The sequence below is a fragment of the Pseudobutyrivibrio sp. UC1225 genome (assembly GCF_900115215.1).
GTDB lineage: Bacteria > Bacillota > Clostridia > Lachnospirales > Lachnospiraceae > Pseudobutyrivibrio.
In genome coordinates this window covers 114,928-172,598 of the sequence record NZ_FOVQ01000003.1, presented here as the reverse complement: position 1 = coordinate 172,598, position 57,671 = coordinate 114,928, and the positions used below count along the sequence as shown (strand labels likewise).

60 protein-coding genes (1 of these 60 running past the window's edge) are annotated in these 57,671 nt (G+C 39.7%); 3 read left to right on the top strand and 57 right to left on the bottom strand.

All coding sequences use genetic code 11. The features are described 5' to 3' along the window. Positions 1-47 precede the first annotated feature (47 nt). A complete protein-coding gene (locus BMZ41_RS05870) occupies positions 48-1,274 on the bottom strand; it encodes a cell wall hydrolase (RefSeq protein WP_090527612.1) in 1,227 nt (408 codons plus the stop codon). Positions 1,275-1,467: 193 nt separating this feature from the next. On the opposite strand from BMZ41_RS05870, the gene BMZ41_RS05865 reads away from it, so the two are divergent. After that, entirely contained in the window at positions 1,468-2,532 is a 1,065-nt protein-coding gene (locus BMZ41_RS05865; protein WP_090527609.1) for an undecaprenyldiphospho-muramoylpentapeptide beta-N-acetylglucosaminyltransferase, read from the top strand. On the opposite strand, the gene BMZ41_RS05860 is transcribed toward BMZ41_RS05865, so the two are convergent. The 6 genes from BMZ41_RS05860 to dapF are packed head-to-tail and all read right to left on the bottom strand — an operon-like array spanning position 2,513 to position 7,823. Next, the gene (locus BMZ41_RS05860; protein ID WP_090527605.1) at positions 2,513-2,923 is read right to left on the bottom strand and encodes an HIT family protein; all 411 of its coding nucleotides are present in this window, start codon (positions 2,921-2,923) and stop codon (positions 2,513-2,515) included. The two genes, BMZ41_RS05865 and BMZ41_RS05860, sit on opposite strands and share 20 nt — an antisense overlap. Positions 2,924-2,942: 19 nt before the next feature. Continuing rightward, positions 2,943-3,935: an SCP-2 sterol transfer family protein gene (locus BMZ41_RS05855; protein WP_090167417.1), complete on the bottom strand. Its 993-nt coding sequence runs from the start codon at positions 3,933-3,935 to the stop codon at positions 2,943-2,945. A 33-nt stretch (positions 3,936-3,968) separates the two neighbouring features. Next, entirely contained in the window at positions 3,969-4,634 is a 666-nt protein-coding gene (locus BMZ41_RS05850; RefSeq protein WP_242942016.1) for a rhomboid family intramembrane serine protease, read from the bottom strand. Between the two features lies 1 nt (position 4,635). After that, the gene (gene dapA, locus BMZ41_RS05845) at positions 4,636-5,529 is read right to left on the bottom strand and encodes a 4-hydroxy-tetrahydrodipicolinate synthase (protein ID WP_090167415.1); all 894 of its coding nucleotides are present in this window, start codon (positions 5,527-5,529) and stop codon (positions 4,636-4,638) included. Beyond that, on the bottom strand, positions 5,516-6,988 hold the full coding sequence (locus tag BMZ41_RS05840; protein ID WP_090527602.1) for a UDP-N-acetylmuramoyl-L-alanyl-D-glutamate--2,6-diaminopimelate ligase: 1,473 nt from the start codon (positions 6,986-6,988) through the stop codon (positions 5,516-5,518). The genes dapA and BMZ41_RS05840 overlap by 14 nt, the downstream gene beginning before the upstream one ends. Before the next feature lies 1 nt (position 6,989). Further along, on the bottom strand, positions 6,990-7,823 hold the full coding sequence (dapF, locus tag BMZ41_RS05835; protein WP_090527599.1) for a diaminopimelate epimerase: 834 nt from the start codon (positions 7,821-7,823) through the stop codon (positions 6,990-6,992). A 169-nt stretch (positions 7,824-7,992) separates the two neighbouring features. On the opposite strand from dapF, the gene BMZ41_RS05830 reads away from it, so the two are divergent. Continuing rightward, entirely contained in the window at positions 7,993-8,850 is an 858-nt protein-coding gene (locus tag BMZ41_RS05830) for an AraC family transcriptional regulator (RefSeq protein WP_090167408.1), read from the top strand. On the opposite strand, the gene BMZ41_RS05825 is transcribed toward BMZ41_RS05830, so the two are convergent. The 33 genes from BMZ41_RS05825 to BMZ41_RS05665 all read right to left on the bottom strand — a co-directional run bounded on the left by BMZ41_RS05825 (position 8,847) and on the right by BMZ41_RS05665 (position 44,045). Next, positions 8,847-9,986: a hypothetical protein gene (locus tag BMZ41_RS05825; protein WP_090167406.1), complete on the bottom strand. Its 1,140-nt coding sequence runs from the start codon at positions 9,984-9,986 to the stop codon at positions 8,847-8,849. The genes BMZ41_RS05830 and BMZ41_RS05825 overlap by 4 nt on opposite strands. 12 nt (positions 9,987-9,998) lie before the next feature. Next, the gene (locus BMZ41_RS05820; RefSeq protein WP_090167405.1) at positions 9,999-10,316 is read right to left on the bottom strand and encodes a zf-HC2 domain-containing protein; all 318 of its coding nucleotides are present in this window, start codon (positions 10,314-10,316) and stop codon (positions 9,999-10,001) included. Then, positions 10,316-10,612, bottom strand: coding sequence for a zf-HC2 domain-containing protein (locus BMZ41_RS05815; RefSeq protein WP_090167402.1), 297 nt, complete (start codon positions 10,610-10,612; stop codon positions 10,316-10,318). Before BMZ41_RS05815 ends, BMZ41_RS05820 begins: the two co-directional genes overlap by 1 nt. Then, complete coding sequence (locus BMZ41_RS05810; protein ID WP_090167400.1) at positions 10,605-11,096, bottom strand: RNA polymerase sigma factor; 492 nt, start codon at positions 11,094-11,096, stop codon at positions 10,605-10,607. The genes BMZ41_RS05815 and BMZ41_RS05810 overlap by 8 nt, the downstream gene beginning before the upstream one ends. A gap of 133 nt (positions 11,097-11,229) precedes the next feature. After that, entirely contained in the window at positions 11,230-11,742 is a 513-nt protein-coding gene (locus tag BMZ41_RS05805) for a QueT transporter family protein (RefSeq protein WP_255405305.1), read from the bottom strand. A 4-nt stretch (positions 11,743-11,746) separates the two neighbouring features. Then, entirely contained in the window at positions 11,747-13,546 is a 1,800-nt protein-coding gene (pepF, locus tag BMZ41_RS05800) for an oligoendopeptidase F (protein WP_090167398.1), read from the bottom strand. A gap of 27 nt (positions 13,547-13,573) precedes the next feature. Further along, the gene (locus tag BMZ41_RS05795; protein ID WP_090527596.1) at positions 13,574-14,848 is read right to left on the bottom strand and encodes an MFS transporter; all 1,275 of its coding nucleotides are present in this window, start codon (positions 14,846-14,848) and stop codon (positions 13,574-13,576) included. A gap of 564 nt (positions 14,849-15,412) precedes the next feature. After that, positions 15,413-16,222, bottom strand: a complete 810-nt coding sequence (locus tag BMZ41_RS05790; protein WP_090167394.1) for a hypothetical protein — start codon at positions 16,220-16,222, stop codon at positions 15,413-15,415. A 499-nt stretch (positions 16,223-16,721) separates the two neighbouring features. Beyond that, the gene (locus BMZ41_RS05785; RefSeq protein ID WP_090167392.1) at positions 16,722-17,516 is read right to left on the bottom strand and encodes a class I SAM-dependent methyltransferase; all 795 of its coding nucleotides are present in this window, start codon (positions 17,514-17,516) and stop codon (positions 16,722-16,724) included. 158 nt (positions 17,517-17,674) lie between these two features. Further along, positions 17,675-20,242 (bottom strand): preprotein translocase subunit SecA, encoded by a 2,568-nt coding sequence (gene secA, locus BMZ41_RS05780; protein WP_090527594.1) that lies wholly within the window; start codon positions 20,240-20,242, stop codon positions 17,675-17,677. A 106-nt stretch (positions 20,243-20,348) separates the two neighbouring features. Further along, positions 20,349-21,458: a DUF6382 domain-containing protein gene (locus BMZ41_RS05775; RefSeq protein WP_177184159.1), complete on the bottom strand. Its 1,110-nt coding sequence runs from the start codon at positions 21,456-21,458 to the stop codon at positions 20,349-20,351. A gap of 21 nt (positions 21,459-21,479) precedes the next feature. Then, on the bottom strand, positions 21,480-21,692 hold the full coding sequence (locus BMZ41_RS05770) for a hypothetical protein (RefSeq protein ID WP_090167387.1): 213 nt from the start codon (positions 21,690-21,692) through the stop codon (positions 21,480-21,482). Further along, a complete protein-coding gene (locus tag BMZ41_RS05765) occupies positions 21,683-22,129 on the bottom strand; it encodes a prepilin peptidase (RefSeq protein ID WP_090527588.1) in 447 nt (148 codons plus the stop codon). The genes BMZ41_RS05770 and BMZ41_RS05765 overlap by 10 nt, the downstream gene beginning before the upstream one ends. 7 nt (positions 22,130-22,136) lie before the next feature. Then, a complete protein-coding gene (locus BMZ41_RS05760; RefSeq protein WP_090167383.1) occupies positions 22,137-22,991 on the bottom strand; it encodes a TadE/TadG family type IV pilus assembly protein in 855 nt (284 codons plus the stop codon). Positions 22,992-23,101: 110 nt separating this feature from the next. Next, the gene (locus tag BMZ41_RS05755; RefSeq protein WP_143071324.1) at positions 23,102-24,532 is read right to left on the bottom strand and encodes a DUF5702 domain-containing protein; all 1,431 of its coding nucleotides are present in this window, start codon (positions 24,530-24,532) and stop codon (positions 23,102-23,104) included. A 68-nt stretch (positions 24,533-24,600) separates the two neighbouring features. Beyond that, positions 24,601-24,792 carry a Flp1 family type IVb pilin gene (locus BMZ41_RS05750; RefSeq protein WP_090167379.1) on the bottom strand — a complete coding sequence of 64 codons (192 nt, stop codon included), beginning with the start codon at positions 24,790-24,792 and terminating at the stop codon, positions 24,601-24,603. A gap of 21 nt (positions 24,793-24,813) precedes the next feature. Next, positions 24,814-26,040 (bottom strand): type II secretion system F family protein, encoded by a 1,227-nt coding sequence (locus BMZ41_RS05745; protein WP_090527582.1) that lies wholly within the window; start codon positions 26,038-26,040, stop codon positions 24,814-24,816. A gap of 28 nt (positions 26,041-26,068) precedes the next feature. Further along, a complete protein-coding gene (locus BMZ41_RS05740) occupies positions 26,069-26,824 on the bottom strand; it encodes a type II secretion system F family protein (protein ID WP_143071323.1) in 756 nt (251 codons plus the stop codon). Further along, positions 26,764-27,972 (bottom strand): TadA family conjugal transfer-associated ATPase, encoded by a 1,209-nt coding sequence (locus tag BMZ41_RS05735; protein WP_242942015.1) that lies wholly within the window; start codon positions 27,970-27,972, stop codon positions 26,764-26,766. Before BMZ41_RS05735 ends, BMZ41_RS05740 begins: the two co-directional genes overlap by 61 nt. Beyond that, positions 27,965-28,966, bottom strand: a complete 1,002-nt coding sequence (locus BMZ41_RS05730) for a hypothetical protein (protein WP_090527576.1) — start codon at positions 28,964-28,966, stop codon at positions 27,965-27,967. The genes BMZ41_RS05735 and BMZ41_RS05730 overlap by 8 nt, the downstream gene beginning before the upstream one ends. Before the next feature lie 20 nt (positions 28,967-28,986). Then, positions 28,987-29,418: a prepilin peptidase gene (locus BMZ41_RS05725; protein WP_090167371.1), complete on the bottom strand. Its 432-nt coding sequence runs from the start codon at positions 29,416-29,418 to the stop codon at positions 28,987-28,989. Between the two features lie 230 nt (positions 29,419-29,648). Further along, on the bottom strand, positions 29,649-30,125 hold the full coding sequence (locus BMZ41_RS05720) for a flagellar protein FliS (protein ID WP_090167369.1): 477 nt from the start codon (positions 30,123-30,125) through the stop codon (positions 29,649-29,651). A 72-nt stretch (positions 30,126-30,197) separates the two neighbouring features. Then, positions 30,198-31,880, bottom strand: a complete 1,683-nt coding sequence (locus BMZ41_RS05715) for a flagellin N-terminal helical domain-containing protein (RefSeq protein ID WP_090527573.1) — start codon at positions 31,878-31,880, stop codon at positions 30,198-30,200. 125 nt (positions 31,881-32,005) lie between these two features. Next, complete coding sequence (locus BMZ41_RS05710; RefSeq protein WP_090527570.1) at positions 32,006-34,930, bottom strand: DUF6240 domain-containing protein; 2,925 nt, start codon at positions 34,928-34,930, stop codon at positions 32,006-32,008. Positions 34,931-35,015: 85 nt separating this feature from the next. Continuing rightward, positions 35,016-35,615 (bottom strand): recombination mediator RecR, encoded by a 600-nt coding sequence (recR, locus tag BMZ41_RS05705; RefSeq protein ID WP_090167363.1) that lies wholly within the window; start codon positions 35,613-35,615, stop codon positions 35,016-35,018. Between the two features lie 3 nt (positions 35,616-35,618). After that, positions 35,619-35,957: a YbaB/EbfC family nucleoid-associated protein gene (locus BMZ41_RS05700; protein WP_072916907.1), complete on the bottom strand. Its 339-nt coding sequence runs from the start codon at positions 35,955-35,957 to the stop codon at positions 35,619-35,621. Between the two features lie 14 nt (positions 35,958-35,971). Further along, positions 35,972-37,573: a DNA polymerase III subunit gamma/tau gene (dnaX, locus tag BMZ41_RS05695; RefSeq protein WP_090527567.1), complete on the bottom strand. Its 1,602-nt coding sequence runs from the start codon at positions 37,571-37,573 to the stop codon at positions 35,972-35,974. Positions 37,574-37,598: 25 nt separating this feature from the next. Continuing rightward, positions 37,599-38,672 carry a 6-phosphofructokinase gene (locus BMZ41_RS05690; protein WP_072916915.1) on the bottom strand — a complete coding sequence of 358 codons (1,074 nt, stop codon included), beginning with the start codon at positions 38,670-38,672 and terminating at the stop codon, positions 37,599-37,601. Between the two features lie 48 nt (positions 38,673-38,720). After that, complete coding sequence (locus BMZ41_RS05685; protein WP_090527564.1) at positions 38,721-40,157, bottom strand: aminoacyl-histidine dipeptidase; 1,437 nt, start codon at positions 40,155-40,157, stop codon at positions 38,721-38,723. 22 nt (positions 40,158-40,179) lie between these two features. Further along, the gene (locus BMZ41_RS05680; protein WP_177184157.1) at positions 40,180-41,442 is read right to left on the bottom strand and encodes a hypothetical protein; all 1,263 of its coding nucleotides are present in this window, start codon (positions 41,440-41,442) and stop codon (positions 40,180-40,182) included. Between the two features lie 63 nt (positions 41,443-41,505). Beyond that, the gene (locus tag BMZ41_RS05675; protein ID WP_090527562.1) at positions 41,506-42,318 is read right to left on the bottom strand and encodes a phosphatidylserine decarboxylase; all 813 of its coding nucleotides are present in this window, start codon (positions 42,316-42,318) and stop codon (positions 41,506-41,508) included. A 3-nt stretch (positions 42,319-42,321) separates the two neighbouring features. Next, positions 42,322-43,014 carry a CDP-alcohol phosphatidyltransferase family protein gene (locus tag BMZ41_RS05670; RefSeq protein WP_090167355.1) on the bottom strand — a complete coding sequence of 231 codons (693 nt, stop codon included), beginning with the start codon at positions 43,012-43,014 and terminating at the stop codon, positions 42,322-42,324. After that, on the bottom strand, positions 43,011-44,045 hold the full coding sequence (locus BMZ41_RS05665) for a lysylphosphatidylglycerol synthase transmembrane domain-containing protein (RefSeq protein WP_090527559.1): 1,035 nt from the start codon (positions 44,043-44,045) through the stop codon (positions 43,011-43,013). Before BMZ41_RS05665 ends, BMZ41_RS05670 begins: the two co-directional genes overlap by 4 nt. A 147-nt stretch (positions 44,046-44,192) precedes the next feature. Between BMZ41_RS05665 and BMZ41_RS05660 the strand changes: the two genes are divergently transcribed. After that, a complete protein-coding gene (locus tag BMZ41_RS05660) occupies positions 44,193-44,696 on the top strand; it encodes a GreA/GreB family elongation factor (RefSeq protein ID WP_090167350.1) in 504 nt (167 codons plus the stop codon). A gap of 56 nt (positions 44,697-44,752) precedes the next feature. Here the strand turns inward: BMZ41_RS05660 and BMZ41_RS05655 are convergent, their stop codons facing one another. The 17 genes from BMZ41_RS05655 to BMZ41_RS05575 all read right to left on the bottom strand — a co-directional run. Next, on the bottom strand, positions 44,753-45,646 hold the full coding sequence (locus BMZ41_RS05655; protein ID WP_177184156.1) for a CPBP family intramembrane glutamic endopeptidase: 894 nt from the start codon (positions 45,644-45,646) through the stop codon (positions 44,753-44,755). A 111-nt stretch (positions 45,647-45,757) separates the two neighbouring features. Continuing rightward, positions 45,758-45,988, bottom strand: a complete 231-nt coding sequence (locus tag BMZ41_RS05650) for a hypothetical protein (RefSeq protein ID WP_090167345.1) — start codon at positions 45,986-45,988, stop codon at positions 45,758-45,760. A 37-nt stretch (positions 45,989-46,025) separates the two neighbouring features. Next, positions 46,026-46,427, bottom strand: coding sequence for an ATP synthase F1 subunit epsilon (gene atpC, locus BMZ41_RS05645; protein WP_090167343.1), 402 nt, complete (start codon positions 46,425-46,427; stop codon positions 46,026-46,028). Between the two features lie 10 nt (positions 46,428-46,437). Next, positions 46,438-47,832: a F0F1 ATP synthase subunit beta gene (gene atpD / locus BMZ41_RS05640; protein WP_090167341.1), complete on the bottom strand. Its 1,395-nt coding sequence runs from the start codon at positions 47,830-47,832 to the stop codon at positions 46,438-46,440. A 19-nt stretch (positions 47,833-47,851) separates the two neighbouring features. Next, entirely contained in the window at positions 47,852-48,718 is an 867-nt protein-coding gene (gene atpG / locus BMZ41_RS05635; protein ID WP_090167339.1) for an ATP synthase F1 subunit gamma, read from the bottom strand. Positions 48,719-48,733: 15 nt separating this feature from the next. Continuing rightward, positions 48,734-50,239: a F0F1 ATP synthase subunit alpha gene (gene atpA / locus BMZ41_RS05630; protein WP_072916959.1), complete on the bottom strand. Its 1,506-nt coding sequence runs from the start codon at positions 50,237-50,239 to the stop codon at positions 48,734-48,736. Then, complete coding sequence (atpH, locus tag BMZ41_RS05625) at positions 50,236-50,802, bottom strand: ATP synthase F1 subunit delta (RefSeq protein ID WP_072916964.1); 567 nt, start codon at positions 50,800-50,802, stop codon at positions 50,236-50,238. The genes atpA and atpH overlap by 4 nt, the downstream gene beginning before the upstream one ends. Then, the gene (gene atpF / locus BMZ41_RS05620; RefSeq protein ID WP_028247236.1) at positions 50,790-51,305 is read right to left on the bottom strand and encodes a F0F1 ATP synthase subunit B; all 516 of its coding nucleotides are present in this window, start codon (positions 51,303-51,305) and stop codon (positions 50,790-50,792) included. The genes atpH and atpF overlap by 13 nt, the downstream gene beginning before the upstream one ends. 43 nt (positions 51,306-51,348) lie before the next feature. Continuing rightward, a complete protein-coding gene (gene atpE, locus BMZ41_RS05615; protein WP_090167334.1) occupies positions 51,349-51,606 on the bottom strand; it encodes an ATP synthase F0 subunit C in 258 nt (85 codons plus the stop codon). Positions 51,607-51,640: 34 nt separating this feature from the next. Beyond that, positions 51,641-52,369 (bottom strand): F0F1 ATP synthase subunit A, encoded by a 729-nt coding sequence (gene atpB, locus BMZ41_RS05610; RefSeq protein WP_176754470.1) that lies wholly within the window; start codon positions 52,367-52,369, stop codon positions 51,641-51,643. A gap of 38 nt (positions 52,370-52,407) precedes the next feature. Continuing rightward, positions 52,408-52,806, bottom strand: coding sequence for a hypothetical protein (locus BMZ41_RS05605; protein ID WP_090167332.1), 399 nt, complete (start codon positions 52,804-52,806; stop codon positions 52,408-52,410). A 17-nt stretch (positions 52,807-52,823) separates the two neighbouring features. Then, positions 52,824-53,126, bottom strand: a complete 303-nt coding sequence (locus BMZ41_RS05600) for an AtpZ/AtpI family protein (RefSeq protein ID WP_090527554.1) — start codon at positions 53,124-53,126, stop codon at positions 52,824-52,826. Positions 53,127-53,146: 20 nt separating this feature from the next. Beyond that, entirely contained in the window at positions 53,147-53,632 is a 486-nt protein-coding gene (locus BMZ41_RS05595; protein WP_072916977.1) for a deoxycytidylate deaminase, read from the bottom strand. Positions 53,633-53,658: 26 nt separating this feature from the next. Next, positions 53,659-54,111, bottom strand: a complete 453-nt coding sequence (locus BMZ41_RS05590; RefSeq protein ID WP_028247231.1) for an arsenate reductase/protein-tyrosine-phosphatase family protein — start codon at positions 54,109-54,111, stop codon at positions 53,659-53,661. A 27-nt stretch (positions 54,112-54,138) separates the two neighbouring features. Beyond that, positions 54,139-55,200, bottom strand: coding sequence for an L-threonylcarbamoyladenylate synthase (locus tag BMZ41_RS05585; RefSeq protein WP_090527551.1), 1,062 nt, complete (start codon positions 55,198-55,200; stop codon positions 54,139-54,141). Between the two features lie 105 nt (positions 55,201-55,305). Then, positions 55,306-57,036 (bottom strand): glycosyl hydrolase family 18 protein, encoded by a 1,731-nt coding sequence (locus BMZ41_RS05580; RefSeq protein WP_090527548.1) that lies wholly within the window; start codon positions 57,034-57,036, stop codon positions 55,306-55,308. A 289-nt stretch (positions 57,037-57,325) separates the two neighbouring features. Further along, positions 57,326-57,671, bottom strand: partial view of a hypothetical protein gene (locus BMZ41_RS05575; RefSeq protein ID WP_143001993.1) — the 3' portion only. Its footprint extends 287 nt past the window's final position; the window shows 346 of its 633 coding nt (coding positions 288-633); its start codon lies off the right edge, out of view; it ends in the stop codon at positions 57,326-57,328.

Below are 57,671 nucleotides of genomic sequence, written 5' to 3'. Positions count from 1 at the left end.
TCTTGGGTAAAGCCCAAGAGCAAAATTTTTATACATTATTTAAATTTTTAGTAGAATACGTGGTTTCCAATGATAAGTCCATCCTTTGAACCAGCACGTCTAAAGTGTGTAAGACCACCTGTAGGATCTGAACCTGCCATAGCTTCCTGTGCAGCCTGAATGCAAGATGCCTTTGGTCCCTTTGAAATAACTGAAGACATACGTGATGTAGCAAACTGGCCCTTCTGGAAGATAACGCCCTCTACATTGTTAGCATATGAACCACTAAGAACACGGTTCATAACAACAGCTCCTACTGCTACCTGACCTTCGTAGCACTCACTACCTGATTCAATCTGAATGATTGCTGCAAGAAGAGTAACATCATCAGCTGATGTAATAATAGCCTGCTTTGCTGCAGCTGCTTCTGCTGCTGCAAGCTTTGCCTGCTCTGCCATAGCAGCCTGCTCAGCGGCTTTCTTAGCTGCTGCTTCCTCTGCTGCCTTCTTAGCTGCTGCCTCCTCCTCAAGAGTAATGGCCTTGCTTGTTTCCATGTCTACGTCTACATAATCTGCCTTAACGTAGCCCGACTTATTACCAGAAGTAACTGCTACCCAGCCGTCAACTTCTTCTGCATCATCATTTACTTCAAGCTTTGTTCCCTTAGAAACAACTGTGACAATCTTTGAGTCCTCTGAAGCCTCGCTTCTCATACGAAGACCATTAACATCTGTTGTAGCATATGTGTCACATACATCTAAAGCATACTCATATGCATCAATGCCTGTAATACAATAATCTGCTGAAACAAAACCGTGAGCATTTCCAGACTCGATTTCGTACCAACCATCAAATACATCTATTAATGTAGCAATGTCTGTTGGACGAAGCTTGCCTATAACCTCCGACTCCTGATCAGCATCCTTGCGGATAGAAAGGTAATCACTAATATCCTTTGCCATTACCTTATCTGACCACTCATCATAAATATCATCATCAAATTTAACCTGATCTGAAGTAGCTGCAACCACAGAAACATCTGCAGACGCATAGTTCAAATCAGAACCACCAGCCGAAAGTTCCATTGCTGAAACCGCAGAAAATACACCTGCTGTGCTAGCTGGCTGAATATCAACATCTGTTGTAACCTTTCTTTCTGAAGGGGCACAAACTACAGCTCCTGAGATTAAAAGTACCATGGCCATCGATAGAGCTGCTGACTGCATGGTTTGCTTGTTTAAATATTTCTTGTTCTTTGTATAGAATGAAGAAATGGTATTGCTTTTTCTAATCATAATCCTCCGCTGATTTAATATAGCTTTTACAAAAAATACAAAATATTACAAACTTGTTACGTTTGATAATATAACATTCTTACATAAAAAAGTCAAATTTCGTCAATTTGACATTTGAAGAAGTCTTGATATTATAGTGTTTGTAGCCATTTTTCACTGGCTTATACACAAACAAAATTACGAGGATTTACATATGAAAACAATAGTAATGACAGGCGGCGGTACAGCTGGTCATGTCACTCCAAATTTAGCTCTTGTTCCTTATTTAAAGCAAGAAGGCTATGAGATATTCTACATTGGTTCCTATAATGGAATCGAAAAAAAGATGGTTGAAAACGCCGGTATTACCTATTATGGTATTTCTTCCGGAAAACTTCGTCGCTATCATGATTGGAAGAATTTTACCGATCCATTTCGTGTTATTAAGGGATTTTCAGAGGCCAATCAGCTTCTAAAGCATCTTAAGCCTGATGTGGTATTTTCAAAGGGTGGTTTCGTTTCTGTCCCTGTTGTTATGGCTGCCGGTCGTCAGCACATCCCAGCCATCATCCATGAATCAGATATGACTCCAGGTCTTGCAAACAAGCTTGCTATCCCTTTTGCTACCAAGGTTTGCTGCAATTTCCCTGAAACCATGAATTATCTTCCTGAGGGCAAAGCTGTTCACACTGGTTCTCCTATTCGTCAGGAGCTTTTCAGTGGTAATAAGGAAGCTGGTCTTTTGTTCTGTGGCTTCACTTCCGACAAGCCTGTTATGCTTATTATGGGTGGAAGCATCGGCTCTCGCTTCATTAATAATGCTGTTTGGGATTCTCTTGATACTCTTCTTGAGAAGTTCCAGATTGTGCACCTTGTTGGTAAAGGAAATATCAACAATGAGCTCATTGGTAAAGCTGGTTATCAACAGTATGAATTTATTAGTGAACAGCTTAACGACATTTTTGCTATGACAGATATTATGATTAGCCGCGCAGGTGCTAATTCAATCAGCGAGATTCTTGCACTTAAGATTCCTAACATCCTGATTCCACTTTCAGCCAAGGCAAGCCGTGGCGATCAGATTCTTAACGCAGAAAGCTATGAGAAGCAGGGATTTTCAACTGTACTTCAAGAGGAAACTCTTACATCGAATTTACTTATTTCAAGCGTACAGGATGTATATGCTCGTCGCGACGAAATAAAAGAAAAAATGGCATCCAGCAAATTACTGGACGCCAATAAAGTTATTATGGATTTAATTAAAAGCTCAGCTTCTTAACTATTTCTGCTGTTTCAGCATCGCTAACTGTCAGGTGATCCCATTCTTTGATGGCTCCATCACCAGCAGTTCTAGGAATAACATGTACATGATAATGGTGAACTGTCTGTCCGGCAGCTTCACCATTATTTTGTAAGATGTTAATGCCATCACAGCCCAATTCCTTAATCATCTTATTTGCAATCTTCTTTGCAAGAGGAAGTACCTTTGCAGCCACCTCATCATCAATCTCAAAGATATTAGCAAAATGATTCTTAGGTAAAATAAGTGCATGTCCCTTTGTAGCAGGGGATGCATCAAGAATCACCTTGAAATCATCATCCTCGTAAATAGAGTTTGTTGGAATATCTCCATTCGCAAGCTTACAGAAAATACAATTGTTGTCCTTCATTACATTATCCTCCATTTATTTAATTGAATGTAAATATCTCATCAAGGGTTCTAAGGGTTCTAAAATTACCCTTAGCCGTCATATCTCCAACTGAGAAAGCTCTTTGGAAGGTCTCTCTTCCGGCCACTATGTTATCCATTATATTGCCATTGAGCTTCATATAGACATCGATGTTGTCTTCTTTACCATAGTGACAATCCATCTGGTCTCCTGAAACTCCAAGGAAAAGTGGTTTATCTTTGCCGTCAATCATAAAGAGATACTTTGCAGCAAATTCTGGATTTCCCTTAAAGTGAATCTCAAAATCGTTTATATATTCGTTTGTGCCATCTTCCTGCTTTTTGCCCATCATATCCCTGAACATGCTGGTAAGATCTGCAATATCTGCCTTCTGAGTCTGAACATATTCATCATCAGAAACAAATTTTGAAAGCTGCTCCGTCTCCTGTGGAGAAAGCTCCAGCTGCTGCGTGCGTAATATACTTCTGGTAACTGCCTGATTACTGGTAGGCAATCCCTTTGTATGCTGGGAAATAGTCCTGTAAAGGGTCTCCACTTTCTTTTCTATAATGTGGGCATACTCGGAATTCTCTCTAAACTCCTTTACATCCTCCACATACCCGCAAAAACCTGAGCATGGTAATCCGCCAAGAATCTCCCATGCATTCTCAAGTGTAACCATGGCTTCACGTTCACCATATGTGGTGGACATAACCACTGGCTGCATGTATGTGGTGGCAAGAGCGGTTTTATCAGCATAGAGCCAGCACGCATCCAAAAACTGATTCATGTATCCGCCAATTCCCAACCATTCTACTGTGGTGGCAAGAATAATTCCATCTGCATCCTTCATAGTCTGTGGAAGCATGGAGATTGTATTTTTCTGCTCGTAGATTTTGTAAAGATGAACCTCTACCTGAAGCTCGGTAAGCACCTGCTCCATCTTGTTGATTACATAAAGTGTAGGGTCCTCAAGTAGACCTCTACCGCCATAGTAAATGTTTACCTTCATAATCGCCCCCCGCGAACCTTCTCTCCCTTAATTTTAAGTATAGGGATTTTCCTCTTCAAAATCAACGGAACCCTTATTTCTTAAATTTCTAATGAGAGTAGGGATTCCGTAACTGATGAATGTAAAAACAATACCTGCTAGCAACCCTCCAAGATGCCCCACATTATCCGTGCCAGCTGTAGCAAATCCAAAATATAACGTAAGCAGCGCCATAAAAATCATTCTTTTTGTGCTGATTCCACTGTATTTTCCCTTATTTACAATTACAACGATTATCATTCCACCAACTATGCCAAATATCGCTCCGGAAGCTCCTGCGACGATATCATTCTTTCCCACCAGGCACATATAGAAGAACGACAAAAAGGAACCTGCCAGACCGGAGCCTAAGTAGATTCCCACATATCTTGTGGTACCTACTGCACGTTCAAAAATCTGCCCCAAAAGGAATAGAAGAAGCATGTTGTTAGCCAAATGATCTATTCCAAAGTGCATAAATGTAGCCGTAAACAGGCGATACCACTCATGATTATATAAAACGAGATACGGATTCATGGCACCATTTAGAAGCATAAAGGTGCCGTCCTCTGTATCTCCCATGAATTCCAGCACAAGAAAGACAATTATATTAATTGCCACTAATAAAAATGTAACTGGACCGTTTTTTGGATTTATAAAATCTTCTTTATTACTTTTCACACTACGCAAGCATTTCCTGTGGCATTCTGCTGAGCAACTGGCTCATAGCCACCTTATGCTTATCCTCCATCTCTGTAAGTGGAAGTCTAAGACTACCTACATTAAATCCTAACATATTCATAGTGGATTTAACAGGGATAGGATTTACCTCGCAGAAAAGCGCATCTACAAGCTCGAGGTAATCAAGCTGAAGTCTGCGAGCCTTATCTTCATTGCCCTCTAAGTAAGACATAACCATGTCATGTGTGCCCTTTGGTGCAACGTTTGATAATACTGAAATAACACCAACACCGCCAAGTGAAAGGATTGGTACAATCTGGTCGTCATTTCCTGCGTAAATATCAAGACATCCACGACAAAGGCTGGCAAGCTTTGTAATCTGTGAAATGTTTCCACTTGCCTCCTTAATACCTACGATGTTTCTAAACTCAAGAGCAAGCTTTAAGGCTGTCTCTGGAAGGATATTACATCCTGTACGGCTAGGTACGTTGTACATAATGATAGGAAGGTCAATTTCCTTAGCGATTGTAGAGTAATGCTGGTATAAGCCCTCCTGTGTAGCCTTGTTATAGAAAGGTGTAACTATAAGAAGTCCATCAGCACCGAGTGCCTCAATCTTCTTAGATAAATCGATAACAAGACGTGTGCTGTTAGCACCAGAACCTGCAATTACAGGAACGCGATGATTTACGCGCTTTACAGTATATTCCACTACTGAAAGCTTCTCCTCCTCGCTCATGGTAGCAGCTTCACCTGTAGTGCCGCATACAATAATTGCATCTGTGCCGCCTTCAATCTGTCTATCAATAAGAGTTCCAAGCATGTCATAATTTACGGTCTCATCTTCATTGAATGGAGTGATTAATGCTACTCCTGCGCCCTTAAATAATGTCATTGCCGTCCTCCTTAATAATCTCTGCAATAAGCTCTCTCTCATCCATATGGTGCTTTACACCCTTGATTTCCTGATAGTCCTCGTGGCCCTTACCTGCAAGAACTACAATATCTCCCTCTTTTGCATTTACGAGGCAATAACGAATAGCCTCCTTGCGGTCTGGGATTGTAACATAATCGCCGTCAGCCTTCTTAACACCTGTAAGGATGTCATTGATGATATCCATAGGCTCCTCATTACGAGGGTTGTCTGAAGTGATAACTGTAAGATCAGCAAGCTTTGAGCTTACCTCACCCATCTCAAAACGACGGCTCTTAGCGCGGTTTCCACCGCAACCAAACATGCACACAAGTCTGCCTGGCTCATAAGCCTTAAGAGTTGTAAGAAGGCTCTCAAGCGCCATCGCATTGTGAGCATAATCAATCATAACTGTAAACTTCTTTGATACTGGTACAAGCTCGATACGTCCCTTTACATGTACGTCCTTAAGAGCTGCCTTAATCTTGTCCTCAGTTACACCAAACTGCTTGCAAATGGCTACTGCAGTAAGTGAATTATAAACAGAGAATGTACCTGGTACATTTACCTCTACTGTCATATCTTCCTTACCTGTGATGTGGTAGCGAACTCCAAGAGCACCGTGCTCATTAAGAAGCTCAACATTCTCAGCAATAAGGTCGTTTTCCTTGCCGTAGCCATACTTAATAACCTCACAAGTGTGACCCTTTAAGATACCTTCGATATGCTCGCTATCGCCATTGAAGATACCTGTCTTACACTGTTGGAAAAGAAGACTCTTGCAGTGCATATAATCCTCGAAATCCTTGTGCTCGTTATCACCGATGTGATCTGGCTCAAGGTTTGTAAATACACCAATATCAAATGTAAATCCTGATACTCTATGAAGCATAAGAGCCTGTGAGCTTACTTCCATAACAACTGCATCAAGTCCAGCCTCTACCATCTGAGCAAAAAGCTCCTGTACACGGTAAGACTCTGGTGTAGTGTTCACAGCTGGAATGCGCTCCTCACCAACGATTGACTCGATTGTGCCGATAAGGCCTGTCTTAATACCAGCTTTTTCAAGGATAGACTTTACCATGTATGTAGTTGTAGTCTTTCCCTTTGTACCTGTGATACCAATTGTCTTAAGCTTTTCAGCTGGATGACCAAAGTATGCTGCTGATGTGAAAGCAAGTGCCTGGCGGCTGTTCTTTACCTTAATATATGTAACGCCATCAACTGGCTCTACGTCCTTTTCGATGATGATAACGCTGGCACCCTTGTCGATTACATCTGGGATGAAATCGTGTGCGTCTCTAACTGTACCTGAGATACAGACGAATACGCTACCCTTCTCTACTTTTCTTGAATCATATGTAAGTGTGCTGATTTCACGATCAAGCTCACCTGCATAAAGCTCATAATCTAATCTATCTAATAAATCTACTAATTTCATTTTAAACCTCGATTTCTCCGTTAAATACCTCAGTTGCTGGTCCTGTCATGAATACGTGATTTGTCGCGCGGTCGTATTCGATAGTTAAATCTCCACCTCTAAGATGCACAAGGACCTTGTCCTCAGTCTTTCCATTTAAGATACAAGCCATAACAGTGGCGCAAGTACCTGTGCCGCATGCCCAGGTCTCGGCACTGCCTCGCTCCCACACTCGCATATTTGCTTCAGTTCTAGAAAGTACCTGAACAAACTCTGTGTTTGTACGCTTAGGGAATCTCTCGTGATTCTCAAACTGTGGGCCATACTTTTCAAGTTCGAAATGCTCTGTATCATCTACAAACACAACTGCATGTGGGTTTCCCATAGAAACGCAGGTCATATTCCATGTCTTTCCACCAACCTCGATTGGAGCATCGATAACCTTATCTCCATCGTAGACTACTGGAATCTGTGATGGTTCAAGAATTGGTTCGCCCATATCTACACGAACCTGCTGCACCTTACCATTCTCTACATATAATGTGAGATATTTGATGCCAGCGCCTGACTCCACTGAAATCTCAGTCTTGTCTGTAAGCTTGTGGTCGTAAACATATTTTGCTACGCAGCGGATGCCGTTTCCGCACATCTCAGCCTCTGAGCCGTCTGCGTTGTATATTCTCATTCTGAAATCTGCTATATCAGAAGGTCCAATCGTGATAAGTCCATCTGAACCAATTCCGAAATGTCTGTCACTAACTTTAATAGAAACTTCTGCTGGGTTTTCAACCTTCTCTTCAAAGAGATTTACATATACGTAGTCATTACCGCAGCCGTGCATTTTTGTAAATTTCATATCTGTCCTTTCGAATCCAGTCGATAGTTCTTTTACTATAATTTGAGTATACACCGCACTTTCTAATGAGATAATGTCAGTTAGTGTTTAAAATATTGCAAATAGTGCTCTTGAGATTTATACTCAAGCTAGGATAATACTATGAACTTGTTATGGAAAGGTGAACACTATGACCGAATATAGCAAAAAAGGTTACCTATATTCCAACTTTAAAATTTTTCATTTGTCAGATTCGAACCTAGGTGAAATAGATTTCCATTATCATGATTTCCATAAGGTTTTAATTCATTTATCTGGAAATACTTCCTATTCCATAGAAGGTCAGAATTTCGATTTGCAGGTTAACGATATAGTCTTTGTAAACGCAGGCGAAGTTCACCGTCCTATTTTTCATGACAACTCCACCTATGAGCGAATCATCATCTATATATCTAAGGAATTTTTGGATGAATATAGTAAAGAGGAAAATGATTTGTCTTATTGCTTTAGAAATGCAATGGAAAATAACTCTCATGTTTTGCGTTTGAGATCTTTTAAAAATTCACCTGTAGCTTCTGCTGTAAATGCTTTGATTAATAATCTTGGTAAGGATGCTTATGCTAATGAGTTTTTCATGCAAGTTCTTTTCTTAGAGTTTATGGTTCAACTAAATCGTGCAGCCATCAGCGACGAGGTAGAATATATCTCCACAAGTTACTCTGGTACAAAGATTAATTCAATTATTCAATATATCAATGAAAATCTTACGGGTGATTTGTCTGTCGAAACTATCGCCACCCAGTTTTATCTTTCCCGCTACTATCTTATGCACACCTTCAAGGATGAGACTGGCTACACGATTGGAAACTACATAACCATGAAGCGTCTTTCCGCTGCCCAGGCTCTAATTGATGCCGGCACCTCTATCGTCGATGCCAGTGAACAGGCTGGCTTTGGAACATACTCCACCTTCCTTAGGGCATACAAAAAGACCTATGGCACCAGCCCTCGTAAAAAGGCTGAGTCACAGGCCTCGCTGTCATTTTAATTTATCGCTATATAGTCTTCGTACAGGCTCAAATTCTGCTCTTTAGGATATGCTATTAGAACATATATTATTTTATTATTAGGCTTATCCATTAGGGCATATTCATGAATATCTGCTTTATCATTTTCATCCATAATATCTTCCGGAAGACCCGTTATTGCCCCTGCACGTAAAACATAGGCAGGATAATTATAGCTTGAGTCATCATATGTAGCACACATATACTCCTCATCTTTTAATCTGTCTTCTTCTGTCTTATAATCGCCCTCAGAGTATACTGCTTCTAAAACTACAAGTACTTTTTCGTCATCACTTCTATATACAAATGAACCATCTTTTAGATTACTTATATCATTTGGGAAAATCGCTAGTCCAGAAATACCATCACACGCATTTTGCAATTCCACTAAATTGTATGCGCTCAATCCATGAACAGCGCTATTTCCTTTATGCAATGGCACTTCATATATGTTATAAGCAGTGCTGTTTTCATATGTTGTATTAAAATAGCTACCATTTTCTAGTGTCAAGCTTTCCTCGTAATCTGTAGGTAAATACTCCTTAGGAATCTTTTTTAGACTTTTCACAGAACTCTTATAAGCAACATAAATATAAGCAATACTGTCATCACCTAAATCCAGCGCATACTCATAAGAATAGTCATTATGATCAATTGCTATATAGGGAGGATAGTTAAATCTGTCTGTATTTTCCTTTTTAAGTGTCTTATTCCTATCATCATACTGAGTGTATGTCCTTTTCAATGTGTTAAGCCTAGTTATTTCGCTTTCATAGTCCTCATCACTATACTGACATTTTAAATACACTTCATAGGTAGGATCATCCCATGTGTCCTGAAAAGAATTATAAAATTCTGGCTTAGTATCCTGCTCAAATGCACTGGTAGGAATTTCTTTAGGAAATGTTATGAATTCTGTCCTGGCCTTTCCATATTCACGAGTTAGATTCTCTTCCATTGTCTGCTCATATTTTTCAACGTCCTTAGTTACCTTTGGTGGACCTCCAAAAAAGAACAATAAGATAAATATAAAGATAACAGCTAGTACTGTGATAATGCCAATAACTAATCCACCTATAATACCTATTGCAATTTTTGTACCTTTCTTCTGTAACATTTCATTCTCCTTTTAACTGCTCATTGATATAACAAATACCCACAGGATAAACAGCAAAAAAGCCATTATTGGAATTCCTGCACCTATGGCCATACCAATTACATAATGTTTATATCTCTTTATTCCCTTTACAAAAGCAGCTTCATTTTTCTCTATCTGGGCTTTTTCTTCAACATTCTCTAGTTTCAATTCACTAAGCCTTTTTCTACAAGATTCACAGCTTTCCAAATGAATCTGCACCGCCTCATTAACATCTTCAGACAATATTTCATCCATATATGAAGGCAGCAAATCCTCTATTATTTTGCATGGTATATTATTCTTTTCCATCAAATTACCCCGTTTGTCATAATGTAAGTGAACACTACTAATCCAATTATCACAACAGCTAAATATCCTAAAACTATTAATATCATTTTTCCTATGCTGTTAATTCTGAATTTTTTCTTGTAAGGCATAGGCTGATTTTTAATACTCACCTCTTCAATCATTGCCTCGTACAGCTCTCTGCATTCATCACAGCTTCTAAAATGCTCTTCTATAAATTGATTGGTCTGGCTTGATGTTTTCTTTTCAATATAACTTGGAAGAAGATCATTAACTAATTCACATTCAAATTTACTCATAGCTATTCATCTCCTTTCCTAGTTTTGCCTTTCCTCGATAAAAAGTAACACGAGCCCAGTTTTCTGTTTTATCCAAAAGCTCTCCTATTTCTTTGAATGACATCTCACCGGTCAATCTAAATAACATTACATCCTTTGTCTGGCTATCAAGCTTTTCAATACTTTCATACATGGCTCTGTTGGTCTCTTCCCTGATGTACATTTCTTCCACCAGTTCACCTGCTGAAATATTCATAACCTCGTCAAGCGGAACCTGCTTATATTTATTTGATTTATCTAGATACTGCCAAAATGTGTACTTTGCAATCTGACAAAGCCAGGTGGAAACCTTGCAGTCACCTCGAAAACTTTCTATATTTTTGATTGCTCTATAAAAGGTATCCTGAGTCAAATCCTCGGCTAAATCTTTGTTACCATTTGTCAGTGTAAGAAGGTAGCCTAACACGAGCGGATAATAATCTTCACATATTTTCTTTATATTCAAGCTGTGGCTCCTCCTTTCTTACTCACTTTTTCGATTCTACTATATTAGTCCCCTTTTTTCTGTATTCGTTACATTTTTTTGCAAAAAAAATTTGAGGCCATTTCTGACCTCAAATTTCACATCCTGGTAATCTCTATTTTTCCTGTTCAAAAATTGCTTTCTTATTTTTGTCCAATGCTTTTTTTAGGATAAAACCAAGTATACACACGCTGATAACTTCGCCAATACCAACTGTAACTACGAGGAACCAGTATGCATCCTCAACCATATAAGCATAACGAAGAACAAATGGTACAATAGCCATGTTCGCTATTACTGGTGGCAATGTAAAAATAAACTTTGTCTTTCTAAGGAAATATGTTCCAAAAGCTCCGATAAGTGTTGCCAAGCTTCCGAAAATAATATCCCAAATTACACAACCATTTATAATATTTGAAATAAGACATCCTACAAACAATCCTGGGATTGCTGCTGGTGTGAAGATAGGCAAAATGCAAAGTGCCTCTGAAAATCTAACCTGAATGGCACCATTTGCAAGACCAAGTACGTTTGCAACCCATGTAAGTACCACATAAAGTGCTGCAATCATAGCACCCTGTGTAATTAACAAAATCTTATTTCTACTTTTGTTCTCGTTACTATTCAATTTCTTATACTCCTATCTGTTCAATTTCATCGATAATACTTCCGATGTAATCGATTGTATCAAGAAGCGCTGCATCTGTTGTCACGTCAACACCAGCCATCTTTGCAAACTCTACTGGTGTAACTGTGCCTCCTGCTGCAAGTGTCTTCTTCCAATCTTCGACTGCAGGCTGACCCTCCTTGCGGATTCTCTTCATAACCTGTGTCGCGATAGTAAGACTAGCACTATAGCTGTAAGAATACAAGCCCATATAATAATGTGGCTGTCTCATCCATGTAAGCTCACAGCCCTCAGTGAGCTCTACTTCGTCGCCCCAGAACTTTTTAAGGACGTTTTTATAGATTTCATTTAATGTCTCAGCTGGCACTGCTTCACCCTTATCAACCAGCTTATAAACCTCACGCTGATAAGCAGCCTCAAGAAGATGAGTAACAAAGTTGTGATAGTAAGTATTTGAAATCTGAGCTGAAAGAACCCATCTGCGGAAGCGCTTGTCATCGCCACTCTTTTCCTTAAGGTACTCTGCCATAAGGAGCTCATTGATAGTAGAAGGCGCCTCAACAACATAGTTTGAAACCTCTACATCAAGTGCACTCTGGGCCTTGCCGCAGGCTGCAAAATGTCCTGCATGACCAAGCTCATGAGCAAGTGTGAATACATCACTCATTCTGTCGTTCCAAGAAAGAAGGATGTATGAACCCTTTTGATATGGGCTTGCGCAGAAACCACCTGTTGATTTACCGATGTTCTGGGCAAAGTCAACCCATCTCTCCTTATATGCTGTCTCAAGCATTTCCTTATACTCAGGACCCATGATTGAAAGACCATCTATGATGTATTCCTTTGACTTCTCGATAGTAACCTGTGGGTCATAATCAGGATCTAAAGCAATCTTTAAATCAGCATATGTCATCTTATCAAGACCATTAGCCTCTTTTAAAAGTCTTGCATATTTTCTCATGTGAGGTGCAAGCTTCTCCATGATAAGGTCAATCTGACGGTCATACATTTCTCGTGTTACCTTCTGCTCAAAAAGAAGATAATCTAAAACACTATCGTATCTACGTAATTCAGAAATAGTCTTCTCTGTACGAACATGGCTGCCGTATACTGTTGCAGTTGTGTACATGTACTCGCGAATCTTCTTTGAGAATGCATCGAAGGCTGCTCTACGAACCTCTGTATTTCTTTCATACTCGTAGTTATCCTCGAATAATGAATATCCAAGTGGATGCTTTTCACCATTCACCTCAAAATCAGGGAACTGGATGTCTGCAAGCTTGCTTGTCTCGTAGATTGTGTATGGAGCCTGCACTGTCTCACGAAGTGCAGCAAGTGCTGCCTCTGTTTCAGGTGTAAGACGATGTGGACGCTGACGCTCAACATCCTCTAAATAATGCTTTCCAACTGTGGCTGTTTTGATAGCCTCCTCAATTAACTCCTTTGGAGCCTCTGCCAGCTCACTATCTACAAAAGATACTGTGCTAAGAGCCTTTGAAAACTCGCTCATAACAATTGCCTGCTCCTTCTGAGCTTCTGCGTTTGTGTAGTCTACAGATACATTTAACTCTACATAGTTATATAAGTGGTCTGCCATAACATTCCACTGATTGAGCTTATCCAGACATTCATTGATTGCCTTTGCATCTGTAAGCTTACCTTTGTAATTTGATACCATGTCAGCTGTGAGTTTCTTGAAATCCTCAAGCCCTGACATAAGCTCCTCTGATGACTTAAATAGCCTTGATGTATCCCATGTTAATTCAACTGGAACTTCGCTTCTTTTCTTTAATGTCTCTGCCATTTTTCTTCTCCTTATTCTCTATATATTTTAGTTGTCTGTATTGTAAATTTCTGCTACCGCTTTTCTGTTTCCGCCTATGATAATAATCGCTGCTGCAACTGCTATCAGGTTAAATACTAAAATAACTATTCTTGCGTCAACAATCTCTGCTATAGCTCCTGCTATCATCTCACCAACCAGCATTCCACCTGTCATAAGAATAAAGAATACTCCGTTGAATCTTCCCTTCTTCTCATCTGGAACATAATTCTGAGTAGAAGATATTCTAATTGTATAACTTGTCACGCCTGCCAATCCTGCCATAAATGACATAACCATGGCTATCTTTATCGGCATGAAAGGGTATGAACCTTCGAATATACCTATAAATACATATATGAACATCGCAAATGCGAATTTATATTTTACAGGGATTTTCACTTTGTAGTGTATTCCTCCACCTAATGCTCTTCCCACAAAGGCTGCACCAAATACTATAACATATATGTACTCGCCATTTGAAAAATTGCCTTTATAAAATGGTAATAGTAAAACATCCTGTGCACCACATGCCATCATATTAAAAAGAAAATATACCGCAATGGCCAGCAGCCCAGGTTCGCCCTTTAAATATTCCATGCCTTCTTTTATATCTAAAAGCATTCGTTTACCACCACTTAGCTCTTCCTGTGTTTCTGCTTTTCTCTTTTCTATATATTCCTCTTCGTGTCCTATCTGAGTCTCGAAGATAGCCGCGATTAGGAATGTGGCCGCATTCATAACCATAAGTGGTCCAATTCCTACCAAATTATAAATGAATGTTGCAACAGGTACCATTACTACAGTCATAGTTTCAAGCATAGATGAAATTGAATATGCCTTTTGATAATTTCCCTCTGTAATTAATAAAGGATAAAAGCTATCATAAGCAACCATGTATGTGCTTTGTATGGCGCCTAACAAAAAGCATATTACTGCGAAAAGTGGAAAATTGAACATTCCAGAAATAAGCAATATCGCCATAATCAAATACACGCCTGCACTTATAAAATCGAGGGTGTAAATCATCTTTTTTCTGGAAAAACGATCCAATATAGCTCCTGAAATTATTGGTGCAATCAACTGAGGCAGTGTAAACATCACCATATAAACAGCATAAAGCATAGGTGAATTAGTATAATCCAACACCATTAGACTCATAGCAAATCCAACCATTGAGTTTCCCAACATCGAAACTACACTTCCTATGGTAATGATTGTAAAATCTCTGGTCCATAAGGTGTTTTTATTATTCGTTTGATTTGTAATAGTACAGTCCGTCATAAGTCCTCCTATGTAAGCCAGCGTCTCCTTGCGTAAAAAAGCATAAAGAAAACCCCTTGAAGAATAATTACTTCAAGGGGTTGGATTCGTAAATACGATAATGCTATACGCTTCTATTCACACAAAGAGAGCGCACCAATCTTAAAGTAACAAGTGTTCAATTTTTTTGCATTTCCAAAATTTAAAATGCTCATTAGTGCGTCCTCCTTTCTTTTTATTTAATCTGCGTAAAATAATAGCATACTGATTTTTATGCGTCAACATAAAATAATTGTAGATTTTACTTTAGTGTAATAAAAAACGGTTACTCGACTTAGTCGATGTAACCGCTCTTTAAATAATCAATGAATGTCATCACTGTTCCGTTTTCGCTATCAAATAACTCTTTGAAAATGTTCATAATAAAAACCTCCTATAAACTCTTTTCTTATCTGCCTATAGGATAGCACGATTTTCAGATAATTCTACTGACTTAGTGTATAAATTATACAATTTCGGCGTTTAGTTTTTGTATATCTTGCCTAAAGATTGCAATTTTAATATTGCATTCAAATTTTTCACCACTTATAAACAATACTTTTTTATTTTTCTTTCAAATCTTCTGGAATCAAATCCTCTAGCATCTGATTCCATTGTTATTATGAGATTATCACCCAATTCCAATCCGCTCATATCATAGTCATCCAGCTTCTTGAAATTTCTATTTGCATAATCTTCTCTATCTATTAATCCCAAATGTTCCCAATATATAGTCTTTCGCAACCTAACATTTAATATAACAAAATCTGGATATACTACATTTCCATTATTGAGTCGAAAACTTGGCTCATAGCAATATGGAATGCTATATTTTTCGAACAAATCTGCAAGAATCTTTTCTGATTTTGACCTTACGTACTCACCTTTCGCAGTATAAACTCCATTATCTATAGGATATGAATTCTTCCCTCCGCTATGTTCCTCTAGCCACCTTGCTATATATTCTTCATTACTCTCAATCATTGGAACAATCAGGTTTCTTTTACTCGCAGGTTGTTTATCATAAATAGACATTATTTCTATAAGTTCTGTTTTTGGAAGCTCCTTGATAACTCTGGAAAGTATTTTTTGCATAGAAATAAGCTTTTTATTTACAACAGCTTCATAATCTCGCTGTATTATATTTGCATAACCAGATATCTCATCTCTTTTAATATACTTCTTTTTCCCTGTGTCAGAATCATATTTATATAACTGCTCACGTCCATTGCTATAACATGATTGCACATGTATATTTTCCAATCCCTTATATTTTCTCAGGTTTATGTTGGATTTCTCTACTAACTCATTTATATATGACAGATTCTCTATTATTGCCCTCGAATCCTGTATCATTATTCCTCCTCTCTTGTCACCTTAATTTATCCCCTCCATTATACTTTTCTTCTCAATTTCTCTTAAAAAAGCAGTGCTATAATTCTTTCTAGTTTTTTCACTGCCAATATAGCAGTGTAATGCATAGTCTCATCTTTCTGCACTGCCCTCAAAACAGTATTTTGAGCCAATTCCTTTTTTTCTAATTTACAAACAAGCAGTACTTTTTTAACCTATCCTTATCTCATACTGCCATGTAGGCAGTAGAATTACTACAGCACCTTTATAATACTGCTTCAAAAGCAGTACTTTCTATACATTCCCAACATTGCACTGCCAAAACAGCAGTGCTTATGAATTATTTATATTCTTAAACTGCCAAGCACGATTAAATAAACAATTTCTGAGCAGTACTTGGACTACTTTCGAGTTATATATACTACTCAAACATCATATAGACCAACAAAATGAGCAGTGCCATTTTGTTATGCGTAAATAGCACTGCCTTTTGCAACCTACTTTACTTTTTTAATATATCCACCGTGTGTGCACTTGCCCCTAAAAGATCGGCTCTTTCACAGACTGACATCTGGTAATTAATGAACTGTTGGAACTGTTCTTCTGTAAGGGCGTTGACTTCGCGGCGCATGTGATTTGCTGGGCCATCTGGGGAGATAATCTGCATGCGCTCCAAGCCTGCTTCTGCATTAAGACTCTCTATATCTTCTGTTCTCATAAACATGTAAAGGTCATCTTCAGCGGGGCGCACATGAAAGGTTTCATCAAGCTTTCCATCTGCAATGTTTTCTAAGACATGACCTTCCTTAATTCCGTATGTAAGGAATGCGTATTCATTCATGACATATGCGACTAAAATATATCCACCTGGACGGGTAACTCTTTTTGCTTCTGATAAAGCTTTCAGCTGCTCTTCGCGGGTCTTGAGGTGATACATAGGTCCAAAAAGTAATGTGAAGTCAAAACTGTTTTCTTCAAATCTTTTAAGCTTCACTGCATTTCCCTGAAAAGCTTTTACACCTGTGCCCTTTGCCTTGAGCATACCAAGGTTGTGTTTTACAAGTTCTACTGCTGTAACATCATAGCCTTCTTCCCAGAGAGGAATACTATAACCTCCTGTGGCAGCACCAATATCGAGAATCTGGATTTCAGACTTAGACTTGCCAGTTTCCTCGGCAAGTATATCTAAGTACTTGTGGACATATTTCATGGTCACAGTATATTCCATGATTCCATGGCGACTGTTTAAGCGTTTGTCTTCGTTGAATTTGTTGTAGTATTCTTCTAAGTTAGTCATTGGCTCTCCTTAAAAAAGGACCTCATACTTTGTATGAGGTCCCAATAATTAGTAATTTAGTTTTTGGCTTGCTAACGGGAAGACGCAGCCATTTTATATCGCCTTCGGCGATGGGCTGCGTCGTAGCATTAAAAAATCAAAATCAAGTTTTGATTTTATTAATGCCTACCGCAGCACTGTTTGTACTTAAGACCACTTCCACATGGACATGGATCGTTAGGGAAGACTTTCTTCTCCTCGCGCTTCTTTGGTGCACGTGTTGCTGTGTCATCCTTGTTTGTTCCAGTAACCTTAGCTACTTCCTCACGCTCTACCTTCTTCTCGATGCGGATTCTGTAAAGCATTGTAAGTGTATCATTGATGATAGCTGCATTCATTGCATCAAGCATATCGTAGCTTGCTGCCTTGTACTCATCAACTGGGTTACGGTTACCATAAGCCTGAAGACGGATACCCTGACGAAGCTGCTCCATATCATCGATCTCCTCCATCCACTTGCGGTCGATAACACGGAGTAAGATAACTCGCTCAACCTCTCTAAACTGCTCTGGCTGCTCGAATTCCTTTTCCTTAGCATCATACATCTTAAGAGCAATATCTGTAAGAGTGTTCTTCAACTCTTTCTTGTTCTTGATGTTCTGGATAGAAAGCTGTGTCATAACAGGAACTGGAATTACTGGGCAAAGGAGGTGATTAAGCTCCTGAAGCTCCCAAAGTTCCTTCTCCACATCATCTGGAATAGTCTTTTCAATACACTCGTCTACCTTATCGCGAATCATACCAAGAATCTGGTCATGCATATCCTCGCCCATAAGTACTCTATGACGCTGTGCATAAATAAGCTCTCTCTGCTCATTCATAACCTGATCATAATCAAGAAGGTTCTTACGAGCTGAGAAGTTATTTTCCTCAATCTTCTTCTGTGCTTTTTCGATAGCATCTGAAAGCATCTTATGCTTAATCTGCTCACCCTCTGGAACACCAAGAGCGTTGAACATGCTGATAAGTCTCTCTGAACCAAAGAGTCTCATAAGGTCATCTTCAAGTGAAATGAAGAACTGTGACTCACCAACATCTCCCTGACGACCTGAACGTCCACGGAGCTGATTGTCAATACGACGTGATTCATGACGCTCTGTACCGATAATCTTAAGACCACCTGCTGCACGAGCATCCTCATCAAGCTTAATATCAGTACCACGACCTGCCATGTTAGTAGCGATGGTAACGGCACCGTGCTTTCCAGCCTCAGCAACGATTTCAGCTTCCTTCTCATGGAACTTAGCATTTAGTACGTTGTGCTCGATTCCTTCTCTACGAAGAAGCTTTGAAACGTGCTCTGAAATATCAATATCGATAGTACCAACAAGAACAGGCTGACCCTTTTCATGAGCCTTCTTAACCTCTTCTACAACTGCTTTGTACTTCTCGTTCTTTGTCTTATAGACAGCATCATCATGATCGATACGCTGGATAGGACGGTTTGTAGGAACCTCAACAACGTCCATTCCGTAGATATCACGGAACTCCTGCTCCTCTGTAAGAGCTGTACCTGTCATACCAGCCTTCTTGTCGTACTTGTTGAAGAAGTTCTGGAATGTGATGCTTGCAAGAGTCATAGACTCGCGCTTAACCTCAACATGCTCCTTAGCCTCGATAGCCTGATGAAGTCCATCAGAATAACGACGACCTGGCATAATACGGCCAGTGAATGAATCAACAATCATAACCTGACCATCTGAAACAACATAATCCTGATCCTTAAACATAAGGTTGTGAGCACGAAGTGCAAGGATGATGTTGTGCTGAATCTCAAGATTCTCTGGATCTGCAAGGTTTTCAATGTGGAAGAACTGCTCAACCTTTGCAACACCCTCTGCTGTAAGGTTAACTACCTTATCCTTCTCGTCTACGATGAAATCTCCAGTCTCGTTTCTCTCAACGCCCATGATAGCGTCCATCTTAGAGAATTCTGGAAGATCCTCACCACGCTTAAGCTGACGAGCCAAAACGTCGCAAAGCTCATAAAGCTTTGTAGACTTTCCTGACTGTCCAGAAATAATAAGAGGTGTACGTGCCTCATCGATAAGAACTGAATCCACCTCATCGATGATACAGTAATGAAGTCCTCTCTGAACCAAGTCCTTCTCATATACACACATATTGTCACGGAGGTAATCGAAACCAAGCTCGTTGTTTGTGATGTATGTGATATCACAATTGTAAGCTGCCTGACGCTCCTCCTTAGTCATATCATTTAAAACAACACCAACTGTAAGACCAAGGAAACGGTGAACCTCACCCATCCACTCAGCATCACGCTTTGCCAAGTAATCATTTACAGTAACGATGTGAACACCCTTGCCCTCCAAAGCATTCAAATATGCTGGAAGTGTAGATACAAGAGTCTTACCTTCACCAGTACGCATCTCTGCGATACGACCCTGATGGAGGATAATACCACCAATAAGCTGAACTCTAAAGTGCTCCATGCCAAGGGCACGCTTACCTGCCTCACGAACTGTAGCGTATGCCTCTGGAAGGATGTCGTCTAATGTCTCTCCCTTTGCAAGTCTCTCTTTAAATTCAACTGTCTTTCCACGAAGCTCCTCATCTGTAAGAGCCCCCATAGCATCCTTATACGATTCTATCTTATCAACGATAGGCTTAATTCTCTTAAGCTCTCGCTCCGAATGTGTTCCAAATACCTTGTCAATAATGTTCATTACATCTAATCTCCTAACCTAAGGGATTTAAGGTTATAAAATCCCACAAACTGCATCTATTTTAACAGAAAAAGGCTAGTTTCTCAATGATTTGATGAACATCGCTTTACTGAAAAATATAATTAACATTTGCAAAGCTTATTTTATCCATTATCTTCAGTTTTCTAGGGATTTTATAAACTAATGGCTCATTATTCAGGTAGGTCTGATTAGTGGAATTCAAATCTGATAGGTAAAAATCATCCCCCTCCCTAATAATTTTGGCATGATTACTGCTAACAGTTCGCTCACGTAAAACCGCATCATTATTTTTACCACTGCCAATTCTAAATACATCTTTATTCACGAGAAAATCATCCTCCTGGTTCTGCCCGTCGTATACAAGCTTCCCAGTAGGCTTTACATCAGATAATAAAACTGTTCGCTCCTCCAGCTCATAATCAGGATCAATTATGAAATCCTCCCCAACACTTTCATATTCATCTTTGAACTGAATTCTTGTATTTAAAAAGCTTTTTACAGAGTCAAAAAGCCCTGTAAATCTATTAGATTTCTCCCTATTATCTATATCAAATAATTCTGATAAATTTTCTCCCTGCGTAACAAACTCTTCCTGTAAAAATTCATCCTCTTGATTATCATCAAAAGCATATGGATCAATCCTTTCAAGATGTATCTCACTTTCAGGCTCTTTCTCCTGAAGGCTATCTAATATTTCTTCAAAGGTGAAATCATTCTTCAAGCATAAGTCATATGCATTGTATATGTACTCTGCAAGCTCTCGATTATCACTTGGTACAAGCTTTAAAAAGTATTCCATAAGTGCACGAAACTGCTGCTGTACACCTCCTATATCACAAGGATAGTAACAAAGGCTAACCTTAAAACTGTCGTTTGATTTTTCCAGAAAAACTGTCTCCTTGCTAAGAAAAATATGACTTTCCTCTATTAGATATTTACTAATTTCTTCATAAGCCAGCTTGATATTTAGAATCAGTCTTCTAAATACATCCAAGGTGAGATCTCTAGCCTCAAGAAAATCCTCTAAATTTTCCATTCTGCTGATGCAATAGTTATACTGCTGCACTCCATTCACCTTTACTTTTGAAAATTTCAGAAGTGCTGAAATATTATTTTCCTCTATCATTCTTTCTTCATATCCAGAAGAAGCTTCTGCCACTTCCAGTACCATGAAACTTTTATCATGCTGTCGCATATAATTAATTTCCATAATTCACTAATCAAATATGGCATGAATCACGCCAACAACTCCTTCCTTCGTTCTAAACAGGCTCACAGCGTCAAAACCATCTGGCTCATACCTGACATATTCAAGGGCTTCATAAAATAAGTCAAAAGCAATGCCGATTGCCATACCTACTATCAAAATACAAAAACTGAAAATATACGCTGCTTCAACGGTATAACTACCTTTTAGCTTTAACCACATACTGCTATACCTCCAAGTTTTTCCAGCGAAATGATCAGTAGATAACCCATCAATAAAAATGGTACAAAGGGTAACTCCATATCATTTTTTGCCTGATACTTTTTAACCAATATTGTCCCTACAACAGCTGCGAGAATTGAGCTAATCCATAAAAGTGTTAGCGTTCCCCTGAATCCTAGATATATGCCAGTAATAATTATTAATAATGCATCACCCTTACCTATTTTTTCTTTTGACAAATAACTGAATATCAACACTAGACATCCAATCGCGACTCCACCAAAAACACTTGATAGGGAGTGACTTTTACAAAACATATTTATAAGGATTCCTATTATTCCAAATATTATTATCTCAATTACCCTTACCTGTCTTTCCCTTAAATCATCATAGGCCGTAAGAGTATACAAACACACTAATCCAAATGCTTCCATCATTTTTCCTCTAATGCTCACCTGTACATTTACTACAAGGCCTCATTGTATTCTTAACTTCTTCGTATAAGACTTTTCTAATGTTATGTTTTATTTCTTTACAATTAACATCTGTATGCCATGCAGTTCCATACTCTGTTACATACAAAAAACCACCAGCTTTTGTACCTTTACATTTATGACACTGATAATAAATTCCACCACTTTTATTTCTTGCAGAATCTAAATCCTCGGCTGGTAAACGCCTGACTTTCGGATTTAAATATGTGCACATATAGTTCCTGTGATAAGCCTCTCCTTTTTCAGTGATATACACATACTGGGCATCGATAGTATTCTCTGCTTTATCATATCCAACCCATTTCCTACACCTTGCACGCTGGGTTACCTCATAAGTGTAATTACCCAAAAGTCCTATAGGAAATGTCATATCATAATTCACCTTAAGATCTATATAATTTCCCTCTACTGATGATTCTAAAAAATCAAAGCCAGCCACTCCACCATCAATATATTCAATGGGAACTTTGTGCTCCGCAATCTCAACTCCCGCTAAAGATATGGTTGCTATCAACAACCCTGCCTCTGACAATTCACCTGTAAGAGTTGGCTCCTCCGAGGATGCATCCACATCCTTATCTGATTCGCCATTATTTGCCATATTTCCCAGAGTCACAGCCATCCTTCTGCTAGCTGCATCAATAGACTGCTGCACTCCTGACTGAACCTGTAGCATTCTGAAAATAAACATTCCAAAAACCATCAATGTAATAAACAACGGTAAAATCACCGCCGCCTCAATGGTGTAGCTCGCCTTATAAAAGGAGGCATAAAAAGGCATCTCTTTTTTTGTGCGCTGGTGCATAGCGCTATTTTTCTCATGGGAAATAGGTTGACCTTGAATATTGGGTTCATTATCCAAGAAGGGTTGATAGTTACATAGAGACACCTATTTACACCTCCTTCCTATATGTCCTAGTAGGAAATAAATTTGTTTCTAGCAAAATAGTACTGACCTATTTCGCCTTTACTTTCACTTTCTCTTTCAAATAACGACAAAAACATTTCTTTGGCTGAATATGTCATTTCTATATCTGCCGCCCAAACCATATTGTCTACTTTTACATCCTTGTAATCATCAGTTGAATTTAGCGCGTTTTCCATTATATCCAGCGCTCTAGTTGCCAGTTTTTCGTTGGTCCTAAGTGCGAGAAATCCTATAAGATACTCCTTATATCCTGTTCCTTCTCCACAATCACGGGCTTTAAAATTGATATTACAAACATTTGATAAATGCCAAAGGTCTGTTGTCCACTGAGTAAGATTTTTTATAGGTGCTATTTTTCCACCATTCAAAAGCAGTCGAACATCAAGTGTAGCTTCTGCATATGCCCATGCACCAATCACTGCATTGTAAACAGCCTCAATAATAACTGGATTTCCTGTAAAACCTGCCAATGCCTCGGCCATTGATAGCGCCTGTGTATTTAACTCACGAGTTGTTTGGATAGTTATAAAGTTTGCCCCTTCTCTCACAAGAAGAAGCTGCTCCACAACAGAAGCCAAACACTGCGGGTCAGTCTCTTTACCCGAAAGAAGATATTCAACCTCGTAATTCAAACCATCGTGCTCTAGATCATGACCAAAATAGCTGTAATTTGTTATCAGATAATCAAGAAACAGCGCCTTATCCACTAAACTCACACCTTCTTCAAAATCCAAATTCCCTTTAGACAACTGTCGATGAGAAGGCATTTTTTCAAGACTCACACTTACGTCAGATAGTTTTTCCGCATTTGTTACTGTAGCCAAAACTCCCTTTGAAAATGATTCCTTCAAAATATCAAAGGCTTCTAGCGGATTGTCTTCCACTTCTTCGGGCTCTGGGTAATCATCTGGGTTCGTGTCCGGGTTATCATCCTCTGCTGCTGCACGTCTCTTTTCTGCCAACTCTGCTTTTGCATTGTCTAAAGAACTCTTTCCGCTTTTAACCTTTTCTTCTACTGGTATTTTTTCAATACCATTTACGGTATCAATATGATTTTGAATTCCATCTACAACTTGACCAGCCATGCCATCCTTTGCAGCCTGTACACCAAGACCGATAACTCCTTCACCATTCTTATCAGTAAGAAACGCATACTTATTTACTGTGCAGCTTTCTGCAAATAATCTTGCATAATTGAATCCATCAGAAACATCTGCATTATACTTACAATAATCCAGTGTTTTTTCTTCCATAGTCTCAGGACCTTTCAAAGAAGAACCATAGCCTAAATCCACTGCCAAAATCTTATAATTTGTCCAAAGATAGGCATTATATTCTGAAAATGTACTTTCAACTGCTATATCTGTGTATTCCTGCGCAAAGCTTTGCATCTCATAAAGTCTTATGCATTCACTCATGGTAAAAATCAGACACATAACAGAAACCAGTATGAACGTGAAAAACACAGACACTGAGCCTTTAGCCACTATACTCTTTTCGCCTGTGAATTAATTGTCTTAAACAGGCTCTCTACTAAATCATTTAAATTGTCTTTAAAGATAAGGACGATACCAATTAATACCACCAGAATCAGAATCATCTCCACTGTTCCGATTCCATCCTCTTCCTTCCAAAATTCCTGTATTCTATTTTTTGCGTTTATCATTAAATTCTTCATTTTCTTCCTCTTTTCGTTTTACTAATTAATTTGCATTATCGCTGGCACAACCAGGATAACTATCACTATAAAAAGCATTCCTGCCATAGGTAGTAACAGCTTTGTAGATGCTACTTCACCGGCTCTTACAGCTCGTTGTTTTCTCATTTCAAAAGCATATTTTTCCTCTTTTTCCAGAGTATCCAACAAATCCCGTGATCCTTTTCTCAGGTTTTGAACAAGCAACATAGATAGCTTTCTATATTCTTTACACTCACAGGTTTTTCCAAGCTCCTCAAGAGCCTGTATTTCACCTTTGCCATCGCTTATTTTTCTACATGTTTTTAAGATTTCCTCGTAACCCGCTTTTTGTGACGCTCCGTCATTAATGTCCTGCATATACTTTTTGGTTATTCTCTCAAGTGCTTTTCTAAAACTCATTCCGGCACCCATAAGAATCGACAACTGACTGACAATCTGAGGGTAATCTCTTTCCAATTCCTCTATGCGCAGTGCTTTAGCCTTCTTCTCATCCTGCTTTTTTCCAATAATCAAACCAGCTACCGTAATCAAACCTAGGAGAATTATCTGTAATCCCCTATAATTCATCTTTTTCTTCCACTCAAGCTTTTCTCCAGCTATTTCTCCTGGCAGCTTATAGATTTCACTCTCTCGGGTACTTTCGTCGATTTCTTTTACTCTTCTATTAATCGCCTCAAGCTTTCCTTCAACTGTGTCCATACTCTTGCGATTGACCACTACAGAAAAGCTATAGTATCGCTCACAATCCTCATAATAGAGTGTGCATTGCAGGTCAACTATTTCACCGTCTTCAGGAATGTTTTCTGCTCTTAACTTTCCATCCCTCGAAATAATTCCATAGGGTGATGTTTTCCAGCTGGCCTCAATCAAACCATCCACATATTCTGTTTCAAGAATCAAATCGTATGTGACATTATTGGCAGATCTATTTTCTCCAAGATAGGAGTCCTCGATTTCTCTTATAGCCCTATCAAAGTTCTTTTCTATCTCCTTTTCAGATAGCTTCTGTTCAGACACCTCTACTTCATATTCCTGCCTATGTTCTGAAAACTCCAACTCTAAATTCTCTGAAATACTCCCTGCGCCTGCTTCATTTCTTTTTATAACTCCGTTAAAATTAATATTCGTATTTACGAAGTCATATACAAGTATTCCCAGTCCCAATATAGTTGTGACCAAGACTATCTCCATTAAATTTTTCTTCGTTAAATCATGACTTTTTAGCAAAGCATCCCGCCTCCCATAATCAATTACTTCAGACCTTTATATCTATTATTTTTCTTCCAATTACAATCAAGATTCCATATAAAATAAGACACCCGCTCATCAATCCAACTCCCACTATATTTCCATAAAGTGGTGCTATAAAACTTGCTGATGTCAGTGATATATATGCCAGAATTAGCATTGGCATCACACACATTACCTTAAGCTCAAGCCTTTTCTCAGTGGTGATTGTCTCTATTTCCTGCTTCACAGAAATGTTATCTTCTATCTTCATCGCTGTTTCTCTAATGTGACGACCATAATCACCGCCACATCTTTTTGCAAAGGAAATAATTTCAGACAGACTTGCTGCCTCTTCTAGACCGGTTGTCTTAGCAAATTCATCAAAGGCCTTTTCTACCTGAACATTCATAGTAATTTTCTGATTCATAATGTGGACAGACGCTAACAGAATTGAACCTTGAGGATATAATTTTTTCAGCTCAGCTTCTGCTTGATTTAAAGCTCTTTCAAGTGAATATCCAGTCTGCAAGCTAGCTACAATTAACATCATATATTCCTTATACTCACTTTCCATCTGAGCTTGGTATTGAACCCTTTTTTCTTCTTTTTTTAGCCTTAGCCAAAAAGGAATTATCAGTATCCCTGCTAATAATCCTGCAATTGATTTGTAAAACAGGAAAGCAACCACAAAGGTTATTCCTATCCCTTGCGCCAAGGTCATCATGCTTTTCCACTTGCCACTAATTTCTCTGTATGAATTAAACTGCCTACCTTTTCCCATTGGCCAACTATCCTTCCATTTTCTTCATCTATTTCCTTAAACTTATACAAAGGATTTAACTTTATCTCTCCTGCTTCAACGCCCTCTACTTCTGATATTTCTATGAGCTTTCTGCTCTTGTCTCTAAGTCTTCCAAGCTGCACAATAATATCTATACCTGATGCAATTTGCTGTCTTATAGCAGGAAGCGGTATTTCCGCGCCCATAAGCACCATTGTTTCAAGTCTTGAGAGCATATCTTTGCAGGAATTACTATGTCCTGTGGAAAGGCTCCCATCATGTCCAGTGTTAAATGCCTGCAGCATCTCCAAGGCTTCCGCTCCTCGACATTCTCCAACCACAATTCGATCTGGTCTCATTCGAAGAGATGACTTTAGCAAATCCCTTATGCTGATTTCATTTTTGCCCTCAAGATTTGCGTTCCTGGCCTCAAGACGAACCAGATTTTCAATGTTCTTAAGCTGAAGCTCTGCAGAATCTTCTATAGTTATTACTCGCTCGTCCTTAGGGATAAATTCTCCTAATGCGTTTAGAAACGATGTCTTGCCGCTTCCTGTACCGCCAGATACAAATATGTTGTATCCGCTTTCTACAAGCTTTTTCAAAAACTCAATTTGCTCCTCGTCGATAGAATCAAATCCTTTCAAACGCTCCATAGTCATTTGCTCCTTTGGGAACTTTCTTATGGAAAGAATGCTGTAATCTACTGCTGCAGGTTTTAGTACGATATTTACACGACTACCATCCTCCAGTCTCGTATCAACAATCGGATTTGATTCATTTACGATCTTGTTACTTTCGGCCACAATACTCTGAATAATGTCATTCAGCTTTTCCTCCGATGAAAATCTTTCCTTGGAATGAATAATCTGTCCATTCTTTTCAATGAAAATATTATCTGGCCCATTAATCATTATTTCTGTAATATCTTCATCAGCTAATAAATCTTCCAGCACATCCAACTTTCGAAGAGAATTGAAAACATGATTTTCTATCGTCTGACGCTGGACCAGAGAGACTGGTACTAATTTAGATTTTTCCATGATTTTATTTTTTATTAGCTGAAGTATTTCTTCATCGGTAACGTCATAGGATAAATCTATTTCATTCATTACCTCTGAGCGTACCTGCTCTTCTATGCTATCCATAAATTTCTAACCCATTTCTCCCACTTATATTTACTAATTTCTTTACAAATACTCCTAGATTTCCCTGAAGCAATTCTTCCACCTGATATGTACCATCAGAAAGATTTCCTGCTGACATAGGAAGAATTACATTTTCCACAGATAAGTTCGCCTGAATTCTCTCAAGATAATCCAAAAAGTTCTCTTGTCCCTTCTTGAAGTAATCTCCAGGTCGTCCTAATACAAAGAGCTTATTTAATCTTTCAAGATATCTGGAAAATCCATTGATAACTCTTCCAAAAAGAACTACCACCACGTCATAATCAGTCTTCACAAGCATCTCGAAGAACCTATCCCAAGTGTCTTCGTCGATTTCACCGATTTCGTTTGGATTCCAAAAGGGTTCGATATAATCGAATCCCATAAAGCTTCGCACGTACTCGGACAAACTCTTTTCCATATCATCAGAGTTAGTGTTTAAGATATAAAGAAGATCCATGAGATTTCTTTCACAATTTCTGCCAATAAGATTTGGCATTATAGAAATCTCCTCCAGATCTACGAACAGAACCTTTCCACCTGTTCTGTATGCCTGACCCAGCGCCATAGAAAATGGCAACTGTAATTCATGATTTATAGGAGAATACACCCCTATTAACTTAGATTTTTCATTAGAATCTCTTTTACTAACAGCGTTCATTGAACCCTTTAATTCAGTAATGTCATCAAAAATCATATTTACAGCCTGATATTTATAGATGACATTCTCTGAAATAATTCCAGGTTCCTCTGTAAGAAGATATTTGTGCCCAATCATTCCCTTTGGACGGAATCCCGATATTTCATCAAACTCCTCCGTCATAATGGCTACATCAAAATCTGACTCGTCAGAATAAAATGTCTCGGGAGCTGTGAAAATATGAACTCCCACATTGGCCTTTCTCATTAAATGACTGGCGAATTTTAAAACATAATTTGAATCAAGGTCGCATAATGCGATTTCCAAATTTTTCATCGATAATTACTCCATTCTTTTTACTTACTAGATATAAGGCAATAGAAAAACGCAGCCGTAATATAAAAGGAATAGTGTAATTTTCTTTTTATATTGATTCCCTTCTCATACAAGAAAATGCCCAGCACAGCGATACCAGCAAGCATCACTGAGGTAATCATCACTTCTGTTGTAAGTTCAATACCCACTAGAGTACTCATAACAGAAAACAATTTGATATCACCAGAGCCTAGATTCTTACTTCTATACAGCAGATATAATGCAAGAATAGGCATGACAGCTTTTATTATGAAAAGGATAATTCCGATCCACTGGAAGTTCTGTATATTCAGGAAAAGTCCTGCAGCATATCCCAGAATGATCAGCTCATTTGGTATTTTGTAATCCCTCGCATCAAAAAGATTCGCAACGGTCAAAATACTCCATGTCAAAAACGTCTTCGTTTTCTTCACCTCCGTTTCGAGTTGGAATTATAGGATCTGGTGCCAGGAAGATACATAGCATTTCACGCTATATTATTTTTTGTGAAGATTCACTTTTTGATTTTTTGTTAGAGATAAATACCCTATCGTGGTTTATCCCCTACTCTGTTGTATATTTCTCACGATACTTTTTATAACTAAACATTAAAAAAGAGATTCCCTGTTACGGAAATCTCTTTTTCTATAATTCAATATTAAAATTATGCCCAAAAACCTCTGCTGATTTGACTACCCATTAGGCTTTCATTAAGAGCCCCCCTTCCATAGGTAGCGCCAGCTCTAACATACTGTGTATTCCGCATTATAGGCGCGGAAGAATCTCTCTTAGCCACTTGGTCAAACGCAATACCTAATTCATCCATGACTCTTTTAGCCTCTAATATTCCTTCTGGATTTGCCTTATATATGGATTTGGATACATTTCGCTGTACATAATCGTATAGCGCGTACAGATTTGAACTTACCTTATACTCAAAATTTAAATCTCTCTGGAGGTGATTGACCACGTCTGCACACTTCTTCAGTGCAACAATCGCTGCATCCACTTGGCCAGCTGAAAATTGATCCAGTGCTTCAGTTTCATATTCACGATAGATGTCATAAAGAATAGATATTAATCCACTGCCATTGCTGGAAGCTATTTTTAAGGTAAAAGCTGAAATCTTATCTTTGTTCATTTACTATTTCTCCTATTAAGTGCATATCCAAGGGTTAGAAAATGAAATTTTGGCTAAGGATGATATACCTTACTACTGTAGTAACTGGAGTGCCAACTGAGGTAACTCGTTAGCCTGTGCCAGTGCTGATACACCTGCCTGTTCCAACACGTTAAACTTTGTATATTCAACCATTGTTGTTGCCATGTCGGCATCCTCGATTCGAGAAATGGCAGATGTCATATTTTCTTCGGTTGCATCCAAAGACTTTGTGGTGTGCTCTAATCTGTTTTCATAAGCACCAAGCTGTGAACGAACTGATGTAACATAACTTAATGCTTCACCGAGGGCATCCATTGCGTCCTCTGGTCCATCAGCTCTGGTAACATCAACATCATCGATGTACATGTACTCTGTACTTACTGATGCGATTCTTACCTTCATTTGCTGACCTTCATTGGCACCTACCTGTAAAGCCATTGAGCCAATATCCGTTACGTTAAAAACAACTAGTCCGTCATACAAAGGATCTCCATTTTCATCTTTTGCATCTGATGCAAATCCATCATCCAAAAGGAAGGACATTTCAAAACCCTTTGTATCAGAAATAATTACTCTTCTTCCATCTGTTTTATAAGTAGCCTGCTGTCCAAATAATGAATCTACTGTATTAGCAGGCTCAGCATCATCCTTATTGTTTTTGAAAAGGGTAAGCTCTGCATCCTCGCCCACTTTAGTAATCTTAGGAATTACAGTTTGCGAATCATCCTTATCCAGTACTTCGGTTGTACCATCACCCTTAAATCCTAAAGCTCTGGCAAACTCTATACTAGAGAACTCTATCTCTAATTCCGCCTCTGCTCCATATTTATAAGACGAAATCTTTAGTCCTTCTGCTGCATCAAAATCAGTAATAACAGCTCCGCCTTTTTCACAGGCCATACGAAGCTTTCCGTATACGCTTTCACCAGATTCACCTTGGTTGAAGGTCATTGGATATCCATTTATTGAAATGGAACCTGCTATTCCAAGTCCACTACCTTCTGTTGTTGTAATAACTGTATTCTCTACATCTGAATAATCTCTAATGGTCTTTGTCCATTCAGATGTATCTATAAAGTTTTTATAGTTATATTTTCCATTCGTGTCTGTAGCTGATCCTGTTGTAACGTTTGTCGTAGTCTCAACTTTTGAATAGGTATTATCAAAGTTTTCTGTTACAGGATAACTACCAGTTTGTGCTGCTACACCTTCAGCTCTCTTTGATGCATGAGTAACTCTAAGCTGATAAATACCTGCTGGTACGTTATTAGATGTGGCAATTCTAGTTACATTATTAGCGTAGGTTCTACAATCCAATGTACCATCTAAAAGATTAATCTTATTAAATTCTGTTGATTGTGATATTCTGTCAATTTCTGATAAGAGTGATTCTATCTCCTTCTGAATTGCTTCACGCTCTTCATCAGAGTTTGTTCCATTTGCAGCCTGAACTGAAAGCTCTCTCATTCTCTGAATCATATCTGTTACTTCGTTCAGAGCACCTTCAGCTGTCTGTAAAACAGAAATACCGTCGGAACCATTTGTAGATGCCTTGTCCAGTCCATCAATCTGAGCCTGCATTTTACCTGCAATGGCAATTCCAGAAGGATTGTCTGATGCATGATTAATGCTAAAGCCAGAGCTAAGCTTTTCCATTACATCTGAAAGGGAACCTTCGGTACCAAGAAGTTTGTTGTTTGTAATCACCGCTGACATGTTATTGTTAATTCTCATAGTCGCCTCCTAAAGCCGTAACAAAAGTCTAGCATCCGTGCGGTGTATTTTTAATTGATAAAGATCATCCCTGTCCTTACAATTTTATTATCGGTTCTTTCCGTTAATAATTAATCGAACATTTATCAGAACATTTCTCCTATAACATTTAAATAGCTTCTGGCTATGCTATATAGAGCCTCTGTTTGAATTTCATTATCTCGATTTTCTACTTCCTGGAAGTTGCCCAGCTGCCAATTATAAATATCATTGACGCTAATTCCTGCTTCTCGTGTAAAGGAAAAGGTAAAGCTAAATCCAGTCTGTTCCTGCATGTACTCTGAAAGCTTGTCAGCCTGGCTGGCCAGTCGCTCTCTGGTCTCTGCGGTTGCACACTCAACACTTGCCTTTACCTTGCCTGCTTCATATCTGAAGGTAGTAGATACAGTGCTGGTCTGTTGCAGATAAACTGCCATCTTCACAAGACCTGTCTCCTGCTGACCGCGAACGATGCGAAGATTCATATCACCAACTTCCCCATCAATTGCTATAGGAATGCGATATGTCTCTCCAGTGTCTGCCATCTGCTGGATAGCCTTTGTCTGCTGGATAATCAGTTTCATATTATCTAAATCAATGGATTTAATATCTTCCATTTCCTCCATTGATTTCATAACCCTTTCAGCTAAATCTCCAAGTACCTCTTCCGCTTCTTTCATTGCCTCGGGGCTGTGACAGGCTTCATCGAATCGCTGATATGCCAGATTAATCAAATCCTCAATATCCATATCCTGATTTTCCTGAAGCTTTGCAGCTCTGCCATATAAATCCTTTGACAGACTAGAACCCTTCTGCATCAATGCCTGAACTGCTGTAATCATATTTGCTGTGGTTGGAAGATTATACTGCTGCAATACGGATTCAACCTCTTCACTTGATTCAAAAGCTTCCTTAAGCTGTGCTGTCACATACTGGTTGTATGCCTTTTCCTCTAACTGCTCAGAAGTTGTTGTACCAGCTTCCATTGCCTGTGCAAATTCATCTGGATTCATATTTAAAATAATATCCTCACCCAGAATATGCATTTTGGCTGGAGTCATAGCTTCCTTAGCGTCACGACATCTATTTGTAAGGAATACCTTTTCAATCTGCTCGGTGATAGATAAATCTCTCACTACCATTTCATCTAATGCACCAAACTTATCATTGATTTCGTAGTCCTTACCTGTGTGCTTACTTGAACGAACTGCAGTCATAAGATTACGAAGAGTCACGTCCGTGCCCTGACTTATCAACGCACCTATGGCTGCGCCATCAGACTTTTCCACTTGATGAAGAAGTCTGTACACACCAACATAAGCCTCACGCTCTTCCGCACTGATTTCTGAATTATGTTCAGCCTTCCAAAGGAACTTTGCATAGCTTTCCTCATCTGAAGTACTTCCCATCTCTGCCTTGATATTTTCTGCCATGTTCTTAAGGTCATTCATGGTCATATCAAGTGGATTATTTCCTCGCTTAATCATCTCGGAAACAACTGCAGGAGTCATACTCTTGAAGGTGCGTCCTACAAGTTCTGTCTGAGCCTTCATATTAGTCACTGATTCAGCTGTGATTTCCATCTGATTATACGCGAGAATACGAACTGCCTTCTGGCTGGATTCTGTCACCTCGATATCAAGATCTGCCAAAATATCATCCACATTTTGGAACGCCTTATTAATGCTGTCACCAAGGTCTTTTCTTACCTCTGTTCCAACGGCCTCATAGGTCATTTCCATACGGGAATATTCAGCAGTAACTGATACGCTGACTTCATGAACATAGGAGAAGGTTTCCATTCCAATATTTGAAAATCTTCCAAAGGCAGCTACTGGCGCAGACTGAATCTCCGCCATCTCGTTCATAACTTCCTTGAAAAGATTTACATTGGAATCGGTCTTCTCTCCTGTTTCAGCCTTCATTAATATCTTAAGAAGATTTGTCTCCTGAAGCTTAAGCTTGTCCAACAAATCTGAGAGATCATTTGTATTTACGTCAATGCCATTCTTCATCATTGTGAAGGTGGCCTCGACTGTCATTGTTAGCTGAATTTCTGTGAGCTGACGCTGAGCAGTAACAGATGCTAAATCATTAACATCCATTCCCATCACTTCCTCAAAGGTCTTCTTTGCCTGATCCATAAGAGAATAACCTTCGATTAAATATGCTTCTGATGGGTCTTTTCCTTCAGCTAAAATATCTGATATTGCACTTACAATATTTTCTTCTGATGGTTTTTCATACTGGTCTAATTGCACCATGTATTCAAGATGTTCCTTAGTTACAGGAACATCTTGCTTTAACATGGTCGCCACCATGTTCTTAAGTTCAACCGGCGGCACAGGGTTTCGCGCAAACTTAACGTCTTCACTTTCAATTTGCTCTATAAGTGAATTTACCTTACCCTCAACTAATTCAATGAGACTAATGATATCCTCATCACTTGTCTCCTCTGGAGCCTTTACTGGCACAGAATATTGTGCATTGTAAATGTTCGCGATTGTAGGCTCCAAATCATTTTTTACAAGATAGGCCTGAGCTTCCACTGGAAGAGTATCCGAGAGGCCTTTTGTCATAGCAACTGCCTGAGCAATCGAACCGGACATTGCCTCTATCTCAGCATCAGAAAGACCTCCCATTTTTGAGATGTCTGCTCCAGCCTTTGCCAAATTCATTTTAATTTCGTCTACAACTGTAATAAGAGTCTCTGGCTCCATATCCATAGGATCATGGCCATCTTCACGTGTTTTTTCAGTAGCTTCTTCACCCCAGGCTCTCTCCACGTTTTTGATTTTATCAACGGTAGACATACCAAGAGCTGATGCCTCCTTCACTTCCTTAGTGAAATCTTCATCAGTCATGACTCCCTTATTGTTATAGTATGCATTATCCACCGACAATGCCTTAAGCTCTTTATTAGTATTTGTTTTTTTATCGTCCTTGATATCGCTGGTTCCAACACCAAAGCCTGTTGTGTCGGCCCCTTCTGTTTTGATGTAATCCGTTACCTTGAGTCCTTCTATTTGCATATAGTTCCTCCAGGGTATGTTGTACTTACATCATATATTTCGGATGAAGACAAAAAAAAATTAGCTGTCATCTGACAGCTAATTTTTACAACTCTGTGCGTCCGTCTAACGCGCGAAGTAACGTTACTTCATCGATATATTCGAGATTTCCACCAACCGGTACTCCGGAAGCTATACGACTCACTTTAATACCTGTTGGTTTTATTAATTTGCTAATGTAGGCTGCGGTAGTTTCTCCTTCGAGAGAAGAATTTGTGGCTACAATAACCTCCTCCACATCATTCTGCTGCAAACGAACCATAAGCTCTTTAAGCTTAATATCACCAGGTCCGATGCCTGCCATTGGTGAAATAGCTCCGTGTAATACGTGATAAACACCTTCAAACTTTCCAGTCTTTTCATAGGCTGCCAAGTCTCTGGTGTCCTCCACAACCATAATAATATTCTTATTACGCTTTGGATTAGAGCAGATTGGGCAGAGCTCATCGTCTGTAAGAGTAAAACACTCCTTGCAGTAACGGACATTTTTTCTAGCCTGAATAATGGCATTAGCCAGGTCATTTACCTTCTCTTCATCCATTCCTAATATATGGAAAGCCAGCCGCTGGGCTGACTTACTTCCAATGCTAGGCAAATCACTTAGCTCCGCTATTAAGTTGCTAATTTCTTTGCTGTAATATTCCATTAATTAAAGTCCTAATCCACCTGTAAATTTAGACATAGATGCAGCACTTACTTCATCAACCTTACGAAGGGCCTCGTTTGCTGCTGCCATAACGAGATCCTCAAGCATCTCTACATCCTCTGGATCTACTGCCTCTGGATCAATCTTAATCTTTGTGATTTCCTTCTTACCAGAAACTGTAACCTCAACAACACCGCCACCTGCAGTACCTGTCATCTCTGTCTCCTCAAGCTGAGCCTGAGCTTCCTCCATCTGACGCTGCATACGCTGAGCCTGCTTCATAAGCTGGCTCATGTTACCTGGCATTCCGCCTCCTGGAAATCCGCCTCTTCCTTTACCCATATCTTCTAATCCTCCTAATCTTCGTCTTGTTCTAACTCAATTCCAACATTTGCGAAGAAGTCTCTTACGTCGGTCTTTGTGTTCTGTGAACTTACTCCACTGGAATTAATTTCTACTTTTATATTCACTGTCTTCTGAAGCATTTGCTCGATGACAGCTGAAATATCTGCTAATACTTCTGGGCGATTAACAAAATCTCCACCCATTCGTCCTGAACCCTCAGGCTGGTCGAAAATCAACACCAAATCTCCTGATTCATTGGTGGTAACTGTGGATACCTCCTTCAGGTACATCTTTATATTCACTGGAAGCTTTCCCATTACTGAACCCCAGCTTTGGGCAATCTTCTTAACCTCTTCTGGAACTGCTGCTGGTAGTGGCTCCTTTTTTACAGGAGCTGCGCTGGGTGTAGCGCCATTTCCACCGACAGGTGCTTGTGGAGCTGCCATAACTACTGGCACACCCTCTTCTACCTTCTTTTCCAGATTAGCCATTCTGTTATTTAACGCTGATATATCTGGCTCCATCTGAGGCTTGCAAAGCTTGATTAATGCAATCTCAATTAATACTCTCTTCTGGCTTGCATACTTAATATCATTTGAAAGCGCAGACAGTACTTGAATGTATCGCATTAACACTTCTGTGTCAACCATTCCTGCCTCTTCCTTGAGAAGTGCAAGATTATCTGATGACATTTCAAGTGCTTCCTCCATGTCCTCTGAGCTCTTGATAAGCATGAGATTACGGAGATACCAAGTGAAATCCACAACAAACTGATTCAAATCTCGTCCCTGAGTAATTATCTCCTCAAGGATTCCTATAGCTGCTGTGACATTTCCATCGATGATATTTCTAAGAAGTCTTGAGAACACCTCCGTGTCGATAGCCCCAAGAACTTTAAGTACATTGTCATAGGTAAGTGTCTGACCAATGTAAAAGGCAATACACTGATCCAAAAGGCTTAATCCGTCACGCATAGAACCATCTGCTGCCTTTGCGATATAGCGAATCGCTTTCTCTTCTACCTGCACACCTTCCTTATCCATCAGCTCCTGCAGACGGGCTGCAATAGTGTCGATGGAAATACGGTGAAAATCATATCTCTGACAACGACTGAGAATTGTGATTGGAATCTTGTGAACCTCAGTAGTAGCCAAAATAAACACAACATAAGAAGGTGGCTCCTCCAAGGTCTTAAGCAGGGCATTAAAGGCTCCTGTGGAAAGCATATGAACCTCATCGATGATATAAACCTTATATTTGCCCTCTGTAGGAGGATATGCCACCTCCTCTACAATCTGTCTGATGCTATCTACACCATTGTTTGATGCAGCATCCATTTCAATTACGTTCATGGAATTGCCTGCTGTAATAGACTTACAAGTCTGGCATTCCATACATGGACAACCATTTACCGGATTCTCGCAGTTGATAGTACGGGCAAGAATCTTTGCAATAGTAGTCTTACCAGTTCCTCTGGTACCTGTAAACAAATACGCATGTCCTATACGGTCGCTTTTTATTTGATTTTGAAGTGTTGTAACGATATGGTCCTGACCCTTTACATCCTCAAATGTCTGCGGTCTGAACTTTCGATATAATGCCATATAGGACATAACAATTACCTACCCTTATTTTATCTTAATCACCGAAGCTAATACCTATTCGCTTAGCCTCTTCTATCATCTGACAATCAGGCTCTACCGTCTTCAACTTGCCAGCTACATCTTCAAGCGGAATTCGCTTTGTTTTGCCATTTACCATGGCAATCATATTTCCAAAATCTCCATCCATAATAGCCTGAGCTGCTGCCGAACCAAGACGAGTACAAAGAACTCTATCAAATGGGTCTGGGCTACCGCCTCGCTGCATATGACCAGGAACAGTAACTCGAACTTCTATGCCGGTCTCCTTCTGGATTCTATCTGCGATCTCATAGGATACTGAAGGATACTTTGATTCTTCGAGCTTTTTCTTGTATTCCTTCTTTGAAAGCTTTGCATCTTCCTTTGAAATAGCACCCTCAGCTACTGCAAGGATTGTAAAGCCCTTGCCTTCCTCGGCACGCTTATTGATAGCTTTAACAACCTTCTTTATATCGTATGGAATCTCTGGAAGAAGGATAATATCAGCACCTGATGCCACGCCAGCATAAAGCGTAAGCCATCCTACCTTGTGCCCCATAACCTCTACTATAAATACACGACTATGTGATGAAGCAGTAGTGTGAATACAATCAATAGTGTTACAAGCAATATCAATGGCACTTTGGAAACCAAAGGTCAAATCTGTTCCATAGATATCATTGTCGATAGTCTTTGGAAGATGAATTATGTTAAGGCCTTCCTCTCGAAGAAGATTTGCAGTCTTTTGAGTACCGTTACCACCAAGGATAACAAGGCAGTTTAGATTAAGCTTATAGTAGTTGGACTTCATAGCCTCTACCTTATCAAGTCCATTCTCGTCTGGCTCACGCATAAGCTTGAAAGGTTGACGGCTGGAGCCCAGGATTGTACCACCTCGTGTAAGGATTCCAGAAAAATCCTGACTGGTAAGAAGTCTGTAATCTCCATAGATAAGACCCTTATAACCATTGAAGTAGCCGTATACCTCCAAGTCCTTTACGTTTGCAGCCAAACCCTTAACAACGCCACGCATTGCAGCATTAAGCGCCTGACAATCTCCACCACTTGTAAGCAATCCGATTCTCATCATAGAAATCTTCTCCTTCCCTAAAGAAAAACCCTTATAGTTTAATTTCTATTACTTACTTGTCTCTATAACTCTTCTTACGTAGTTGTAAATTCTCTCTGTAGAAGCAATGCCAAGACGCTCCTTTGGAGTATGAATATCATGCATCTCTGGTCCAATTGAAACTGCATCAAGTCCTGGAAGCTTTGAAGCAAGAAGACCACACTCAACACCTGCGTGAAGAGTCTCTACTAATGCCTTATCACCTGTCATCTCCTCGTAAAGTGCAACAAGCTCATCTCTGAAGCTTGACTCTCTCTTGTACTCCCAAGCTGGGTACTCACCGTGAGTAGAAATCTTGCAACCAAAGGCATTTCCTACCATAGAAACCTTTCTCATAAGTGCAGCCTTAGCGCTGTCTACTGAGCTTCTAAGTGCACATGAAAAGTTAAGTCCCTCCTCTGTAAGCTTAAGGATACCAAGGTTGAGTGAAGTCTCAACGAGACCCTCAATATCATGGCTCATAGCCTGTACACCGTCTGGCATGCATGAAAGAAGCTGAATCATTCTCTTTGTATCTGCAGCGTTAACACCGTCTACTGCTGCATCACCTTCGCTCTTGATATCAATCTTCATCTCTGGATCTGTAACAGCAAACTCATTCTTAATAGCTGCTGCCTCAGCCTCCATAGCCTTTACAGCGTCAGCTGATACGATAACCTTAGCTGATGTAGCACGTGGGATTGCATTATCCTTTGTACCACCAACAAAATCAACGACGTTTACATCAGACACCTCAAGTGCTGCTGCAAGGATTCTATTAACCATTAATGTGGCGTTTGCACGTCCCTTATCAATCTCTGTACCAGAGTGACCACCTGTACAGTCGTTAATCTCTACTGAAACAAGATTTCCCTTAACCTGCTCCTTCTTTGCTGAGTACTCAAGCTCCATTCTGCAACCACCTGCGCAGCCTGCAAGGAAATGTCCCTCTTCCTCAGAGTCAAGGTTGAGAAGCTTACGTCCCTGAATCATAGATACATCGATGCCTGCTGCACCTTCCATACCAACTTCCTCAGAAACTGTGATAATAACCTCAAGACGTGGATGCTTAAGTGTCTCATCCTCTAATAAAGCAAGTGCCATAGCAACAGCAATACCATCGTCACCACCAAGTGTAGTGCCCTTTGCTGTAACATAGCCATCAACAACCTCAAGATCAAGGCCTTCTGTAAGCATATCCTTCTTGCAGTCAGGCTCCTGCTCAGCAACCATGTCCATGTGTCCCTGAAGGATGATTGGAGCAACGTTCTCCATACCTTCAGATGCTTCCTTAATCATGATTACGTTGTAAAGGTCGTCTGTGTAATATTCAAGATTGTGCTCTTTTGCAAAGTTTACAAGGTATGCACTAATCTTTTCCTCGTGATAACTTGGGTGAGGGATGTTACAAATCTCCTCGAAATAATGAAATACTCTCTCTGGCTTGCAATTGCTTAATACTGCCATTTTAAAATCTCCTAACTATTCTTTATTTCTTGTCGTACTCACCGTACTCACATCCGATGTTGTACGCTTCCATATCATCAACCAATTCCCATTTAAACTCAGCCTTTTTCTCTGAGTCATTAGCGTTGGTCTTTAATATTTTTTTATAGAGCTTTATCTCGCCCTTTCCATTACCTCCGTTCCAGAGGTGATTGTGAAGCTTTTCGCCGCTAGGCGCTTCATAATTTATGAGCAACATGTCCTTTTTCTGACATGAAATCTCCGCTATTATCTTTGCCAGAGGTGTCTCCTGCTCAACCTGCCAGGTAATTTCTTCATCTCCCTCATGGCAATAAAACTTTGTCTTGGTAAGAGTCCAGAATCTAGAGAAATTGAACTCATAAGGCTCTCCTTCATACCACATGGCACCTAGGATAACATTATCAAAGGTTTGTCCGGTTCTAATTTTTGGACGGCCTCCACCAATATCAAAAGCTGTGTTTTCCAGCCACTGGCCTGATATCTTACTCTTAAGATGTGAGCTGGCAAGCCACACCCATGGGGAAGTATAATCCTTGCCCCAGTTCTTATCAGCATATCCGTAGCAGGAATCCTTATCTACTATATATTCCTCGCCATCTAAGATAACTGAACCATTGTAGAAGGTCTTCATGCCCTCTGCGTGCCAGAACATCTCGAAAGCATCCAGCTCTCTTGAAGCCCAGCTTGCACCATAGCCTACATTAAAGGCCAGATTCTTTTCTATGTTGAGGTCCCAAACCATCTTTCCTGCATCACACATCCACTCTGGATGAGCTGCTGCATCCTCTGTCGAAACCTCCACCATACCAAGGGTACGGCTTTCTGAAAGGAAACAATTATCTGCACTGATTTGGAAAGGAGCATCCTCCTTGATGCTGACCTGCTTCCAACCAAAAAATCTGTGAAGCTGTCGGGCATCTTCGCCCCAGCAGCCTGCTTTAATCATAACATAAGAAGGCTTAACGCCGTTTTTCTTATTAGCTGGCAGCTGACCAAATACTGGCTCATCTCCTCCCAACTCAGGATTGATTGTAAAAAACTCGATAAAGAAAGCTTTTTCTTCTCCAGTCTTTTTATTATGACCTGTAAAGCTGTGCCACCACCAGTCATAGCCCTCTGACGCCAACGCTCCCTTAAGCATAAAGCGATTACGCTCTATATCCGAGTGATTAAAACTACGCTCGAAGAGCTTCTCCCTGACATCCAGACCGTCGATTTTTTCGAGTACTGTTTCTTCTAACTGACTAAGCTTTTCTTTAACCATGCTATTAACCCCATTTTCTACATAATACCCTTTAATTACTATAGCATTTTCGATAGGTAAATTCTATATTTCTCCTATATCCTGCCCCATAACCACAGGGGTCTCCTCGCCATTTTCAGAAGCAAATAATATTTCTCGATATATATTTACCTTTTTAGGTGGAATTAACACGATAATGGTAGAACCACCATATTCAAAGTGGCCTTTTTCTTCTCCACGGGTAACATCGCCTGCCTCGGGTTGGTTGTTGACTATTCTACCAACTAACATAGCCCCTACTTCCATTTGTACACATTTTCCGAAATTTTTGGTGCTTAATACTGTGTACTGGCGGCTATTTTCTACAAAAACTGGCCCTGCTTCTAGGGCTATCGGCTGTACCGTGTGATAAAGGCCTGGGATTATCACATCGGCAGATTTCTCTCCTGATTCAAAGTATGCATATCTGTGATAATGATTTACACAGAGTCTGTAGACCAGACAATATCCTCCATTATATTCTTTAGCAAGCTCTTTATCTCTTAATAAATCAGAAATTGTAAATTTGCTCTGCTTAACAGGTAAAACCAAGTCATCTGATATAGGATATACCTTTAATAATCCGTCACATGGCGCCATCAGATGCTTCTCCTCCATATCGAGAGGTCTCTGCTCTGGCTTTATTCTTCGACAAAAGAAGTCATTAAAGCAGTTGATATCATCTAAAATGTAATCTTCTAGCTTTATGTCATTTGACGCTGCAAATCCTTTAATTATGCACTTAGAAACCTTTGAATCCAAAAGCCATCCCGAAAAATCAGATACTGGTTTTAATAATAAAGGGCGAAGTATTATTCGCCCCAACTTTGTATTATATAAAAAATTTAATCCACTCATATTTTACTCGTAAAATAAAATTAATAATGTTCCAATAAGTTCTATAAATCCAATAACTATTATAACTGCAAACTGTCTCTTATTAGGCTTTGGAACCTTGAAGTTACCTACAAACAAGATGGCCACGATAAACATAAGCCAGAAATAGAAGATTGTTAAATCTGCTCTTGTAAACCAGTGAATAACAAGTGTAAGAGGGAAAATTAAAGCTGCTGTTGTAACAGGAAGGCCTGTGAAATATGCTTTACCTTTAATCTTGGCCTCTTCAGCACGCTCATCTGTTGTAGCATTGAAATATGCCAAACGAATAAGAGCTGCAAGTACGTAAAAGGCTGCAATTGATATTAAAAGAAGAACCAATGAATAATGTTCTGGTCTTTCAGCATTTCTTCCCAAATCTGTAAGAATACCACTAACTCTAAGCTGCGCCACACCGATAGAAGCTGGAAGCACGCCAAAGCAAATTAAATCTGAAAGAGAGTCAATCTGTATACCAAATTCCTTCTCCATCTCTGTTCTGTCCTTTTTTGTACGGGCAACCTTTCCATCAAAACCATCCAGTAATCCTGAGAGCATCAAAAATAATGTTCCACAATAAGGATGTCCAATACCTGTCATAGTAACAATGATTCCTACTACTCCTGATATGGTCGATAAATATGTCAAAATAACCGTATAATCGTAAACGCCTATCATTTTTTCTTTCTTCCTTTCAAATATCCTATTAAAGTAATTACACCACTCAAGGTGACGCAAATATAAAATGTAAGTCCACGGCTAATCATATCAAGATTAAACGCCATGTCCTTTGACATGATACTAGAAAATCCATCAATCATCAAATAATCTGCAATGCCAAGTGCCCCTGGAATCGGAACATAATTATATCCGATAGTAATCAGGCATTGCTTAGCAAACAGTACTGGCGACAGTTTAGCATCTCCTCCTGTAGCAATAAATACAAGAGCTGGAACAATAATCTGAGATGCTCTTTGAATAACGTTCCAGAAAAATGCCTTTATCATAATTCCTCTTTTTCCAGCTATCATTACTGAGCAGTTTTCATAATCTTTTTCTATTTTTTCAAGCTTTTCCAGCTTTGGCTCCAGTCGGTGAAATACCTTTTTAGAATGTAGGAAATGAAGAAATCTTCTAATTACCCTAAATATCCTTTCTCCACCTCTAAGCATAGACAAGAATATCAAAGATAAAATACTTAATCCAACAAAACCCAATCCAATAAAGATTTTTGAAGATAATTTAAAAGCAAAAAATGCTCTTGGTGAAATCACTATTGCTATTATTCCTAAGAACACTATTGCAGCATTATACATCATAAGATTTAGTACAAGTGCCGCTGATGTAACTCCTCCTGGTATGCCATCTCTAATCATAAAAAATGCACTGGCAGGCTGGCCACCAGTTGCAGATGGCGTGATTGCAGAAAAATATACATCTGAGGTACTGTACAACAATCCTCTTTTAAAGCTTCTTTCATGAGATATAGAATTTAATATCGAGCAAAGGGCTATTGCCTCAAAAATTACATAACTGAATGCAGAGATAATCGCTGCTATCATCCATTTTTTGTCAGCGCCCAATATCAATTCCATTAATTGTGCAAAGGACATGCTTTCGTTTTGCTTTAACAGGGCCCATACCGTCAGCACTGATAAACCAAGGGTGAAGCACATCCAAAACAATTTTTTCACCACGTTTTTATTCATTGTAATTTCCTGATTCGTTTTCTATAAATTATAGATATGCATTCTTTTTTATACAATATTATACTACACATTTAATGATTCTTTAGATTTGCATTTAAACTTTTATTTATTTATTATTAAATTATCTTGATGAATGGAGGAAATACTATGGGCGAAAGACTTACCCAGGGGGATATTGATAAAATCCAGGCTGAGATTGACGAGCGAAAGCTTGTTATCCGTCCAAAGCTTTTAGAGGAAGTAAAGGAGACCCGTGCACAGGGCGATCTTTCTGAGAACTTTGAATATCATGAGGCGAAGCGTGCTAAAAATATGAATGACAGCCGTATTCGCTACTTAGAGAAGATGCTTAAATTTGCCGAGGTTGTTGATGATAGTAGTGCTGATGATGAAGTTGGCATTAACAACACTGTTACTATCTATATCCCAGAGGATGACTGTGAGGAAACCTACAAGCTTGTTACATCAATCCGAGGTAATTCCCTTAAGGGACTTATTTCTATTGAATCACCTCTAGGTGCTGCCATCCGTGGAAAGCACGTAGGTGACAGAGCCATGGTAAAAGTAAATGACGATTACTCTTATGAAGTAGAAATACGTAAAATTGATAATTCTACTACCGATGAGGACGATCAGATAAAGCGCTATTAATATCGACATTTTAAAAGGCACCGGAATTAACCGGTGCCTTTAGTTTTTGAAGCTTTCTATTCTTCTACAAACATTTCTTCAGTTGCTTCACGATTCTCTTCTACAGAACTTAATACTTCCTCTGTCTTTGATTCAGGAATATCAACCTTCTTTGATACAAAGTAAAGCGCTATCAAGCAAAGCACAAGTCCTATTACAGCTCCAGGACCACCAACAACCTCTAAGATATATCCGCCCAATCCATTATGGAAAGCATGTCCTATGATTGTTGGAATTATAGAGTTAAACTTATATGCTATATAACCATATACCATTCCAAGTGGAATAGCATATATTCCCTGAACGATGTTTGCATGCATTATTCCAAAGCATATTCCACTAATTATCATGCATCCAATAAGTCCATAAGACTTCTTGGTTCTTTTCATGATAATTCCTCGTACTGCCATCTCTTCAGATAATGGTGCACCTACGATTATAGCGATAAGCCCCAATGCGTTATCTGTAAGTCCACCCATTACCTGTGTAAATTCTTCAACCACCTCAGGGATTGCCAAATTTACAAGTGTATATGTAGTAAATAATGCAAAGGAACCAGTAAGAATCAATATTGCAACAAATAAGAGGTTATACTTATTTTCAAATTTCTTGCTTACAGGCTCATAAGTACCCTCAAGCTTTTCCTTTTTTACAATTCCAAAGTAATACCAGATTGCCATAACAGCAATAACTACTATCTCTCCAACAAACTGTGCATTTGCCATCAGACCTTCTTTTTCTGTCAGCAAAGTAAGTATATCTGTTGTATTAGTCATACCTTCCTCTGTAACTGCCTTCATCATTTCTGGAAATAAAACTATATACTGCCCGATAGTTAAAACTACAAAAAAAACAATCATTACAAGTATCGAAAACAGTATCGCCTTAACCTTGCCTGATTTCTTTTCCATATACATTATCCTCCATTATAATAATTAAAAACTTTTAACTATTTTATCTGCTTTGCCACAAAAAGTCAAAAATGGCGCCGCGAAATGCGGCGCCACATTCATTTAGAATAATTATTCTTCCGGTTTGGCTGCAGGCTTTCCATGCCTCTGCTGATAGACCATAGCCAGCATGTCAGACTGGTACTTATCGTCATCGCTTAGTTTCCTGAGTTTATCCTTTATGTCTGCTTTTCGTGCCCGACAAACATCAAGTTCCTTTAATAATTGAGCCTCTTCATCTTCAAAGATCTTTAACTCTCTTTTTAGAGATTCAATATCTCGCCTTGTATCAGCATCTAACATGGTGTCCTACCTCCCCTTATTACATGTAATATCTCGATTAGGCTTTTAAGTCCTGGCGTACCAAAGCCTTCTTTAATGCTATCTCAGCTCTCAGCACATCTATTCCGTCGTCCTTGTTTGCCAAGCGCTCTCTAGCTCTGTCTTCTGCGCTGCGGGCTCTCTCTAAGTCAATCTCTTCTGGCCACTCAGCTATTTCAGCAAGTAAAGTTACCTTATCAGGCAGGACCTCAGCAAGACCTGCGTGCACTGCGGCCTTCTTCTCAGACTCTGCCTCATGGATTGTACAAATGCCCGGCGCAATAACAGTAGTCAAAGGAATGTGCTTTGGAAGCACACCAATCTGTCCCTCGACTGTATTAAATTCAACCATTGTAGCCTCCCCTTCATAAAAGGTCCGCTCAGGCGTAATGATTGATACTTTAAAGGTGTTATCTGCCATAAGCCACCTCCTACTTAGCGTTCATCTTGGCACGAACCTCGTCGATTGTACCTGCATTGAGGAAGTAACTCTCTGGAATATCATCATGCTTACCTTCAAGAATCTCCTTGAAGCCACGTACTGTCTCAGCGATTGGCACATACTTTCCTTCGAGACCAGTAAACTGACCAGCTACGAAGAATGGCTGTGACAAGAATCTCTGAATCTTACGAGCACGGTTAACTACAAGCTTATCCTCTTCTGAAAGCTCATCCATACCAAGGATAGCGATGATATCCTGTAATTCTTTATACTTCTGAAGAATCTCCTGAACACCACGTGCAACTGTAAAGTGCTCCTGACCTACGATACGTGGGTCAAGGATACGAGATGTAGAACCAAGTGGATCTACCGCTGGATAAATACCAAGCTCGGCGATAGAACGCTCAAGAACTGTGGTAGCATCCAAGTGCGCGAAAGTTGTAGCAGGAGCTGGATCTGTTAAGTCATCGGCAGGAACGTATACGGCCTGAACCGATGTGATAGATCCGTTCTTTGTAGATGTGATACGCTCCTGAAGAGCACCCATCTCTGTCTGAAGTGTTGGCTGATAACCAACGGCTGAAGGCATACGACCAAGGAGGGCTGAAACCTCTGAACCAGCCTGAGTAAAACGGAAGATATTATCGATGAAAAGAAGCACGTCCTTTCCACCCTTATCTCTGAAGTACTCAGCCATTGTAAGTCCAGTAAGACCTACTCTCATTCTAGCTCCTGGTGGCTCGTTCATCTGACCGAAAACCATGCAGGTCTTGTCGATAACGCCTGACTCCTTCATTTCATAGTAAAGGTCATTACCCTCACGAGTACGCTCACCTACACCTGTGAATACTGAGTATCCACCGTGCTCTGTAGCGATGTTATGGATAAGCTCCTGAATAAGTACGGTTTTACCTACGCCGGCACCACCGAACAACCCAATCTTACCACCCTTCTGGTAAGGGCAAAGAAGGTCAACGACCTTAATACCTGTTTCAAGCATTTCTGTTGAAGTTGCCTGTTCCTCAAACGCTGGAGCTTTTCTATGAATTGGCATTTTATCAACACCCGTAGGTGCTGGCTGTTCATCAATAGCTTCACCAAGTACGTTGAAAATTCGTCCAAGTGTAGCCTCACCAACAGGAACTGAAATTGGAGCTCCTGTAGCAACTACATCCATTCCACGTACTAAACCGTCTGTAGGACCCATGGCAATACAACGAACTGTATCATCACCCAAATGCTGTGCTACTTCCACAACCAGTCTCTCACCGTTATCTCTTGTGATTTCAAGAGCATCGTTGATTTCTGGAAGTTCGCCTTCAGCGAACTTTACGTCAAGTACGGCACCGATGATCTGAGTGACTTTACCAATATTATTTGCCATTTTTTCACTCCTATCTTCTTTAAGATAGTGCCTCTGCACCAGCGATAATCTCGGTCAATTCCTGAGTAATTGATCCCTGGCGGGCACGATTGTATTTTAATGATAGATCACTAATGATTTCCTCAGCATTATTTGTTGCTGAATCCATAGCCTGCATTCTGGCACCATTTTCTGAAGCAACAGCTTCAACTAAAGCACCATATACAAGTGAAGTCACATACTTTGGAACAATGAGGTCTAAAGCTTCCTCTTCGTTTGGCTCGAAATTCATAAGAGCCTCTGCGCCGGAAGTCTTTGCTGCCTCAACATCCTCTTCTGCGATTTCAGCAGGAAGCAGCTTCATAAGCTTTGGAATCTGGCTAACTGTATTTTTGAAGTGTGTATAAACAAGGTAAATCTGTCCGATTTCCCCGCTTGAATATGCTTCAAGGACATCCTTGCAAATAGCCATCGCATCTGCATAGGTAGGAGCCTCCATAACTGGAGAGTAATCCTTCTCCACGGTGTAACCCTTGTGGGCAAGGCTGTCACCACCCTTATGTCCTATTACGTAAAGCTTCACATCCTCAGGCTTCATCTCAGAACCAGTTATCATCTTTACAATATTAGAATTGTAACCACCTGCCAGACCACGGTTAGATGTGATGACAATTACGCCAATCTTATCAGAACCATTGTCTCTAAGGTATTTATTGTTAACTGTTCCTGCCTTGGCAAGCATACTGCAAATCGTATTATACATAGCGTTGAAATACGGTGTAGTCTGCTCTGCCTTAGAACGTGCCTTCTGGAGCTTTACTGTAGATACAAGCTTCATGGCCTTAGTGATCTGCTGAGTGCTTGATACACTCTGTTTTCTTCTTTTTATGTCTCTCATTGAGGCCATAACAGATCACCCTCCTTACTTGTAAGTCTTCTTACACTCCTCGATAGCCTTGATTAGCTTCTGTTCCATGTCATCCTCAAGAACCTTTGTAGTCTTAATTGACTCTGGAATCTCAGGATACTTGGTATCAACAAGATCAAACAATGCCTTCTCGAAAGCCTGAATATCTGCTGTTGGAATGTCAAGCAGATACTTCTTAGTAGCAGCATAGATAATCATAATCTGATACTCTACTGGCATTGGAGCATACTGTGGCTGCTTTAACATCTCCTTGATTCTTTCACCTTGTGCCAGCTTCTCAGCTGTATCGGCATCAAGCTCTGAACCAAACTGTGCGAAAGCTGCAAGCTCACGATACTGAGCCAGCTCTACACGGATAGGAGCTGCGATTTTCTTCATAGCCTTAATCTGAGCAGAACCACCTACACGGGATACAGAAAGACCTGCGTTAACGGCTGGTCTGAAACCTGCGTTGAAAGCTTCTGTCTCAAGATAAATCTGACCATCAGTAATTGAGATAACGTTTGTAGGGATGTATGCAGATACATCGCCTGCCTGTGTCTCAATGATAGGTAATGCTGTAAGTGAGCCACCGCCCAACTTATCAGAAAGTCTAGCTGCACGCTCAAGAAGTCTTGAGTGTAAGTAGAATACATCACCTGGGTAAGCCTCACGTCCTGGTGGACGACGAAGAAGTAATGACAGTGTACGGTATGCAGTAGCATGCTTACTTAAATCATCATAGATGATAAGTACGTCCTGTCCATTCTCCATCCACTCCTCACCGATAGCACATCCTGAATAAGGAGCGATATACTGTAAAGGAGCAAGCTCTGATGCTGTAGCTGCAACTACTGTTGTCCAGCTCATAGCACCATATTCTTCTAATGTTTTAACAAGGGCTGCAACTGTTGAAGCCTTCTGGCCAATTGCGACGTAAATACACTTTACGCCCTGTCCCTTCTGATTGATGATTGTATCGATTGCGATAGCAGTCTTACCAGTCTGTCTATCACCGATAATAAGCTCACGCTGTCCACGTCCAATAGGAATCATGGAATCGATAGCTTTAATACCTGTCTGCAGCGGAGTATCTACGGATTTACGAGAGATAACGCCGGAAGCAACACGCTCGATTGGACGGAACTTTGTTGTCTCAATAGGTCCCTTTCCATCGATAGGCTGTCCAAGTGCATTAACTACACGTCCAAGCATTGCGTCACCAACAGGAACCTCAACTACACGACCAGTTGTCTTTACCTGATCACCTTCGTTGATGTTCTTATCGTTTCCTAAGAGAACACAACCAACATTGTCTTCCTCAAGGTTTAAGACCATGCCATAAACTTCGCCAGGGAACTCTAAAAGTTCGCCCTGCATAGCGTTCTGTAATCCGTGAATACGTGCAATTCCATCGGCAACCTGAATAACAGTTCCTACGTCTGCCACGTCAAGCTGCGCTGCATAGCGTTTCATTTGCTCTTTAATAACCGAGCTAATCTCTTCTGGTTTTAAATTCATGGAGCGCATTCACCTACTTTCAATTGAATATTTGATAACTCGTGTGACAATTTACTAATCTGAGTTTTGACAGAACTGTCAATAACTCTATCTTTAATGCGAATTACCATACCCCCGATTAAATCAGGGTCTACTGTATAGTCCATTACAAATGAACTGTACTCAGTAGTTTGGAGTAAACGCTTCTCGACATCTGATTTCTGTGCATCAGTAAGCTCAAATGGAGTTGATACAAAGGCACGTCCGATTTTCTTGAAATCGAAAACCCTGTCGATGAAGTAGTTAAGTACTTCAACTGTATCCTTGATGTGGTCCTTCTCCTCAAGCATGCGAAGAAGTCCAACCATCTCATTACTTACTCTGCCTTTGAAAACGTCGTCGATTATCTGAAGCTTTTCTTCTTTATTGATCTTTGGATGATTCATCATTTGAGAAAAGCCGTCATTTGATTTAACAACCTCTATAACCCCTTGGGCTTCATTTAAGAAGTCGTCGACCTTTCCTGTTTCCACGGCTAGCTCAAACAACGCATCACCATATACGTTTGAGACTAATTTAGCCATGTGTTTTCACCCATTTCCTTAAGAGTTTGCTCAACCAAGGTGTTTTGGATAGTTGTATCGATGTTTGCAGCTACAACCTTCTGTGCCATAAGAGCGGCTACAGAAATCATCTCCTGCTTAACATCATCAGCAACCTTCTTCTTCTCAAGCTCAGCTTCCTCGTTAGCTCTTGCTACGATTGCTGCTGCTTCTTCCTTGGCTTCGTTAACAATCTTGGTTTCATTCTTCAAGGCCTTTGCTCTTGCTTCGCTTAAGATTTCATCCTTTTCTTTTCCGATATCTCTAAGCTTTGCTTCATATTCCGCCTTTAGCTTTTCTGCCTCTTCCTTATCTTTCTTTGCATCTGCAATATCCTTTGCAATGCCATCCTTTCTGTCCTTTAACAGCTTTCTTGCTGGATTGAACAAGAGGTTTGACATTATAAGGAATAGGAAGAATACTGCAATGGCTAAAAGCGCAGCATCATTAAGCAATTGAAAGTCCAAGTCAAATAGTCTTTCCAAAACTTTTAGCCCTCCTTTTTATAATATTTCTTCCTAGTGTAAATTAACCAACTAATGGCTGTACAAAGAGTAACAGAAGGGCGATAACCAAACCGTAAAGACCTGTTGTCTCGGCAACGGCCTGACCAAGTAACATAGTAGACATAATCTGTCCCTGTGCTCCTGGGTTACGTCCAACGGCTGATGCACCGTGACCAGCTGCGATACCTTGTCCGATACCAGGACCAATACCAGCGATAACTGCGAGACCAGCACCGATTGCTGAACAAGCTTTAATTAAGTCTGTACCTGTAATGTTCATAAATGTTTTCCTCCTAAAATATAGATTTTAAATTTTAAGAATCCCCATAAGACTGGGTTATGTATGTCATTGTTAACATACAAAATACGTAGGTCTGAATTGCACCTGAGAAAATATCAAAGTAAACATGCAATGCTGCAGGCCATACTAGTGCGAATTTTCCTAGCAATCCATAAACAAGACCCATAATGATAGTTCCTGAAAGAACGTTTGCAAACAAACGCAGTGACATTGATATAGGTACTGCTATATCAGAAATCACGTTGATTGGCAGCCAGATAGGCAGCCATGGTGGCAGTGGTGAACATTTGTCGATCCAAATGTCCTTTGCACTCTGATGCCTTACCTTTACTACATGGATGCAAACAAAGGTAATCAATGCAAGTGCCAGTGTTGTACCGTAATCGGCTGTTGGTGGTCTTAGGCCAACTAAACCAGATAAATTAGATACCAAAATAAAACAGAAAATGGTACAAATCCAGTTTGCAAACACTGGTGCGTGCTTACCCATACTTCCTTCCACTACAGAATCCAGTAACCCGACTATGAGCTCCAGGATGCTTTGGAAGGTATCAGGAACTTCAGTGGCGTGCTTTAGCTTACGATTGGCAATGATAGAAAAAAGCACCAATGAAAGCCATACGATTAAAATGCAAACATGAGAGGTTGTAATCCAAACCTCCTGTCCAAATACTTCATACTTGAACAAGCCTTTTATCATGTCCACAGTATCGCTTGAGGCCAGCAAAATTCCTTCTGTCACACTTTCACCTCCTTTATAAAATTTTTCTCATTCATCCTCTATCTATGCTTGATGCCTAGATAAATCTTTATTAGCAAAGGCTGTGCGTATGCACTAACCTTGAGCCCAAGTACACCGATAAGCGCCGTAAACATATTTCCAAGCTTAAAAAACGCCATCGTAAACATAATTGCACATAAAACCAGATAACGCATAACTGACTTGAAGGACAGATATTTTTCGTGTCCCTCGCCAATTCGTACTGATTCCTCAATAATCATTGAAATGTGAATGGCCATACCTACTGCGCACCCAATTCCAATTAAAAGACCAGTTGTATATCTGATTTTATCGCTGACAAACCAAACTCCAATCAGCTCAACAAGTAGTCCGTATGCAAGTATTCCTAAAACCAAACCCGGCAGGGCCTGATTTAGTCGCTTCATCCATTTAATCATGTCATATCCTTATTCAATTATTCCCCTGAGCTTTCGCTTTTCTTCTCCTTAAGAGCTTCCTCCTCCAGTCGTCTCGCCCGCTGTCCTGGAGATTCCTCGTTTTTCAGGTACCCCTTTACCGACCGGTAAGCTCCATTAAAAGCTGCTAATATACCAATTAAAATCCCTGCTATAGAAAAACCCTTTACTCCTGTTTTTGTTGAGATAAAGGTTCCAATTACCGTACAAAGCAAGATTGGCACTATTACGTTTATTCCAAATTGAAGGACCATTACCAAAGAATTGGCCACTTCATTATTTGTTTTTCTTCTGTCCCTCATTGATGCTCCTTATTCCGGCATTAGAGCGTCATAGAAATCTCTCTACCGGTGTGCTCATATTGACGGAACTCTACACCTGCAGCACGAAGCATTCTCTTTGATGCAATTACTGATGGTGTATTTTCATATTTATCGCTATCGTAGATGATAGTTTTGATGCCTGACTGAATGATAGCCTTGGCACATTCATTACATGGGAAAAGTGACACATACAGCTTTGAGCCCTCAAGTGAACCACCTCTGTAGTTCAAAATCGCATTAAGCTCGCTGTGTGTTGTATAGAAATATTTATTTTCCAGAGGGTCCCCTACTCTAGCCCAAGGGAACTCGTCATCTGAACAACCATTTGGAAACCCATTGTAGCCCATAGAAAGAATCTTGTTATCCTGGCTTACAATACACGCTCCAACTTGTGTGTTTGGGTCTTTCGATCTCATACCCGATAATACTGCAACGCCCATAAAGTATTCATCCCAGCTAATATAATCTAGTCTCTTGTCACTCATGGTCTCTCCTCCAATACATTTGTGTCTTATGTTTCTAGTAACTTTATTAATTTCTCAATCGATACCTTCAAAACTTCATAACACAAACCGTAGGTTTGCACTGAACCACCATAAGGGTCCATAACTTCAAGCTCATCCCCCACAAGCTCATTGAGAAGTCTGGTGTTTTCCTCGGTGGCATTTGTATATTCACTTAATATCTTCTGCCTTTGGGTCTCCTCCATCGTAATAACCAGCGTATTCTCGGAAAAATCCGATTCCTGCAACTGCTTCGAGGAGTAATCCTTAAGCTCTATACCATTACTGATAAGTACGGCTTCCGCCTTTTGATTTAGCGGCTCCGGGAACTGAACAATAAGCCCCCTGGACTCGCATATAATCGGTCGGCTATGCGGGAAGCTGTGGAAAATCGCCGTCGCCATAGGCGACCTTGACGTCCCGCTACCTGACGCGAAAATCACTCTGTTAATATTATTCATTTTTATTCTCCCAAAATCCCGCCTGCCTTAGACCTCTATAGTCTTCTGGCCTGCTGCTTTAAGCAACCTGTTCATAATAGCCTGCCCCATCTTTGGTGTTGCAAAGCTTTCTGAATAAATTATATCTACATCCAACTCATCAAACTGTCTAAGGATATCGTAGAGATTATGAGCGATACTCTGCTCTTCCTCTCTGTCTCCGATGATTAGTACCTGACCCCTTCCATATCTGCCCGCAGTTGCAGATGTGGCAATGATACCAACCTTCTTTCCATCCTCTTCAGCCTTAGCTGTAAGTTCATTGATAGTGGATATAACTCTGTCTTCTTCACCTGAAACGATTGTTAAATCGCCCTTTGGTGCGTAGTGCTTATATCTCATTCCTGGAGCCTTAGGCTTTGCACCTCCCGTGGTGCCATTGTCGTTGTAGACAATGCCTGGATCCATTCTAACCTCTCCAACAACCTCTTTTAGCATATCCATATTGATATAGCCTGGTCGAAGGATAGTCACTACATCCTCTGTTAAATCAACGATAGTGGATTCCAATCCTATATCTACTGTTCCACCATCTAGTATTGCTTCTATTTTTCCAGATAAATCCTCATACACATGACTTGCCTTTGTAGGGCTTGGTCTGCCTGAGGTGTTAGCACTTGGCGCTGCTATCATGCAACCACTCTCCTCAATAAGAGCAAGTGCCACTGGATTGTTTGGCATTCTGACTGCTACTGTATCAAGACCACCAGTGGTCTCATAAGGTATTACTTCGTTTTTGTTGCAGACCATTGTAAGTGGACCTGGCCAAAAGGCATCTGCCAGCTTCTTAGCTGTCTCAGGTAAATCCTTTGTAATCTGCTCTAACTGTTCAAACTTAGCTATATGTACAATTAAAGGGTTATCCGATGGACGACCCTTTGCCTGATATATCTTTCTCGAGGCTTCTTTATCGGTAGCGTCTCCGCCTAATCCGTATACTGTTTCGGTTGGAAATGCTACCAACCCACCATTTTTCAAAATCTCAGAAGCCTCTCTGATATGTTCTATATTGATTGGCTCCTCAGAAACATCCATAATCCTAGTAATCATACTCAAAATTATAACACTTTTCCCTTAGAACACAATCTTTTTAGCTCTGTGAAAGTCCCGTAATCACGGGAAAAATTATGATTTTTTTGTGTTTTTTGTGCGTCTTTAAAGGTATTTTGCAATTATGTTCCATACACCTGTACTGTCAAAGCCTTTCTTCCAGAAAGCTCCTCCTGCAAGATTATATTTGTCCATAACTTTAAGCTTTTCTTCGATAGAAGTTTCATCTTCTACCCAAATTTTATATGTCACATCATTCTTAGTACTCTCACCATAGTACTGACCCATACTGTCATCCCAGGTTGTTGAGATACCGTTTGTCTTCAAGTAACTCTGTATAGCATTCATGCCATAGGCTGTACTACTTACGCTTCCATCTGACTTCACTTCCCATACTCTACAGTAGAATGGCATTCCAAGAATTACCTGCTCAGCTGGAACCTCATCAAGAGTAGCCTTTACACCTTCATCTACCCAACCAAGAGAAGCAACTGAACCAGCCTCTTCGCTTCCTGAATAATGCTCATCATATCCCATAATTATCACATAATCTGCATATTTAGCCTGCTCGCTTCTGTTATAAACACCAGATGAAGCGGTCGGTACATAATTATCAACAGAAAGGATAATATCATTCTTCTCACACTTGATAGAAAGCTCTTTTATAAACTGGATGTAACCATCTCCAGCCTCTGCTGCAAGCTGCTCTATATCTACATTAATACCATCAAGACCATGTGTAATAGCCTGGGCTATAAGATTGTTTACAAGATTATCTCTTGCTGAAGTTGTGTTGAGGACGGTCGTAGTATCTACACTTGCATCCTCAAGGTTGCTAACAAGACCCCAAACCTGCACATTATTGGCGTGACAAATACTCACATAATTACTGCTGGCAATGGAAGCTATTCCACCCTTGTTATCACTAAGATGGAACCAGGTTGGAGAAATTACTTTTATGTTTCCTGAATTTGCAAGAACATTAGCAATATCTCCATTTGCCGCCTGTGATGTCACCTGATGCCAAAGTAAGGAGATATCATTTCCAATAGAGATATGCTTGTATTCTCTTTCATCGCCTACGTTGTAATCTACATTCCCCGATATTTCAAAGGCTCTGTTCTTAATGTATCCGCATACTCCATTATCAGAGAAAACATAACTCCACTTTCCTGTATCACGGAGAACATATATCTGGTCGCCTTTTTTTACATCCTCTAATACTGGACTCTTTGGACCATTTAGCTTTCTAATCTGGGACTTACGGGATACTATTCCGATGTCATATTTCGTTCCATAGGTATTTACAAAAACTCTATCTGGATTATCAAAATAGTCTATATTGCCCTCTCCGATAAGAAGATTAATATAATCTACAGCAACATAGGCAGTTCCATCCTGGGCTACAACTGCTGGATGGCCAAGAGAATTGTTACTCTTATCTATGAAATAGTCACTACTGCCAACTGTGGCTGTATACACCTCAATATCAGTAGCGTATCTCAGGGTCACCTCTGTGCTGTCATATACAAAACCATCATCTAAATGATCTTTAAGAAATCCAATTTCAAGATATGGCTGGCCATCCTTTACTATAGCGTATCCGTAAGGACTATCTTCCTCTAGCTTTTGAAATTCTCCATTCAGAACAACCGCCGCTTCATTATCATGATTAACACTAAAATATTCTGCTAAATCCATATGTTCCTTTGTAGGAGCATATTTTTTTACATAGGCGATTCCACCAACCAATAAAACTGTAGCCAAAACTGCTATAGCAATATAAACATACCCTCTGGGTATTCCTCTTCTTCTTTTTCTCTTTCGGTAGCTCATAGCTTCCCCCTCTTTTAACTAATATTTCCTGTAAAGTATAACAAAATAGGTCATTAAATTCCACTTTCTACGACCTGTTGGGTAGTATTTACAAATAAAAAAAGAGCGGTATAACCGCTCTAAATTAACCACTTTGCATACATCTTTACATAATCCCCTATTCCTTTTTACCTCACTAGACTTAGAGGGATTATTTGTCTCTTTTCATTATGCTATAGAAGCATCTGTGATACTGACACTTCCCATGTGGTTGATATTCATTTTCTATCTCCACAACTCCTTCCTGCAGCTACCTGATAAATTCCATCAGTTCTTTAAAATTATCTTCTTTTAATGAAAAAGGGTCGCTGATTAATGGTAATCTTTTGATGCTACTATCAACATAGTCACATAAATATTTGAGACTTTTTGCGTTTTTTTCGATTATATTGTTGACAACATAAGTCATTTGACTCGTGTCATATTTTTTCAAATTATGATTATCTACATATTCATAGTATTCTCGCTGACACCATGGGCTCATTGACCCTATTATGATTCTATTATTACAATTATTAAATATAGTCTCTGTTTCATAGTTTAATTCTTCCATGTCTATAACAAACCAGGCTTTCTCAGTATTCATCAGACTACTG

What these genes read in the sequence shown, in the direction of transcription:
- BMZ41_RS05870 (WP_090527612.1), bottom strand. Translation starts at nt 1,274, where the DNA reads ATGATTAGAAAAAGCAATACCATTTCTTCATTCTATACAAAGAACAAG.
- BMZ41_RS05865 (WP_090527609.1), top strand. Translation starts at nt 1,468, where the DNA reads ATGAAAACAATAGTAATGACAGGCGGCGGTACAGCTGGTCATGTCACT.
- BMZ41_RS05860 (WP_090527605.1), bottom strand. Translation starts at nt 2,923, where the DNA reads ATGAAGGACAACAATTGTATTTTCTGTAAGCTTGCGAATGGAGATATT.
- BMZ41_RS05855 (WP_090167417.1), bottom strand. Translation starts at nt 3,935, where the DNA reads ATGAAGGTAAACATTTACTATGGCGGTAGAGGTCTACTTGAGGACCCT.
- dapA (WP_090167415.1), bottom strand. Translation starts at nt 5,529, where the DNA reads ATGACATTATTTAAGGGCGCAGGAGTAGCATTAATCACTCCATTCAAT.
- BMZ41_RS05840 (WP_090527602.1), bottom strand. Translation starts at nt 6,988, where the DNA reads ATGAAATTAGTAGATTTATTAGATAGATTAGATTATGAGCTTTATGCA.
- dapF (WP_090527599.1), bottom strand. Translation starts at nt 7,823, where the DNA reads ATGAAATTTACAAAAATGCACGGCTGCGGTAATGACTACGTATATGTA.
- BMZ41_RS05830 (WP_090167408.1), top strand. Translation starts at nt 7,993, where the DNA reads ATGACCGAATATAGCAAAAAAGGTTACCTATATTCCAACTTTAAAATT.
- BMZ41_RS05825 (WP_090167406.1), bottom strand. Translation starts at nt 9,986, where the DNA reads ATGTTACAGAAGAAAGGTACAAAAATTGCAATAGGTATTATAGGTGGA.
- BMZ41_RS05820 (WP_090167405.1), bottom strand. Translation starts at nt 10,316, where the DNA reads ATGGAAAAGAATAATATACCATGCAAAATAATAGAGGATTTGCTGCCT.
- BMZ41_RS05815 (WP_090167402.1), bottom strand. Translation starts at nt 10,612, where the DNA reads ATGAGTAAATTTGAATGTGAATTAGTTAATGATCTTCTTCCAAGTTAT.
- pepF (WP_090167398.1), bottom strand. Translation starts at nt 13,546, where the DNA reads ATGGCAGAGACATTAAAGAAAAGAAGCGAAGTTCCAGTTGAATTAACA.
- BMZ41_RS05795 (WP_090527596.1), bottom strand. Translation starts at nt 14,848, where the DNA reads ATGACGGACTGTACTATTACAAATCAAACGAATAATAAAAACACCTTA.
- BMZ41_RS05790 (WP_090167394.1), bottom strand. Translation starts at nt 16,222, where the DNA reads ATGATACAGGATTCGAGGGCAATAATAGAGAATCTGTCATATATAAAT.
- BMZ41_RS05785 (WP_090167392.1), bottom strand. Translation starts at nt 17,516, where the DNA reads ATGACTAACTTAGAAGAATACTACAACAAATTCAACGAAGACAAACGC.
- secA (WP_090527594.1), bottom strand. Translation starts at nt 20,242, where the DNA reads ATGAACATTATTGACAAGGTATTTGGAACACATTCGGAGCGAGAGCTT.
- BMZ41_RS05775 (WP_177184159.1), bottom strand. Translation starts at nt 21,458, where the DNA reads ATGCGACAGCATGATAAAAGTTTCATGGTACTGGAAGTGGCAGAAGCT.
- BMZ41_RS05770 (WP_090167387.1), bottom strand. Translation starts at nt 21,692, where the DNA reads ATGTGGTTAAAGCTAAAAGGTAGTTATACCGTTGAAGCAGCGTATATT.
- BMZ41_RS05765 (WP_090527588.1), bottom strand. Translation starts at nt 22,129, where the DNA reads ATGATGGAAGCATTTGGATTAGTGTGTTTGTATACTCTTACGGCCTAT.
- BMZ41_RS05760 (WP_090167383.1), bottom strand. Translation starts at nt 22,991, where the DNA reads ATGCACCAGCGCACAAAAAAAGAGATGCCTTTTTATGCCTCCTTTTAT.
- BMZ41_RS05755 (WP_143071324.1), bottom strand. Translation starts at nt 24,532, where the DNA reads ATGAGTGAATGCATAAGACTTTATGAGATGCAAAGCTTTGCGCAGGAA.
- BMZ41_RS05750 (WP_090167379.1), bottom strand. Translation starts at nt 24,792, where the DNA reads ATGAAGAATTTAATGATAAACGCAAAAAATAGAATACAGGAATTTTGG.
- BMZ41_RS05740 (WP_143071323.1), bottom strand. Translation starts at nt 26,824, where the DNA reads ATGGGAAAAGGTAGGCAGTTTAATTCATACAGAGAAATTAGTGGCAAG.
- BMZ41_RS05735 (WP_242942015.1), bottom strand. Translation starts at nt 27,972, where the DNA reads ATGGATAGCATAGAAGAGCAGGTACGCTCAGAGGTAATGAATGAAATA.
- BMZ41_RS05730 (WP_090527576.1), bottom strand. Translation starts at nt 28,966, where the DNA reads ATGAAAAATTTGGAAATCGCATTATGCGACCTTGATTCAAATTATGTT.
- BMZ41_RS05720 (WP_090167369.1), bottom strand. Translation starts at nt 30,125, where the DNA reads ATGAACAAAGATAAGATTTCAGCTTTTACCTTAAAAATAGCTTCCAGC.
- BMZ41_RS05715 (WP_090527573.1), bottom strand. Translation starts at nt 31,880, where the DNA reads ATGAGAATTAACAATAACATGTCAGCGGTGATTACAAACAACAAACTT.
- BMZ41_RS05710 (WP_090527570.1), bottom strand. Translation starts at nt 34,930, where the DNA reads ATGCAAATAGAAGGACTCAAGGTAACGGATTACATCAAAACAGAAGGG.
- recR (WP_090167363.1), bottom strand. Translation starts at nt 35,615, where the DNA reads ATGGAATATTACAGCAAAGAAATTAGCAACTTAATAGCGGAGCTAAGT.
- BMZ41_RS05700 (WP_072916907.1), bottom strand. Translation starts at nt 35,957, where the DNA reads ATGGGTAAAGGAAGAGGCGGATTTCCAGGAGGCGGAATGCCAGGTAAC.
- dnaX (WP_090527567.1), bottom strand. Translation starts at nt 37,573, where the DNA reads ATGTCCTATATGGCATTATATCGAAAGTTCAGACCGCAGACATTTGAG.
- BMZ41_RS05690 (WP_072916915.1), bottom strand. Translation starts at nt 38,672, where the DNA reads ATGATGAGAATCGGATTGCTTACAAGTGGTGGAGATTGTCAGGCGCTT.
- BMZ41_RS05685 (WP_090527564.1), bottom strand. Translation starts at nt 40,157, where the DNA reads ATGGCAGTATTAAGCAATTGCAAGCCAGAGAGAGTATTTCATTATTTC.
- BMZ41_RS05680 (WP_177184157.1), bottom strand. Translation starts at nt 41,442, where the DNA reads ATGGTTAAAGAAAAGCTTAGTCAGTTAGAAGAAACAGTACTCGAAAAA.
- BMZ41_RS05675 (WP_090527562.1), bottom strand. Translation starts at nt 42,318, where the DNA reads ATGAGTGGATTAAATTTTTTATATAATACAAAGTTGGGGCGAATAATA.
- BMZ41_RS05670 (WP_090167355.1), bottom strand. Translation starts at nt 43,014, where the DNA reads ATGATAGGCGTTTACGATTATACGGTTATTTTGACATATTTATCGACC.
- BMZ41_RS05665 (WP_090527559.1), bottom strand. Translation starts at nt 44,045, where the DNA reads ATGAATAAAAACGTGGTGAAAAAATTGTTTTGGATGTGCTTCACCCTT.
- BMZ41_RS05660 (WP_090167350.1), top strand. Translation starts at nt 44,193, where the DNA reads ATGGGCGAAAGACTTACCCAGGGGGATATTGATAAAATCCAGGCTGAG.
- BMZ41_RS05655 (WP_177184156.1), bottom strand. Translation starts at nt 45,646, where the DNA reads ATGGAAAAGAAATCAGGCAAGGTTAAGGCGATACTGTTTTCGATACTT.
- BMZ41_RS05650 (WP_090167345.1), bottom strand. Translation starts at nt 45,988, where the DNA reads ATGTTAGATGCTGATACAAGGCGAGATATTGAATCTCTAAAAAGAGAG.
- atpC (WP_090167343.1), bottom strand. Translation starts at nt 46,427, where the DNA reads ATGGCAGATAACACCTTTAAAGTATCAATCATTACGCCTGAGCGGACC.
- atpD (WP_090167341.1), bottom strand. Translation starts at nt 47,832, where the DNA reads ATGGCAAATAATATTGGTAAAGTCACTCAGATCATCGGTGCCGTACTT.
- atpG (WP_090167339.1), bottom strand. Translation starts at nt 48,718, where the DNA reads ATGGCCTCAATGAGAGACATAAAAAGAAGAAAACAGAGTGTATCAAGC.
- atpA (WP_072916959.1), bottom strand. Translation starts at nt 50,239, where the DNA reads ATGAATTTAAAACCAGAAGAGATTAGCTCGGTTATTAAAGAGCAAATG.
- atpH (WP_072916964.1), bottom strand. Translation starts at nt 50,802, where the DNA reads ATGGCTAAATTAGTCTCAAACGTATATGGTGATGCGTTGTTTGAGCTA.
- atpE (WP_090167334.1), bottom strand. Translation starts at nt 51,606, where the DNA reads ATGAACATTACAGGTACAGACTTAATTAAAGCTTGTTCAGCAATCGGT.
- BMZ41_RS05605 (WP_090167332.1), bottom strand. Translation starts at nt 52,806, where the DNA reads ATGATTAAATGGATGAAGCGACTAAATCAGGCCCTGCCGGGTTTGGTT.
- BMZ41_RS05600 (WP_090527554.1), bottom strand. Translation starts at nt 53,126, where the DNA reads ATGAGGGACAGAAGAAAAACAAATAATGAAGTGGCCAATTCTTTGGTA.
- BMZ41_RS05595 (WP_072916977.1), bottom strand. Translation starts at nt 53,632, where the DNA reads ATGAGTGACAAGAGACTAGATTATATTAGCTGGGATGAATACTTTATG.
- BMZ41_RS05590 (WP_028247231.1), bottom strand. Translation starts at nt 54,111, where the DNA reads ATGAATAATATTAACAGAGTGATTTTCGCGTCAGGTAGCGGGACGTCA.
- BMZ41_RS05585 (WP_090527551.1), bottom strand. Translation starts at nt 55,200, where the DNA reads ATGATTACTAGGATTATGGATGTTTCTGAGGAGCCAATCAATATAGAA.
- BMZ41_RS05580 (WP_090527548.1), bottom strand. Translation starts at nt 57,036, where the DNA reads ATGAGCTACCGAAAGAGAAAAAGAAGAAGAGGAATACCCAGAGGGTAT.